The following is a 46,399-nucleotide window of genomic DNA, read 5'->3' as shown; positions in this document are numbered from 1 at the left end:
ATCCGTCGCTACATCATCTGGCGGAACAAGCACGCCGCGGACGAACGCCTACGCGAAGTCGTCACCAGGGCGAACGTTGCCTGATGCGGCACTAGGCACCAAGCTCAGTTCCGACGCGTGCGTCATCGCCGGCGCCCTGGGCATCTACAGCCGGGACGCGCATCCGCTGGTCAAGCGGCTCGCCGATCTGAAGCGCGAAGCAGAATCGTTTCACTCCAAGGTCGCCAACGACCACGACTGGCGCCAGGACGAGGGCAAGGTCCACGAGAACAACCGTCGGCGCGACGAGATCGCCGAGGTCTGGACGCAGTTTCAGGACGTCGAGCGGGACGCGTACGCCAAGATCGTCGCCTTGGTCGGCGGCAAGCCGCTGCGTGTCAACGACGGCTCCAGCGCCGACGACATGTACGGCTACGACGCGAAGGCATTGAAGGACTCCAAGGACCTGCCCTGGGGCAGCGCCGTGGACCGGGACATCCCGTGGTGGGACCTGCCGGACCAGGCCGTCGAGTTCGGCAAGGGCGTCATCATCGACGGCGTGTGGGGCACCATCAAGGGCCTGGGCACACTGGTGGGTTTCGATGGCTGGGACGCCTTCAAGCAGTCCTGGACGGGGCTCACCAAACTGGCGACCGGCCTCGTCATCACCGCAGTGCCGTTCGTGGGCATGGCGTACTGGGCCATGCCGGACGACAAGTTGCCCTCGTGGCTGCGGGATTCCCGCGACGCGATGAAGGAGACCGGCAAGGCCCTGGTCGCCTGGGACCAGTGGAAGACGAACCCGAGCCGCGCGGGAGGTGCGGTCGTCTTCAACGTGCTGACCGCCATGACCGGCGGCGGTGCAGCAGCGTCGGGCGCCGGGAAAGCCGGTGTCGCCGGCAAGGCACTGTCGATCGCGGGCAAAGTCGGCAGGGCCATCGACCCGATGACGTACGTCTTCAAGGGCGTGGGCTTCGGCATCTCCAAGGTCGGCGACGTGATGGCCGGTCTCAAGGGCATCACCAATCCCAAGATCCCGGAGATCAACATCGACGGCGCGTTCACCCTCCCCGAGGGCGCGGTGAAGATGCCCGACGGAACGATTCACCTGCCGAAGGGCGCCACCATCCCCAAGGGGGCGATCAAGACCGTCGACGGCGGGATCAAGCTGCCGAAGGGCACCGTCGAACTCCCTCCCGGCACCGTCAAGCTGGAGCACGGCGGCAAGGTCGAGTTCATGGACCCGCACGGCAACGTCTACGACGAGGCCGGCAACCTCCGCCAGCACGGCGACGAGGCTCCCAAGGAGGACGGCGACCACACCGGCAAGGACCACGCCCCGGCCAAGCCCAACTCCCCGGCCCCGGCCCACGCCAAGGCCCCCGAACTGGTCGGCGTCGGCGGCCGTGACGGAGTCATCAAGCTCGGCTCCGACATATCCGACCCGCTCCACGCCCCCGACCACCTCACGGGTGGCGGCCACGACCTCACCCCCGGGGGGCACGCCCCCGAGGGCCCGAACGCGAGCCACGAACCGCCCGGCGGTGGCCACGGCGACGGCCCGGGCAGCACCGGCGGCCACGACAGCGGATCCATAGGCGGACATGAGGGCGGCTCCGACCATCCATCCGCCGAAGGCCACGGGGGTGGCTCCGCCGGCGGCGGCCACGACCAGACGACCGCCGGACGACGCGACGACACGAACGGCCAGAAGCCTGCCCCGCCCGATCCCCTGAAGCGTCCGGAATTCATGAAGGACGGTCCGAATCCGTACGGAGAGCCGACCAGCCTCACCAAGGAGCAAATCGAACAGATCCAGGTCTACCGCGCCAACGAAGAACCCGGCTATCGCGAGCAGTACTACGACAAGAACGGCCATCGCAAGGACCTGTCGGTCAGTGACGAGAGCGGCTACACCCCTCCCCAGCTCGCCAAGCTGGCGGAGGACGCCCCGTGGACTCCTGCCAAGGACGCACCCGAGGCCCCTGCGCCCCGCTACCACGACAAGGATTACATCCCCCTGGGTCGAGAACATGTCAAGGATCCGGCGAGACTTGACCTGCTCGATGATTTCGCGCAGAAGCGCCACGACGCCATCGAAGCGAACACTCTCGCGGACAAGTTGCACAGGGCGGCCGGCCTGCCAGAGACCAAGAAGGCGTACGCAGAAGCCGCCAAAACTATGACAAAGGCAACCGAGGCATTCGGCGAGGCAGCAGCCGAGCACCACTTCATCGCTGAACGCTACCCGGACTTCGAAAAGCAGAAACTTCTCGGCCCGAAAAACGGGAACGACCAGTTCGACCAGGTTTGGCTACCAAAGGATCCCAAGGACCCGCGAGTTATCGTCATCGAATCCAAGAGCAGCGTCGATACAGATCTCGGCAAACGCAACCTTCCCTCACCCCGCAACATACCTGGCGTCAAGGGAGCGGCCGTTTCCCAGGGAAGCAGGGAGTACTTTTTCGACATCCTGAGGGAAATGTACAAGCGTGGCGAAACGGAGCTCGCGGATAAGATCGATGCTGCACTGGCGAACGGAGATCTCGAATACTACGTCGTCAAGGGCGAGAAGAATACCGGAAGCTATACTGGCCTTCAGCACCGGCAGTTCGACATCCGCAAGGGGACCTTGCCGGGCACCAGCGAGGGGAATCTGCCGTGACCGTGACCGTTGACCGCCATCTCGTGCCCAAGCCCGACGCCAAGGATTTCGCCGATCGGCTGAGCGAGGGGGTGGCGCGTCGCGTCGACCGTCTCGAACAGTCGGCGGACGTGATCGACTTCGCGTTCAGCACCTCCGTTCTCGCACTGCAGGCCCACTGCGCAGCCGATCCGGAGGCGTCTCGACTGCAGACATGGAAAGCGACGGTCACCGCGATGCAACTGGGCACGGCACTGTTCGCCGTGACCAGCGCGAGCGAAGGCACCGTCGAGTGCTTCATCAACGACAAGCTGCGGACCATCCCGGCGATCGGACCACAGTCGTACGCCAACGCGGGAAACTGGCTGAGCGCGTTCTGGCTCGCCGCCGTCTGCCGCGAACGCGGGCGGATGACTCAGCTGTGCGAGATCCCTCTGGATCGCCTGCGCTCGGCCGAAAGCGGCTACGACGAATTCGTCTTCAACTGGGTGGACGTCCAACAGACCTACTGGCTCCGCCGGCCAGGACTAGTAGAGAAGCTCATCACCACATTCGAGACGTCGGAGCCCGAGGTCGCGCGCAATACTCCGCTCGACGCGCTGCAGGGCGTGATGTCTCCGCCGATCAGCCTCTTCTACCACTTCGCACGCGAGCAGGAGGACCAGTTCAGCTCGACTCTGGTAAAGGCGTTGGATCTACACAAGGCGTACTGGACCCTCGATGAGGATCGGGCCGCCGACATCGACGGCGCGCTGGCTCTGGGCCCGCTTGCCATGGCATGTCTGGCCTTCGACGGGAAACTCGCGATCGGTGTGGAGTCGCCGTTCATTCCCAAGCACCTCCTCAACCGCGACTGGCTGGGCGAGTTCCCCACGTAAGCCAGGCTGAAGTCACGCGACAACACACGTACCAGAAGAACGCGCTGCGGCTGATCGACGGACTGGAAGCGGACTACACCGATCTGGGCGATGCGCTGCGCCTCACCGTCACCGTCGCCAAGTCGCACTGCCTACTGGACACGGAGGGGTCGCACCTGCCCACGTGGAAGTCATGGGTGAACGCGATGCAGGTCGGTTCGGCCGTGTTCGCCGCCGCGACCCCGGCCGAGGAGCACGTGCAGTGCCGCATCGCGGACAAGGCTCACCGCCCTGTACCTGGCAGTGGTGTACCGGGAGAAGAAGCGGGTAAAGGGCTGTGCCAGGTACCCCCTGTCCATGCTGCGCGAATCCGGCGCGAAGTCCGCCGAGTTCGATTGCGCCTGGATCGATGTGCTCCAGACCTACTGGATTGGAGGCGCCGACCTCATTCCCAAGCTGGGGACCGCGATCGACGCCACAGACCCGGAGACCGTCGCCGACCCGGAGACGGTGACTCACCTGGTCTACCCGCCCGTGGAACTGTTCCACCGGTTCATCCGCGGGAACCACGCCGGCTTCAACCGGGCCCTCGTCGACGCCCTTGAGTGGCGCAAGCGGTACTGGAGCCGGGCCGCAAGGGCCTCAGGCCTCGTTGCCCTCGCCCCGCTCGCGATGCACCCCGATCGAGGTCCAGTCCGAGTACCTGCCCAACGCTCTACTCGAACGCGACTGGTGCGGCGAGTTTCCCACGTAGGCGGTGAGCGCGACACTGCGGGGAGAGAGGTCACGCCGGGGCATTGACGGCCAATTCGGACATAATCGGCAGGGTCCGTCTCCGTAGTCCGAGCACCCGAGGAATCGCCGATGCACCGGATCACCCGTCGCACGCTGCTGGTCGGGATGGGTGGGGCCGCGCTCGCCGGCTGCACGGCGAAGCCGCCGGGCGCTTCGGGGGCGAGCGGCTCGGCCGAGCCGCTGCCGCCGGTGACGGTGAACACGACGGTCGGGCCGGTGGTGGTGCCCGGGGCTCCGTTGCGGGTCGTCACGCTCGACACGGACGTGTTCGACTCGGCGTTGACGCTCGGGATCGCGCCGATCGGGGCCGCGCGGCCCGCGCTGGACGGGCACTACCCGGAGTACTGGCCGCAGTCCCGGGTCGCCGCGATCGCGTACGTCGGGCCGGCGGGGGCGCCCGACCTCGGGGCGATCCGGGCGTTGCGGCCGGATCTGATCCTCTCCAACCAGATGCGGGACGGCGACCGCTACGACGCCCTGCGGGAGTTGGCGCCGACGGTGCTCACGCAGACCACGGGCGCGCCGTGGCGGGCCAACTTCCAGGTGCACGCCCAGGCGTTGAGCCGGGAGGCGGCCGCGGCGGCCTTCGTCGGCTCGTACCAGCGGCACCTCGCGCAGGTGACGGCCGCCCTCTCGGCGGCGAAGCTGTTGGGGCGGAAGGTGGGCCTCGTGCGGTTCGTCGAGGGCGGCGGGATCCGGCTGTACGGGAGGCAGAGCTTCCCCGGGACGGTCCTCGCGGACGCGGGCGTCGGGCGGCCGGACGCGCAGAACGTCGACCAGTCCGACTTCGAGATCCCGCTCGACCAGATCGCGAAGGCTGACGGGGACCTGCTGCTGTACGCGACCTACGGCGATCCGGACCGGTCCGGCACCAACACCGTTCTGGCGAGCCCCGGTTGGCAGGCACTCGGCGCGGTGAAGGCGCACCGGGCGTTCCCGGTCGACGACCAGCTGTGGTTCGAGGGCATCGGGTACACGGGCGCCAACTACATGCTGGACGAGTTGCAGCGCTTCCTGGGCTTGTGAGGGGCTCCCGTCACGCCCCTCCGAGTGCCTTGCGGAGCTTGGCCCGCAGCAGGCGCACGGCGGGCGAGTGCTGGTCGCGGCGGGCGACGAGGCCGAGGCAGGCGTGGACGGCGGCGTCCTTGACGGGGACGGCGCGGAGGGTCGGCACGCCGACGGCGGAGGACGGGCTCAGGACGGCCACGCCGGCGCCGCGTTCGGCGAGGCGGAGGAGCGTGGCGGGCGAGCTGGCCTCGATGTCCACGTGCGGTTCGAGGCCGAGCTGGAGGCACGAGCGGTCGTAGGCGGCGCGGATCCCGGTGCCCGGGGTCAGGCCGAGGATCTTCTCGCCGGCGCGGGGGAGGTCGGCGAGACGGACGGTTTTGCGGTCGAGGGGGTGGCCGATCGGCACGACGGCGGCGATCGGCTCGTCGACGAAGGTGGTCGCGTCGAGGGCCGGGTCCGGCTCGCCGGCGAAGGCGATCAGGGCGAGGTCGAGGGTGCGGGCGAGCACCTGGGACTGGAGGAGCGCGGAGTCGTCCTCGTGCAGGCTGAGCTCGATGCCGGGGTGGGTGCGGCCGAGGTCGGCGACGACGTCGAGGAACGGCGGGATCGAGCAGCCCGTGATCATGCCGAGGCGGACCTTGCCGCGAACGGCCTCGGCGAACTCGGCCGCGGTGTGGCGGATGGCATCGAGGCTGGCCAGGGCGGTCCTGGCGAGCGGGAGGATCGCCTCGCCGGCAGGGGACAGGCGGATGCCGCCCCGGGTGGAACGTTCCAGGAGTTGCTGACCCAACTCGCGTTCGAGCTTGCCGACTTGGGTGCTGATACCGGACTGGCTCACGTGCAGGCGGGCAGCGGCAGCGGTGAAGGAGCCCTCGTCGACGACGGCGGCGAAGTAGCGCAGCTGATGCATCTCCATAACTCGTGATGATATCTGGCATCTGATCTATCTGTTGGACGGATGGATGGGTGCGGGCGGAACATTGAGGCATGACGACGACGAAGAGTGCGCGCGAGATCGCCGAGACCTACTTCACCTCCTGGGAGGCCGGCGACTTCGAGACGATCCGGGGGCTGCTGGCGGAGGACGTGGACTTCGTCGGGGCGCTGGGGATGGCCTCGGGAGCCGAGCAGGCGCTGGCCGGGCTGCAGGGACTCGGGAAGGTGCTGGAGAAGATCGACGTCCAGGTGCGGGTGGCGGACGGGGACGACGTCATCACGTGGTTCAACCTGCACACGAGCATCGCACCGGCGGCGCCCACGGCGAACTGGATGCACGTGGAGGACGGGAAGATCGCACGGATCCGGGTGACATTCGACCCGCGGGGGCTGCTGGCGGGCATCGGGAAGTAGCGCAGCGGGAACAGGAGGGCCGTGATCGCCGGAGGCGGTTACGGCCCTTTCTGCGTCGATGATCCTGTCGGTGGCGGCCGAGGGCCGGACGAGGCCGAACTTCCTGCGCCCTCCTCGACGCCATCAAGTCCGGCGAACTCTCCTAACCCCCCGGCGCAGGAAGTCGGCGTCACCGACTTCCTGCGCCAAACAGCTCCTCCAAGTGGTGGGCCAGGATCGCCATCGCCTCGTCACCGTTGCGCTGGCCTCCGAGGACGCTGGAGCCCAGGCCGTTCACCATCGCCAGCAGGCCTGCGGCGGTGATCGCGGGATCCTTTCGCCCCTCGATCTCCCCGGCCTCCTGTGCTGCGCGGATCTGCTTGGCGAGGAAGCCTTCCAGGAGGTCGGGCTGGAGCGGGCCCTTCTTCTCCATCGCCTCGGGGTCGCTCAGCACCAGCGTGTAGTACGCGGCGTAGGTGCGGGTGATGCGACGACTCTCCGGATCCGTCGGCAGGATGCACGAGAGGATCGCCGTCACGATGCTGCGCGGGGTGGGCGGGGAACCAGCCTCGCGGATCCACCGTTCCATGCGCGCCTGGAGCTGGGCACCGAGCCGCGCCAGGGCGTCGAGCAGCAGGCCGTCCTTCGTCGTGAAGTAGTACTGCACCAGCCGCAGCGACACTCCCGCCTCCGCCGCGACCGCCCGCATGCTCGCCGCCTGGAGTCCCTGGGTGTCGGCGATGCGCAGCAGGGCCTCGGCGATCTGCCGTCGGCGTTCCTCGTGGTCGGCCTTCTCCGCCATCCCGCGAACTTCCTCTCCACAAATCCTGGTACACCCGTATCATGCCTGTGATACATGCGTACCCTGCGAATCGGCGAGTTCAGGAACGCCCGGGCCGAAGCCCGCTTCCGGGACGCCTACGAGCGCACGTTCGCGTCCCTGCGGCCCGGCCCGAAGACCGCGCTCAACATCCCCACCGCGTTCGGCACCATCGGCGAACCGGGCGCGATCGTACGGAATGCTGGGCTAGGGGTCGTGCAGAACCGGCCAGTGCTCAGCTGTCGGCCGCGGCCGGCTCCGCCGCCGCGGCGGCGCGCCATGCGGCGATGAGGTGGGCCGCCTTGGCCTCGAAGTCCGGGTCGCGCCAGGCGCCCGGCATGCCGATCACCGTCGGCAGCTTGAAGTCGCCGCAGTCCCGGTGGGTGACCCGCACGACGTCCCCGGAATCGGCGCGGTTGCGGTTCTTCACCACCTCGACGTTGGCGATGTCCGCCCAGGCGAACCGCTTGCGGGAGCCCAGCGCCCCGGTCCACCAGATCTCACGCTCGTCGAAGCTCACGCTGGTGAAGACGCCGTTCACCTGGAGGAGTCCACCGATGACCAGGAGAGCACCGAAGGCCATAACGACGGCGGTCCGGGCGGTCATCGGGTAGAGCGAACCGCGGTACACAAGGTAGGCACCACCGGCCAGGAAGAGTGCCGAGAAGATCCACTGGCGGCGCATCTGCGCCGGGGGAAGACGGTAAGTCACGTTTTTCACCGGCGGATCTTGGCAGGTTGGAGGAACCTGAGGAAGCGTCACCACTCGCCCGCCCGTCTCACTCCCCCGAGCGGATCGGCTCGCCGGTGCGGTGCAGGTGGGTCAGGATCTCGCGGTACGAGCGGAGCAGGCCCACCTCGTAGTACGGGATGCCCTTCTCCGCGCAGAACGCGCGGGTGATCTGCGCGGCCCGGCCGAGTGCGGGCGTCGGCATGCTGGGGAAGAGGTGGTGCTCCACCTGGTAGTTGAGGCCGCCCATCACGGCGTCGACGGCGAGGCCACCACGGACGTTGCGCGAGGTGAGCACCTGGCGGCGCAGGAAGTCGAGCCGCATCCCCGGTGTGACCATCAGCATGCCCTTGTGGTTCGGGGCGAACACGCAGCCCAGGTAGACGCCGAGCAGCGCCTGGTGGACGGCGAGGAAGGCCACCGCCTTGCCCAGCGGGAGCGCGGCGAACACGAGCCCGAGGTAGCCGACGAAGTGGACCACCAGCAGGGCGCCCTCCAACCAGGGCCGCTTGACCGCGGGGCCGCGCAGTGCGCGGAAGCTGTTGAAGCTGAGGTTGAGGCCCTCCAGCAGGAGCAGCGGGAAGAACAGGAACGCCTGCCGGCGGCCGATGAACCGGGCGAGCCCGCTCGCCTGCCGGGCCTGCCGCTGGGACCACACGACGAGATCGGGGGCGACGTCCGGGTCGCGCTCCTCGTGGTTGGGGTTGGCGTGGTGGCGGGTGTGCTTGTTCATCCACCAGCCGTAGCTCATCCCCATCAGCAGGTTGGCGGCGATCCGGCCGCCGATCTCGCTCGGCACGCGCCGGGCGAACACCTGGCGGTGCGCCAAGTCGTGTGAGAGCAAGCCGATCTGGGCGAACACGACGGACATCGCCGCCGCCAGGCCGAGCTGCCACCAGGTGTCGCCCAGCGCGAACAGGGCGTACCAGCCGGCAGCGAAGGCGGCGAGCACCAGACCAGCACGGGCGGCGTAGTAGCCGTGCCGCCGGTCGAGCAGGCCTTCGGCGGCGATGCGGCGGCTCAACTGGGCGAAGTCGCTGCCGCCGGTCTCCGGCTGCGGGGCGGGGGCCTCGGGCGCGACCGTCATCGTCGCGGGCTGTGTGGGCATGCCCCGAGTCTGGTTCGAGGGGCGATCCTGGAGAACGGGGAAATCACCCGTCCCGTGGGGGTGTTAACCCCCCTACGCCACCCCGGGGCAGCCTCACCCCTCCTGCGGTGGCCTACGGCGCAGCCTCGCGTGCGCCTGGTCGGCGCGCGTACGTATCGGAGTCCCGCCCCCGCCGCGAGACGGTGTCGACACCCCTGGATACTGTTCGCGCACGCGTCGGTCGAATGCTCTACACCCGAACACCACGGGGACGGCCCGGCGCGCTCCGCACAACTGAAGGGGGACCAGGTAGTGCCCAGCAGACGCCGCGTCGGCCTCGCCGCCGCACTCGTGAGCTCGACGACCGTCATCGCGGCCACGCTGCCCGCCATGGCCGCGCACGCCGACATCGAGTACCTGTACGTGGACAACGCCGCCAAGGCGTGCTCGGACAGCGGCCCGGGCACCGAGATGGCCCGGCCGTTCTGCAGCATCCAGGCCGCCGCCGACGCTGCGCAGCCGGGCCAGACGGTCCGCATCGCCGGTTTCACGTACACGGAACAGGTCACACTGAAGCAGTCCGGCACTCCGGGGCACCCGATCACCTTCCAGGGCGAGACCACCTTCACGGGCCACCGGACAGGCCTCGAGTTCAAGCCCGGCGGGTGGCCGTCGACGACGAAGTCGCAGCACGCCTTCGTCGCGTCCGGGGTGCACGACATCACGATCAAGAACTTCTGGATCACCGACTCCCCGCAGGAAGCGGTGCTCATCACCGACTCCCAGCGCATCACGCTCGACGGCAACCAGGTGGACAACGCGGGCCATCAGTCCACGGAGCCGCCGCCCCGCAACCTGGACAACGACACGTCGGCCATCCGCCTCACCGGGAAGACCAGCGACGTCACGATCAGCCGCAACCAGATCGGCGACAGCGGTCGGGCGGGCGTCGCCATCGAGCCCGGGGTGTCCGGGACCATCGTCACCACCAACGCCTTCTCCAGGGTCTACGGCTTCCGCGCCTCGAACATCATCGTCGCCGACAGCGCGCCCGGCACGGTGGTGAACAGCAACACCATCGGCGCTACCTGCGGCACCGGCATCGTCCTCAACGGCAGTTCCACCGGTTCGACGGTGGTGAACAACATCGTCCAGGTCCACCGGAACTGCGAAGTGAACGTCGGCGTCGGCGTGATGGTGGCATCCGGTTCCGTCCCCGGCACCAGGTCCGACTACAACGTGCTGTACACCGACAGCCCGGACACCCACGCCTACTCCTGGGACGGCACGCTCTACCGGTCTCCCGCCGACCTCACCGCCGCCTCCGGCCAGGGGCAGCACGACCTGACGGTGGACCCGAAGCTCTCCGACGGCAGCGCGCTCGGCGAGGACGTCACCCCCACCACCGACACCGCGGCGCTGGACTCGGCCGACGCCACCGCGCCCGGCCAGCTGGACACCGACGTGTACGGCAACCCGCGCGTCGACGACCCGCTCGCGCCCAACACCGGCACCGGCGTGGGCTACCACGACCGCGGCGCGGCGGAGTACCAGAACCCGTTCACGGTCTCGCTGGCCACCGGGTCGTACATGCCCGACCAGCCCATGGCCGTCAAGTTCTACGGCGGGACGACCTCACCCTGGTACCCGGCCACCACGACCCTGGACTTCGGGGACGGCACCCCGGTCGTGACCGCGCCCGCCTTCCCGCTGACCCACACCTACGCCGCCGCAGGGCGGTACGTCGCCACGCTGACCGCGACCGACAGCACCGGCACCGTCAAGAAGGCCACGACGAACGCGGACGTGGCGAGCGGGCCGATCACCGCCGCCGTCCAGGTCCAGCAATCGCCGCTGACCCCCAAGAGCATCTCGGTCGCCGGGACCTACAACAGCCCCTGGCCCGTGGACCAATACCGGATCGACTTCGGTGACCACCAGGGTCAGGGCTACGGGGCCCGATCGCTGCCCGCCGACCCGGTCCCGCACGACTACGCCAAGCCCGGCCGCTACACCGTGCGGCTGACCGTATCGGACGACCACGGCCGCAGCGCCACCGCCGACGGCTTCGCCCACATCAACTTCACCGATCCCGGCGACCGCCCGATCGCCGGCCGCTGGACCGCCGGCAAGCCCGCCGCGAACGGCCTGTTCAACAACGGTTCCTGGGCGCTGCGCTCCACCGGCGACTGCTGCAAGGCCGACATCACCCAGGTGTCCTTCGGCCAGGCCGGGGACCTGCCGGCCACCGCCGACTGGGACGCCACCGGCCACGACCAGCTCGGCATCTACCGCAACGGCACCTTCGCCCTGCGCCACGACGACGGCAGCGTCACCGCCGTCCCGTTCGGCGACGCCGGGGACATCCCGGTGCCCGGTTACTGGGACGGCAACGGCCACGCCCAACTCGCCCTCTACCGCCCCAGCATCGCGACCTTCATCGTCCGCCACGACGACGGCACCATCACCACCGCCGCGTTCGGCGACGCCGGGGACATCCCGGTCGCGGGCGACTGGGACGGCGTCGGCCACTTCCAGCTCGGCATCTACCGCAACGGCACCTTCGCCCTGCGCCACGACGACGGCAGCGTCTCCACGGCCGGCTGGGGCAACCGCGGCGACCTTCCCATCGTCGGCGACTGGTACGGCAAGGGCCGCATGACGTACGGCATCTTCCGCCCCACCGACCCGTCCTACGCCCTCAGCGGCGCGTACGCGGGCGTGTACGGCCACGCCGGCCAGGTCTACTGACCGGCCCCGCCCCACGACACCGGCGGCCCCGCACCCTCCCAGGGTGCGGGGCCGCTTTGCCGTCGGGGCGTCGGGGCATCGGGGCGTCGGAACGTCACCCCTCCTGGGGCGGTCTGCGGCGCAGCGCCATGAGGAGCAGGAACGCCGCCGTCAGTGCGGCCGAGAGGCGCAGGACGCCCGGGGCGGACGCCCACGTGATCTGGCCGAGCTGGGAGCCCGGTTGGACGCCGGCCTGGCCGTGCTGGGTCTGCCGCATCTGGTGGAGCGTCATCGCGCTCATCGTGATCAGCGGAATGCCGAAGATCGCGAACTTGCGAGTGAGGTCGGTGAGTTGGCGGGAGAGGTAGCCGAGGCCCCAGCCCGCCAGCATGGCCGGGAAGAAGCCGGTCCAGGCCCCGCCCGCGAGCAGGCCGGAGGCGAGCAGGAGGAGCGGGGACGGGCGGCGCCCGGCAAGCACGCCCCTCTTCGGTACGCCGGCGGCTCCGGCGGCCTTCTTCTCCTTCTTCTCCTTCTTCGGCTTCGCCCCGGACGCAGCCCCAGGCACCACCTCCGGCTCGGCGGGCTGCGCGGGCGCGTCGCCCTCCCCCTCGCGCTGCTCGGGGATCGGCTTCGGCGGGGCCGCCGGCGCGTCCGAGAAGTTGAGCATCACCAGGTCCCAGCCGCCCCCGCCGGAGTGGATCACCTGCGGCGGCGGTACGGCGTCCGGGTCGTCCTCGGCGGCCGGCTCGCGCGGCGGGTCGAGCGGCACGGCGGACATGCCCGGCACGCCCGGCGCCCCGGCGTCGTACACACTGTCCGCGTCGTCGCCGACACCGCCACGGTCAGCGCCGGAGTCGGAGCCGCCCGGCCTCGCGCTCCACGGCCCGCTCTTGCGCCACCACTCGCCGTCCGTCATCCCCGACACCCGCCTCGCCCGTACCCTGCCCGACCCACCGAAGCCCAGCCCACCGAACCGCCCTCGGCGTGACGCTACCCACCACTCCCCCGCCCACGCGAGTCCGCGCCCCGAGTCCGGAGCCCGGCTCCTGCGGCCCCGCACCCGACTAACCTAGGTCGAATGACCACACAGCAGGGCCCCCAACGCTCCGGCAGGTCCACCGCCGGCCCCCGCACGCTCGCCGAGGAGCTGCGCGCCCGCCCGGACGACGGTCTCGCCGCCCTGCTCCGCGCCCGCCCGGACCTGCTCAACCCGGTGCCCGGCGACCTCACCCAGCTCGCCGCCCGGCTCTCCTCGCGCGCCTCCGCGCTGCGCGCGCTCGAACGGCTCGACCGGTTCACCCTCCAGGTCGCCGAGGCCCTGGCCACCGCCCCGGACGGCACCACGCTCACCACCGTCCGCACCCTCCTGACGGGCCCCGCCAAGGTCAAACCGCACCCGGGCGCCACCCCGCTCACCCCGGCCGACCGGTCCGCCGTCGCCGCCGCGCTGCCCCGCGCGATCGCCACCCTGCGCGACCGCGCCCTGCTGTGGGGCCCGGACAACGCCCTCCGGCTGGTCCTCGCCGTCCGCGAGGCGCTCGCGCCGACCGCCGCCAACCCCGGTCGCACCGGCCTCGGCCCGACGCTCGCCGACGCCACCGTCGGCATGTCCCCGGCCCGGCTCCAGCAGCTGCTGGCCTCCGCCGGGCAGCCCGCGACCCCGGACCCGGTCACCGCCGTCGCCGCGCTCACCGCGCTGCTCGGCGACCGCACCCGCTGCGACGCCCTGCTCGCCACCGCCCCCGAGCCCGCCCTGCGGCTGCTGGAGCGCCTGGTCTGGGGCCCGCCCACCGGCACCGTCCCGGACGCCACCCGCCCGGTCACCGCCGAGGACGCGCAGAGCCCCGTCGAGTGGCTGCTCGCCCGCGGCCTGCTCCTGCCCACCAGCCCCGGCAGCGTCGTCCTGCCGCGCGAACTCGCCCTGCACCTGCGCGGCGGGCGCACCCACCGCACCGTCGAACCGGTCCAGCCCGAACCCGCGCCCGCCACTCCACCGCGCGATCCACAGGCTGTGGACAGCGCCGCCGCCGGCCAGGCCCACACCGCCGTCAAGACCGTCGAGGAACTGCTCGACCTGTGGGGCCTCACCCCGCCGCCCACCCTGCGCGCCGGCGGCCTCGGCGTCCGCGACCTCAAGCGCACCGCCCAGGCCCTGGAGAGCACCGAGCAACAGGCCGCCTTCTGGCTCGAACTCGCCTACACCGCCGGCCTGCTGGCCCCCGACGGCGAGGCCGACGAGTGCTGGGCCCCGACCCCCGGCTACGACACCTGGCTCCAGAAGGACACCGCCGAGCGCTGGTCCGTCCTCGCCACCGCCTGGCTCGCCGCCACCCGCGTCCCCGCCCTCACCGGCACCCCGGACGGCAAGGGCAGGCCGCGCGCCGCACTCGGCCCCGAACTCGACCGCACGCTCGCCCCGGCCGTCCGCCGCGCCGCCCTCGCGCTGCTCGCCGAACTCCCGCCCGGCACCCCCGCCACCGCCGCCGAGCTGCTGCCCACCCTGCGCTGGCAGCGCCCGCTGCGCGGCGGCCCGACCGGCCCGGACGGCCACGACCTGCGCGACGACCTCACCGCCTGGACCCTCGCCGAGGCCGAACTCCTCGGCATCACCGGCCGCGGCGCCCTCGCCGCGCCCGCCCGCGCGCTGCTCACCGCCGAGGCCGACCCGGCCGAGGTGCTCGCCCCCCTGCTGCCCCGGCCGCTCGACCACGTCATCCTGCAGCCCGACCTCACGGCGATCGCCCCGGGCCCGCTGCTCACCCCGCTCGCCCAGGCGCTCGCGCTCTGCGCCGACATCGAGTCCAAGGGCGGCGCCACCGTCTACCGGTTCACCCCGACATCCGTGCGCCGCGCCCTCGACGCCGGGCGCACCGCCGCCGACCTGCGGGCCTTCCTGGAGCAGCACTCGCGCACGCCCGTCCCGCAGCCGCTCACCTACCTGATCGACGACGTCGCCCGCCGGCACGGCATCCTGCGGGTCGGCGCCGCGTCCTCGTACCTGCGCTGCGACGACACCTCGCTCCTGGGCGAGGTCCTCGCCGACCGCCGCTCCGCCGACCTGCGGCTGCGACTGCTCGCCCCCACCGTCCTCGCCTCCCAGGCCGCCCCGGACGTCCTGCTCGCGACGCTGCGCACGATGGGCTACGCCCCGGCCGCCGAGTCCGCCGAGGGCGACGTGCTGATCACCCGCCCGGACAGCCACCGCACCCCGCCGCGCACCGCGCCCACGCCCGTCCCGGACGGCCCGCCCGCCCCTGACGACACCCTGCTCGCCGCCGCCATCAAGGCCATCCGGGCGGGCGACCGCGCCGCGACCGCCACCCGCCGCGAGCCGACCCCGGATCCGCGCCACCTGCCCCGCACGGCCGCCGCGGAGACGCTGGCCGCCCTCCAGACCGCCGTCCTGCTCGGCGAGCGGATGTGGATCGGCTACCTCAACGCCGAGGGCATCGCCAGCCAGCGGATCATCGACCCGGTCAAGGTCGAGGGCGGCTTCGTCACCGCCTTCGACCACCACGCCGACGAGCTCCGCACCTTCGCCCTGCACCGCATCACGGGCGTCGCCGAACTGGAGGAGTGACGGGGGTCAGTGCCCCTGCGACTCCTTCATCTTCTCCTTGACCGCCTTGTCCGCCAGGCTGCCGATCTGCCCCTGCCCGACCGGCAGTTCACCGCCACTGACGGTGTCCACGAGCAGGAACCCGGGCGCGGCGAGCAGCCCGCCCGGCCCCTCCCCGACCCCCGCGAGGGCGTGCGCCGAACCGGCGGAGGAGGCGGTGGCCGCGAAGGCCGTCCCCATGAGGGCGAGGGCGCTGAGAACACGCTTCGACTTGTTCATGCCCAGCCCAACGAGCGACACCCACCGTGGTCACCCGACGCGGTCGCGACCCCGCCGCACCCGGCGTGGTCCGGAGTGGAAGCGGCCCGTCCCCGTTCCCCGCGGAATGCGCGACACTGGAGGGTCTGCGTCAATCCACCCTGACAGCCAGTGGAGGGCTCCCCCGCGTGAACGACGGACCGCTCATCGTCCAGAGCGACAAAACTCTTCTCCTGGAGATCGACCACCCCAGGGCCGCCGACTGCCGCCGCGCCATCGCGCCGTTCGCCGAGCTGGAGCGGGCGCCCGAGCACGTGCACACGTACCGGGTGACGCCGCTCGGGCTGTGGAACGCGCGGGCCGCCGGGCACGACGCGGAGCAGGTGGTCGACGCCCTGGTGAACTACTCGCGCTACCCGGTGCCGCACGCGCTGCTGGTGGACGTGGCCGACACCATGGCCCGCTACGGGCGGCTCCAGCTCGTCAAGCACCCCGTCCACGGGCTGGTGCTCACCACCACCGACCGGCCGGTGCTGGAGGAGGTGCTGCGCTCCAAGAAGATCGCCCCGCTGGTCGGCGCCCGGGTCGACCCGGACACCGTCGTGGTGCACCCGTCCGAGCGCGGCCAGATCAAGCAGGTGCTGCTCAAACTCGGCTGGCCCGCCGAGGACTTCGCCGGGTACGTGGACGGCGAGGCGCACCCCATCGACCTGGAGGAGGACGGCTGGCAGCTGCGCCCCTACCAGGCGCAGGCCGTCGAGGGTTTCTGGCACGGCGGCTCCGGCGTCGTCGTGCTGCCCTGCGGGGCCGGCAAGACGCTGGTCGGCGCCGCCGCCATGGCGCACGCGAAGGCGACCACGCTGATCCTGGTCACCAACACCGTCTCGGCCCGGCAGTGGAAGCACGAGCTGGTCAAGCGCACCTCGCTCACCGAGGACGAGATCGGCGAGTACAGCGGCACGAAGAAGGAGATCCGCCCGGTCACCATCGCCACCTACCAGGTGATGACGACCAAGCGGAAGGGCGTGTACGCGCACCTGGAGCTGTTCGACGCGCGCAACTGGGGCCTGGTCGTCTACGACGAGGTCCACCTGCTGCCCGCGCCGGTGTTCAAGTTCACCGCCGACCTCCAGGCCCGCCGCCGCCTCGGCCTGACCGCCACGCTCGTCCGCGAGGACGGCCGCGAGGGCGACGTGTTCAGCCTCATCGGCCCCAAGCGCTTCGACGCGCCGTGGAAGGAGATCGAGGCGCAGGGCTACATCGCGCCCGCCGACTGCTGCGAGGTGCGGGTCACCCTGACCGACTCCGAGCGGCTCGCCTACGCGACGGCCGAACCGGAGGAGCGCTACCGCTTCTGCGCCACGACGGCGACCAAGCAGCGGGTGGTGGAGGCGCTGGTCCGGAAGCACGAGAAGGACCAGACGCTGATCATCGGCCAGTACATCGACCAGCTGGACGAACTCGGGGAGGCGCTCGACGCGCCCGTGATCAAGGGCGAGACCAGCAACACTCAGCGCGAGAAGCTCTTCGACGCGTTCCGGAACAAGGAGATCGGCGTCCTGGTGGTCTCCAAGGTCGCGAACTTCTCGATCGACCTGCCCGAGGCCACGGTGGCCATCCAGGTCTCCGGGACCTTCGGCTCCCGCCAGGAGGAGGCCCAGCGCCTCGGCCGCGTCCTGCGCCCCAAGGCGGACGGCCACGCGGCGCACTTCTACTCGGTGGTCGCCCGGGACACCGTGGACCAGGACTTCGCCGCCCACCGGCAGCGCTTCCTGGCCGAGCAGGGCTACGCCTACCGCATCATCGACGCGGACGACGTGCTGTGACGGCTAGCTAGTACCGGACACCGTCGCGCCCGAGGAAGATCACGCGCGCGGCGGTGTCCAGGGCGATCCCGACGTTGCGGACGGCGGTGGCGAGGGGGTTGCGGTGGCGGCCCGGGAGGGCGGTGGCGCCGGCCGGGGCGGTGGTGGGGTTGCGTGTGCTCATGTCTTCAACGGTAGGTACCCGACCGGCCGAAGGCATCACTCCAACGGCCGTGTCCGACGGGACAGGCCTCGTCCTGCGGGTGTACGGACACCCTGACACCTGCGGGGCTGGAACCCTGAGACGGACGGGTCTAAGATCGTCCGTCTGCCCCCTCCCGCACCGTGGTACCTGCTGTTGTCCCGCAGGCAGCCGGGGGAGGTGCCGGCCGCACGGCAACCGGCCGGCTGTACCCACCGTGAGCTCCATCGATCCGCTGCGCCCGCCACCGGGGCAGCCGGGAAGGTTCGCTGTGCCCGCCACCCCCACCACCGACCCCCTCCAGCGCGAACGCGACCACCTGGCCGCGTCCCGGGCCGCGCTGCGAACGATGCGCGAGGACGTCCAGTCGCTGGACCTGCGCGACGTGACCGGCAGCTGGGTGTCCGCCGTCGTCCTCCAGAACCAGATCGAGGCCAGGATCGCCGCCCTGGCCGACCTCGCCGACACCCCGCTGTTCTTCGGCCGCCTCGACTACCTGCACGCGATCAGCGAGGAACTCGGCGAGGGCACCAGGGGTGCCGCGCGAAGCGCGCCGACCGAGGGTGGTGGCGGGCGACGGGCGGGCGGCGAGAACTTCTACATCGGCCGCCGCCACGTCCACGACGCCGACGGCGACCCGATGGTGATCGACTGGCGCGCGCCGGTCTCCCAGCCGTTCTACCGGGCCAGCCGCACCGAACCGATGGCCGTCGAACGCCGTCGCCGCTTCGGCTACACCGGCGGCGAGCTCACCGCCTACGAGGACGAGCACCTCACCGACCCCACCGAGGCGGACACCACCTCCGCCCTGCTCGCCGCCGAGATCGAGAAGCCCCGCGTCGGCCCGATGCGCGACATCGTCGCCACCATCCAGCCCGAGCAGGACGAGATCGTCCGCTCCGACGTCACGGGCACCATCTGCGTCCAGGGCGCCCCCGGCACCGGGAAGACCGCCGTCGGCCTGCACCGCGTCGCGTACCTGCTGTACGCGCACCGCGAGCGCCTCGCCCGCACCGGCACCCTGGTGATCGGCCCGAACAACGCGTTCCTCTCCTACATCGAGCAGGTCCTCCCCGCCCTCGGCGAACTGGACGTCGCCCAGGCCACCGTGCAGCAGTTGGTCGCCCACGTCGAGGTCAAGGGCGAGGACACCCCCGAGGCGGCCCGGCTGAAGGGCGACGCCCGGATGGCGGAGGTGCTGCGCCGGGCGGTCCGCTCGGGCATCGCGCTGCCCACCGAACCCTGCGTGGTGGTCCGCGGCTCCCGCCGCTGGCGCGTCCCCGCGTACGAACTGGCGGAGATCATCGAGGAGTTGAAGGGCCGCGAGATCCGCTACGGCGCCGCCGGCGAGGCCCTGCCACAGCGCATCGCGCACGCCGTGCTGCTGAAGATGGAGCAGTCCGGGGAGGCCCCGGACGACCGGGTGCAGGACGCGGTGGCCCGCAACTCCGCGGTCAAGGCGGTCGCCAAGCAGTGCTGGCCGCCGGTCGACCCGGCCAAGCTGGTGCTGCGGCTGCTCTCCGAGCCGGCGTTCCTGGCCGAGTGCGCCGAGGGCGTGCTCACCGCCGAGGAGCAGCGGGCGGTGCTGTGGCCCAAGCCCGGCCGCTCGGTGAAGACCGCCCGCTGGACGGCCGCGGACGCCGTCCTGGTCGACGAGGCCGCCGACCTGGTCCAGCGCACGCCCTCGCTCGGGCACGTGGTGCTGGACGAGGCCCAGGACCTCTCCCCGATGCAGTACCGGGCGGTCGGCCGCCGCTGCACCACCGGCTCGGCGACCGTCCTCGGCGACCTCGCCCAGGGCACCACCCCGTGGGCGACGGCGAGTTGGCCGGACGCCCTGCACCACCTGGGCAAGCCGGGCGCCCACGTCGAGGAGCTCACCAAGGGCTTCCGGGTGCCGGATGAGGTCATCGTGTACGCCTCCCGGCTGCTGCCCGCGATCGCCCCCGGCCTGGCCCCGGCGACCTCGGTCCGCGAGGCCCCGGGGTCGCTGACGATCCGCCACGTCCCGGACGCGGAGCTGACGGAGGCCGTGATCGAGGCCTGCCGCCGGGCCCTGGAGCACGAGGGCTCGACCGGCCTGATCGCAGCGGACGCGCGCATCGCGCTGCTCGCCGAGGCGCTGACCGCGGCCGGCCTGCCGCACCTCTCCCCCGGCGCCGAGACCAGCGCCGAGGCCCGGCTGACGCTCGTCCCGGCCTCGCTGGCCAAGGGCCTGGAGTACGACTACGTGGTGCTGGACGAGCCCGCCGCCGTGATCGCCGGCGAACCGGACGAGCGCACCGGCCTGCGCCGCCTGTACGTGGCCCTCACCCGTGCCGTCTCCGGCCTGACCGTCCTGCACGCGGAGCCCCTGCCCGAGCAGCTCCGGTAGCGACGGAGGGGCCGGCCCGAACCCGGACCGGCCCCCTCCCTCGCGCGACGGGCACCGGTCGCCCGGCTGTCGGCGCTTCCACGCTCAGCCGTCGACCAGGGCCCGCCACTCGGCGACCTTCGCCGCGTCCACCGGCGTCTGCCACCCGTCGACGCGCACCGCACCGCCGACGTGGAAGGCGTCGAACCCGGCCGCCCGCAGCCCCGGCACGTGCTCGGCTCGCAGGCCGCCGCCGATCAGGATCCGCTGCCCGTACCCGGGCTCACCCTTCCTGGCCAGCTCCGCCAGCAGCACCTCGCGCCCGGCGTCCACGCCGCCCGGCGCGCCCGAGGTGAGGAAGGTGTCCAGCCCCGGCAGCGCGCCGACGGCCGCGCGGACGGCGGCCCGGTCGGCGCTGTGGTCGATCGCCCGGTGGAAGGTCCAGCGGCAGCCGGCCACCGCGTCCGCGACCGCCGCGGTGGCGGCGGGGTCGACGGCGCCGTCCGCGTCGAGGAAGCCGAGGACGAACTCCTCGGCGCCCTCGGCGCGGAGCGCGGCGGCCCGGGCGCACAGCTCGTCCAGGTCGCCCGGCGCGAAGCCGTCCCGGATGCGGAGCATGACGCGCAGCGGCAGGTCGACGGCGGCCCGGATCCGGGCGAAGTCCTCGACGGACGGGGTGAGCCCGTCCGCGGCCATGTCCGTGACCAGTTCGAGCCGGTCGGCGCCGCCCGACTCGGCGGCCTGGGCGTCCTGGGGCGTCAGCGCGATGACTTCGAAAATTGGTCTAGACATGTCTGACAGCCTGCCACACACCCCCGGCCCCGGCCAGCCCGCCCCGCCCGCTTCCGGTCACGCCGGAATGCGCTCCCCCTCGGCGTCGCCACCGGCCCCGGGACCGCCCGCGCCTCCCCGCCCGATCCGGTGCATCGCCATCGCGACGATCACCATCAGCCCGATCACCGGCAGCGCCATCGGCAGCAGCTGGGAGATCCCACGCGACTCGCGCCAGATGTTGAACAGGCTCGCGAACGTCGTCAGCGACAGCATCGCGACGCCCACGGCGGCCGGCAGCTCCTTCCCGCGCAGCGCGGTGAAGGTCAGCAGCACCGGCACGAGCAGCAGCACCACGAACCACTGGACGTCCAGCGGGAAGCTGGTGTCGTCCCAGCGCTGGAGCCACACCAGCGCCGCACCACCGGCCACCGAGGCCAGCACCACCCCGCGGGTGCGCCAGTCCGGCTTCGGCAGCAGCTCCGTCGGCGCCGCGAGCAGCAACGCCGCAGCGGCCGCGGCCGGCAGGGTCGCCATGCCGACGTACCCGGCCCACCAGAGGTCGAAGAACGTCGGCCCGGTGAACGCCTGCGCCAGGACGGCCAGTCCGAGCACCGCCTGCACCAGGGCGATGACGCGCACCGCCGTCCACCGCCCGAGCAGCGCCGCCACCGCGAGCAGCAGCGCGGTCGCCGGCGGCGCGATGGTCGTGGCGTACGTGGTGTACGAGTGGTCCCAGGTGAGCCGGAAGGAGGCCCCGTCCGGGTCGGTGATCCACGGCACCAGGCCCGAGCCGGCCAGCGCGCCGGCGACCATCGGCGCGGCCAGCGCGAGCACCCGCCCGAGCATCCCGGAGCCGGTCAGCCCGAGCCGTACCCGCAGCCCGTACGCGGCCAGGTCGAACACCTCCCGGGCGACGGCCGAGCGGCCCGCCTCCGCGGTGGCGTCGGCGAAGACCGCGGACAGTTCGTCGCCCCGCTCGCGCCGGTAGCGGGCCGGGTACAGCCGGAGCGCGGCCCGCAGCGCGGTCGAGGGCGCCCCGATCATCGGTGTGGTCATGCGAAACTCCCCCCCATCAGGGCCCGTCCCTCGGGCCTCGGCTTCCCCTTCAGGGCCGACCGGACGGTGGCCAGGCGGCGCTCCGCCTCGGCGGCCACGACCCGCAGCCGCTCGGCCTCGGTGGCCAGCGCGCCCCGGCCGGCATCGGTCAGCGCGTACGTGCGCCGGGCGCGGCCGTCCACGATCTCCTCGGCGGCGACCTCGATCAGCCCCTGGCCCAGCAGCCGGTCGAGCGCGCCGTAGAGCGTGCCGGTGCGCATCTTGACCCGGCCGCCCGAGATCTCGGCGATCTCCTGGATGAGCGCGTAGCCGTGCCTCGGGGCGTCAGCCAGCGCGGTGAGCAGCAGCAGCGTCGGCTCCTGCATCGAGCGTTCTGTCATGTGTCTACATATATCGTCAACCGGCATATAGGTCCAGCGCCAGCCCCACCCGCGACACGGCTGTGACACGCCCAGCACAATGACGCCCATGCCGAACACCGAGGACCTGCTCGCCGACTGGACCGCCCTGCTGCACCGCTGCGGCACCACCGCCGACCCCGAGCCGTACGGGCGGGAGCTGCTCCGCCGCTGGGCCGAGCCCCAGCGGCGGTACCACACCGTCGATCACCTGCGCGCGGTCCTGCGGCACGTCGACGGCCTCGCCGGGCACGCCGCCGACCCGGACGCCGTCCGGCTCGCCGCCTGGTTCCACGACGCCGTCTACCGGCCCGACCGCTCCGAGAACGAGGAGCGCAGCGCCGCCCTCGCCGTCCGGGCCCTCACCGCCGCCGGCCTGCCCGCCGAGCGGATCGCCGAGGTCGAACGCCTCGTCCTGCTCACCGTCACCCACGACCCCGCCCCGGGCGACCGCGACGGCGAGGTGCTGTGCGACGCGGACCTCGCCGTGCTCGGCGGCGCCCCGGAGGCGTACGCCGCCTACGCGGCCGCCGTCCGCGGGGAGTACGCCTTCGTGCCCGAGCCGGACTTCCGGGCGGGCCGGGCGGCGGTCCTGCGCCAACTCCTCGCCCTGCCCGCGCTCTACCGCACCCCGGCCGCCCACGAGCGCTTCACGGCGTCCGCCCGCGCCAACCTGGCGGCCGAACTCGCCGCGCTCTAGACCAACTTCCCCACCGGCGCGACGACGACGCCCCGCTTGCCGCACACCCAGTGCGGGTCCGGCCCCAACTCCGGCTCCACCCCGAGCGCGTGCGGGTCGCCGTCGGCCGCGCAGTCGGTGCACAGCGGCCAGCGCCCGTACGCCTCCAGCAGCGCGTCCTGGACGTCCTGGGCGACCAGCCCGAGCACGTACTCGGTGCCGTCCGGCCACTGCTCCAGCCACCACCGGCGGTGCGTGACGGCCTGCTCCACGAGCGAGACGACGGCGGCGTCCGCCACGTCCCGGGCGGTGAGGTCGGCCAGGATCAGCGCACGGGCGTTGTGCAGGGCGGTCTCTATGTCAGCCATCCGGCAATCCTCCCAAAGAACGCCGCGTGGGCGGCCCCCCCGAAGGGGACCGCCCACGCGATCAGGAATCCGATCCGGTCGAACGACCAGGATCAGAAGTCCATGTCACCGCCCGGCATGCCGCCGGCCGGCGCAGCGGCCTTCTCCGGCTTGTCGGCGATGACGGCCTCGGTGGTGAGGAACAGGGCCGCGATGGAGGCCGCGTTCTGCAGCGCCGAGCGGGTGACCTTGGCCGGGTCGATGATGCCCACGGCGATCAGGTCGACGTACTCGTTGGTGGCGGCGTTCAGGCCGTGACCGGCGGGGAGGTTGCGCACCTTCTCCACCACGACGCCGCCCTCGAGGCCGGCGTTGGTCGCGATCTGCTTGATCGGGGCCTCCAGCGCCACGCGGACGATGTTGGCACCGGTGGCCTCGTCGCCCTCCAGCTCCAGCTTGTCGAAGGCGACACCGGCCTGCAGCAGGGCGACGCCACCACCGGCGACGATGCCCTCCTCGACGGCGGCCTTGGCGTTGCGGACGGCGTCCTCGATGCGGTGCTTGCGCTCCTTGAGCTCCACCTCGGTGGCCGCGCCGGCCTTGATGACGGCCACGCCGCCGGCCAGCTTGGCGAGGCGCTCCTGGAGCTTCTCGCGGTCGTAGTCCGAGTCGCTGTTCTCGATCTCGGCGCGGATCTGGTTCACGCGGCCCGCGACCATCTCGCTGTCACCGGCACCGTCGACGATCGTGGTCTCGTCCTTGGTGATGACGACCTTGCGGGCGCCACCCAGGAGGTCCAGACCGGCGTTCTCCAGCTTCAGGCCGACCTCCTCGGAGATCACGGTGCCGCCGGTGAGGGTGGCGATGTCCTGGAGCATGGCCTTGCGGCGGTCGCCGAAGCCCGGGGCCTTGACGGCGACGGACTTGAAGACGCCCTTGATCTTGTTGACGATCAGGGTCGACAGGGCCTCGCCCTCGACGTCCTCGGCGATGATGACGAGCGGCTTGCCGCTCTGCATGACCTTCTCCAGCAGCGGGAGCAGGTCCTTGATCGAGCCGATCTTGGAGTTGGCGATGAGGATGTACGGGTCCTCGAAGGTCGCCTCCATGCGCTCCAGGTCGGTGGCGAAGTAGGCGGAGATGTAGCCCTTGTCGAAGCGCATGCCCTCGGTGAGCTCGAGCTCCAGGCCGAAGGTGTTGCTCTCCTCGACGGTGATGACGCCTTCCTTGCCGACCTTGTCCATGGCCTCGGCGATCAGCTCGCCGATCTGGGTGTCGGCGGCGGAGATGGAGGCGGTGGAGGCGATCTGCTCCTTGGTCTCCACGTCGGTGGCCTGGGCCAGCAGCTGGTCCGAGACGGCGGCGACGGCCTTCTCGATGCCGCGCTTCAGGGCCATCGGGTTGGCGCCGGCGGCGACGTTGCGCAGACCCTCGCGCACCAGGGCCTGGGCGAGCACGGTGGCGGTGGTGGTGCCGTCGCCCGCGACGTCGTCCGTCTTCTTGGCGACCTCCTTGACGAGCTCCGCACCGATCTTCTCGTACGGGTCCTCGAGCTCGATCTCCTTGGCGATGGAGACACCGTCGTTGGTGATGGTGGGGGCGCCCCACTTCTTCTCCAGCACGACGTTGCGACCCTTGGGGCCGAGCGTGACCTTCACTGCGTCGGCGAGCTGGTTCATGCCACGCTCAAGGCCGCGGCGAGCTTCCTCATCAAAGGCGATGATCTTGGCCATCTGAAGTGGTCCTCCGGGACACGGTCGACTGCTCGGACCAAGGGGTGCCCGCGACGGACGGCCAAGGTGTGCGGGGGTCCATTCCCCTACCGCTCCCAGGGCCTCACCGACCCGGTCCGCTTGTCACTCTCAAGCTGTGAGTGCTAACGCCAATGATTAGCACTCCGGGTGGTCGAGTGCAAGCCCAACCGCCAAGCCGGGAACCGATCCGGGAACGCCGACGGGCCCGTACGACGCGTGTCGCACGGGCCCGTCGAGAAGCGAGTGGTCACCAGCCGTGGGCCGCGCCGAGCTCCTGGAGCCGAAGGGGGTCAGACCGCGCGGACCATGTCCGCCTGCGGGCCCTTCTGTCCCTGGGAGATCTCGAACTCGACCCGCTGGCCCTCCTCGAGGGTGCGGTAGCCGTCCATCTGGATCGCGCTGTAGTGGACGAAGACGTCCGCACCACCGTCGACCGCGATGAAGCCGTAGCCCTTCTCCGCGTTGAACCACTTGACGGTGCCCTGAGCCATTCCGAACTCCCCTAGTGCTGTGCTGGCCCTTCACGGTCCCGCAGGTCGCGGGCCCGGGTTGGTTTGAAGGCCGGCCCGGGGAACCCCCCCTGGGCGCGGCCGTGCACGCCGCAATCCACCACCCCGAACGGCATCCGGTGAGCGGGTGATTGCGTCGACCGCGGCTGAATGTATCCGGATCGACGCCCTCTGCAACAGGGCCCTCCACGGTGAATTCCAGGGCCGCGCCAAGGGACAGGACGGGCCGAACCGGAAGGAACTCGGCATTTCACGCCGGACATAGCGGACGAATTACCCAAATCCCCTGGAGAATTCTGACATCCGCCTGACATGTTTCCCGGGACCCGGACCCGGCCGGTCGGGGCGGCGGACGGCGGGGCGGCGGCTCTCGCGGGGAGGGCGAGGGGGAGCCCTGTTCCCGGCCGACCGACACTCTACTCCCACTCGACCGGGAAATATTCCCGCCGAAATACGAGCGGCCGTCCGCGCGTACGGAATGCGGAATTCCGTACGCACGGACGGCCGGTCGGAGCGGGGCGCGGCTCAGCAGCCGCCGGCCACCGCCGGAATGATCGAGACGCTGGCGCCGTCCTTGATCTCGGTCGCCAGGCCCTCCGCGAAGCGCACGTCGTCGTCGTTCACGTAGACGTTGACGAAGCGGCGCAGCTTGCCGGTGTCGTCCAGGATGCGGGCCGAGATGCCCACGTGGCTCTTCTCCAGGTCGGCGATGACGTCGCCCAGGGTGCCGCCGTCGGCGGTCACCTCGGCGGCTCCGCCGGTGTAGGTGCGCAGGATGGTGGGGATGCGGACGGTGGCGCTCATGGCGTGGCTCTCCTACTGGGTGGGGGGGTCAGGCGGACGCGAGACCGGCGCTGCGGAAGGACTCCAGCGTCGGGCGGATGACCGCGGTCATCCCGGCATCGGCGACGGCGTCCAGGGTCTTGAGGCCGTCGCCGGTGTTGATCGCGACGGTCTCCTTGGCCGGATCCAGCTGCCCGGTCTCGACCAGCTTCTTCAACACGCCGACGGTCACCCCGCCCGCGGTCTCGGCGAAGATGCCCTCGGTGCGGGCCAGCAGCCGGATCGCGGCCACCACCTCGGCGTCGGTGACGTCCTCGACCGCACCGCCCGTGCGCCGCGCGATGTCCAGCACGTACGGGCCGTCCGCCGGGTTGCCGATCGCCAGCGACTTGGCGATGGTGTCCGGCTTCACCGGCTTGATCACGTCCCGCCCCGCCTTGAACGCCGCCGAGACCGGCGAGCAGCCCTCGGCCTGGGCGCCGAAGATCCTGTACGGCCGGTCCTCGACCAGCCCGAGCCCGATCAGCTCCTGCAGCCCCTTGTCGATCTTCGTGAGCTGCGAGCCCGAGGCGATCGGGATGACGATCTGCTCCGGCAGCCGCCAGCCGAGCTGCTCGCAGATCTCGTACGCGAGCGTCTTGGAGCCCTCGCCGTAGTACGGACGGAGGTTGACGTTGACGAAGCCCCAGCCCTCGCCGGCCGGGTCGCCGATCAGCTCGGAGCAGAAGCGGTTCACGTCGTCGTAGTTGCCCTCGATGCCGACCAGCTCGCCGCCGTACACCCCGGCCATGACGACCTTGCCCTGCTCCAGGTCGTGCGGGATGAAGACGCACGAGCGCAACCCGGCCCGGGCCGCCGCCGCGCCCACCGCACCGGCCAGGTTGCCGGTCGACGAGCAGGACAGCGTCGTGTAGCCGAAGGCCCGCGCGGCCTCGATGGCACAGGCCACCACGCGGTCCTTGAACGAGTGCGTCGGATTCCCCGAGTCGTCCTTCACGTGCAACTTCGCCGTGAAGCCCAACTCCCGCCCCAGGTTGTCCGCCGTGACCAGCGGGGTCCACCCCGGGTTCAGATTGGGCTTCGACGCGACATCGGCCGGCACCGGCAGCAGCGGCGCGTAACGCCAGATCGACGCGGGCCCCGCCTCGATGCGCTTGCGCAGTTCCTCGGCGCCCTCGCCGCCGAACTCGTACGCGATCTCCAGGGGCCCGAAGCACTCCAGGCAGGCGAAGCTCGGACCGAGCGGGAAGCGGGTCCCGCACTCCCGACAGGACAGCGCGGTGGCGGGGCCGAGATCCACGGACACGGGTGCGGCGCCGAATGCGGATGTCGCAGTGATAGCCATGATGGCGGAGGCCTCTCTCCTCATCTTCCCCGTGGCACGGTCGCGCCACGGGCCGGAATTGGCACCTGTCCCGCCGGGGCCTGGTGGCCGGCCGCGCGAGAAGGTTGCCGGGACGTCAACGGGCCGTTCCCTCAGTCCCTCTGGATGAGCTTGTGAAGTTGTCGTCAGCGGCGACCCCGGCGTGCGAAGGTCCGACCGCTGTACGAAGACTGTATCCGAAGGCGCCAAAGCCGAAAGGGACCGTCCGCCACGCGAGATGGCCCGTTCCAACCCGATCCGCCGAGGAGAGTCCCGTGCCCGCCGAACCGATCCCCGCGCTCCTCCCGCAGGCGGCCTCCTGGCTGAGCCGCCGCTCGTGGAGCGCGGCCGACCGGCCGGTCGACACCCTCCTCGCGGCCAAGCGGCGCACCGGCCACACCGTCAGCGTCGTGCTGCCCGCCCTCGACGAGGAGGCCACCGTCGGCGACATCGTCCGGACCATCCGCCGCGAGCTGATGGAGCGTCTCCCCCTGGTCGACGAACTCGTCGTCGTCGACTCCGGCTCCGCCGACGCGACCGCCGCCGTCGCCGCCGAGGCCGGCGCCCGGGTCGTGCACCGCGACGCCATCCTGCCCCGGCTGCCCGCCGCCCCCGGCAAGGGCGAGGTGCTGTGGCGCTCGCTGCTGGTCACCCGCGGCGACATCGTCTGCTTCGTCGACGCCGACCTGCGCGAGTTCGACCCCGCCTTCGTCTCCGGCACCGTCGGCCCGCTGCTCACCGAACCGGCCATCCAGCTGGTCAAGGCCATGTACGACCGCCCCTTCGAGACGGAGACCGGCGCAACCGTTCCCGCCGGCGGCGGCCGCGTGACCGAACTCGTCGCCCGTCCCCTCCTCAACCTGCACTGGCCGGAACTCGCCGGTTTCGTCCAGCCGCTCGGCGGCGAGTACGCGGCCCGCCGCGCACTGCTCGAACGGCTGCCCTTCCCCACCGGCTACGGCGTCGAACTCGGCCTACTGGTCGACGCGTTGGACCTCGTCGGCCTCGACGCCCTGGCCCAGGTGGACGTCGGCGTCCGCCACCACCGCCACCAGGACGGCCAGGCGCTCGGCCGGATGGCCGCCACCATCTACCGCACCGCGCTGGAGCGCCTCGACCGCGCCCACCGGCTCAAGGCCTCCGCCGACCTCGTCCACCCCCTGCTCACCCAGTTCACCCGCGACCCGGACACCCGCGCGTTCACCGCCCACACCCACCCGGTGACGGCCCTGGAACGCCCCCCGATGCACACCGTCCCGGAATACGCCACCCGCCACTGAAAGGGTTTGCCGCCCCGGACCCCCGGCAACATGCCAACCATGGGCGATCTGACGACCGAACGTTCGAGTGTGACCGGCACCGCCCCCGTCCTGGTGGCGTCCAACCGCGGGCCGGTCTCCTTCAGCACCGCGGACGACGGCACGCTGACCCTCAAACGCGGCGGCGGAGGCCTCGTCTCCGGCCTCTCCGCGATCGACGACCCGCACGCCGTCTGGGTCTGCGCCGCCCTCGGCGACGCCGACCGCCGTGCCGCCGCCGCGGCCCCGAACGGCCGCCTCGACCTGGCCGACCACGATGTCGGCGGACAGGCCGTCCGGATGCTGGACATAGACCCCGAGACCTTCGCCCACGCCTACAACGGCGTCGCCAACTCGACCCTCTGGTTCGTCCACCACCTGCTCTACGCGACCCCCACCGCCCCCGCCTTCGACGCCGGTTTCCGCAGCGAGTGGACCGCCTACGGGGCCTACAACACCGCCTTCGCGGAAGCGCTGGCAGCCGAAGCCGCCCCGAACGCGGCGGTCCTCGTCCAGGACTACCACCTCTCCCTCACCCCCGCACTCCTCCGCAAAACCCGCCCCGACCTGCGGATCGGCCACTTCTCGCACACCCCCTGGGCCCCGCCCGAGTACTTCCGGCTACTCCCGGACGATGTCGCCGGATCCGTCCTCGCCGGCATCCTCGGCGCCGACCGGGCCGGCTTCCTCACCGAACGCTGGGCCAGGGCATTCGCCGCCTGCTGCGAGGACGTCCTGGGCGCCACCGTCGACCACGACGCCCTCACCGTCACCCACGCCGGCCGCACCACCCACCTCGGCGTGCACGCCCTCGGCGCCGACGCCGACTTCCTGCGCGAGCGCGCCCACCGCCCCGACGTCGACGAACGCCTCGCCGCCCTGCGCGAAGCCGTCGGCGACCGCCGCACGATCGTCCGGGTCGACCGCACCGAACTGAGCAAGAACATCGTCCGCGGCCTCCAGGCCTACCGGCACCTCCTGCGCGCGCACCCGCAGTGGCACGACCGCGTCGTACACATCGCCTTCGCCTACCCGTCCCGCACCGACCTGGCCGAATACCGGGACTACACCGCCCGGGTGCAACAGCTCGCGGACGCCATCAACACCGAATTCGCCACCCCCGCCTGGCGGCCGCTGATCCTGCACGTCGACGACGACTTCCCGCGCTCCCTCGCCGCCTACCGGCTGGCCGACGTCGCCCTGGTGAACCCCATCCGGGACGGCATGAACCTGGTGGCCAAGGAGGTCCCGGTGGTCTCCGACCACGGCTGCGCGCTGGTCCTGTCCCGCGAGGCCGGCGCCCACGCCGAACTGGCCGACGACGCGATCACCATCAACCCGTTCGACGTCATCGAGACGGCCGACGCCCTCCACACGGGCCTCGTCATGTCCGCCGAGGAACGCGCCGACCGCACCAAGCGCCTGGCCGCGGCAGCCACCGCCCTCCCCCCGCAGCAGTGGTTCCTGGACCAGCTCAACGCGCTCTGATCGCCTCCCCCAGATCCCCCAGCAGCTCCACCACACCCGAGGGCCCGGACACCACCAGGTCCGCCCGATCGGCGAGCTCCCGCACCGGCGCGTCCCCCACCGCGCCGCTGCACACGAGCACGCCCGCGAGCCCCTCCCCCCGCAGCTTCTCGACGGCCGCGAAGGCCGCGACATCACCCAAATCGTCGCCCGCGTACAAAACGGACCGGGCCCCGCGCTCCCGCAGGAACCCCGTCAGAGCAGCGCCCTTGTCCACCCCCGGAGGCCGCAGTTCCAGAACCAGCCGCCCGGGCTCGACCACCAGCCCGTGCTCCGCCGCAAGACCGGCCACCGGTCCACGCAACAACTCCAGTGCCTCTTCAGGCGCCCCCGTACGCCGCGTGTGCACCGCCACCGAGCGCCCCTTGTCCTCCACCCACGTCCCCTGGGGCGCCCCCACGGCAGCCAGAACCCCGGGCAGAGCGCCCCGCGCCGCGGCAACCCCCGGATGCACTTCGGGCGCCGAAACCCGACCCCCCTCCCACCGCTCGACCCCGTAGTGCCCGAGCACCACGACCCCCGGCACCCCCGCGAACCCCCCGTACTCCACCGCCACCGCAGCCGGCCGCCCCGTGACGACGACAACAGCCCGGACGAACGGCGCCACCCCCCGAAGCGCCCCCACCACCCCCGGATGCGCCCGCGCCCGATCAGGATCCGCAACGATCGGCGCCAACGTTCCGTCGAAGTCCAGCGCAACCACCGCATCACCGGGCGCAGCCAGAATCCCCCGAACCCCGTCCCGCCCGGCCTCGGTCACCGGCACCCACTTCTCGTCAAAGCCCATGCCGTGCCCATACCCCGAGCCCCAGCCGCCTTACCGCGCGGGCGCACGGCGAAGCCAGGCGCCCGCGCCCCGACAGAAGTCCCCCACCACCCGCACCAACCCACCCCCGTCAGCGCGCCGCGCGCCGCGCCTCCCGCACACGCCGCAACCGATTCACCAACACCGGCGCATGCGCCAACGCCTCCGGCCGGTCCAACAGAGCGTTCAGCAACTGGTAGTACCGCGTGCCGGAGAGCCCCAGCTCCTCCCGGATCGCCCGTTCCTTGGCCCCCGCCGTACGCCACTGGCGCCCTTCGAGCTCCAGCACCGCCCGGTCCCGCTCACTCAACTCGCCCACGAGAACACCTCCTACGAAGTGTCATTCTCGGACGCACCCCCGACACACCTCTGACCGAGCCCCCCGAAGCCCCCGGCCCGGCCTCACCTGCGAAGCCGGGCCGCCTCCTTCACGGCGGCGTCCTGCAGCCCGGTGAGCACCTGCTTCGGGTCCCCGGTGACGGCCTCCCCGATCCCCGCCTTGATCCGGTTGCTCACGTCCGCCCAGGCCGGGTCGCCGAACGGGTAGAAGCTGGCGCCGGTCAGCCCGGTCGCGAACTGCTTGAGGTCCGTGTGCTTCGGGTCCGACGACATCTGGCTGAACGCGTCCTGGGTCACCGGCAGCAGGTTGTACCGCTCGTCGAACTTGAGCTGGTTCTCCCGCAGGTACACGAAGGACAGGAACTTCTTGATCTGGACCTTGTGCCCGTTGGCCTTGAACGCCATCATCCAGTCCTCGACGCCGAGGCTGCCGGTCTTGCCGGTCCCGTCCTTCTTGGGGATCGGCGCCGTCCCGAAGTCGATGTTCCCGGCGGTGGCCGTCCGCAGCAGCGTCGGGTGCCCGTTCAGCATCGCGACCTTCCCGGCCGCGAAGTCCTGGAAGACCGCGGTGCGGTTCATCTTGCCGGGCTCGGGATAGGTCAGACCGGTGCTCACCAGGTTGCTCTTCAACCACCCGAAAGTGGCCTGGTTCTGGGCACTGTCGATCGTGTAATTACCGACGTCGTCCGACAGGGCACCGCCCCCGCTCAGCGTCCACAGCATGGACTCGGCCGGCGCCTCCTCGGGCCCCAGCGGGAGCCCGTACGGGGTCACGCCCGGCGCCTTCGCCTTGATCTTCTCGGCGTCCTGCCGCAGCTCGTTCCACGTGGCCGGCGGCTGGCCGATTCCCGCCTGCCTGAAGAGCGCCTTGTTGTAGAAGAGCACCCGGGAGGAGGAGACGAAGGGAATCCCGTACTGCGTGCCGAGCACCTGCCCGGCGTGGGCGAAGGAGTCCATGAACTTGGCCTGGGTGTCCAGCGAGAGCGCGTCCGCCGCCGGGTACAGCCGGTCCGCGGCGACCTGGTCGGCGAAGCCGCCGGTCTGCAGGAGGTCGGGCGACTTGCCGGCCGCGATCAGGTCGTCGACCTTCTTGCCGATGTCGGTCCAGCTCTCGACGTCGACGTCCACCTTGATGCCGGGGTTCTGCGCCTCGAAGCCGCGCACGACCTCGTCCCAGTACAGCTTGGAGCTGGTGTCGGCGTTCTCGCCGTAGTCCGCGGCGACCAGCTTGAGGGTGACGGGCCCGCCGTCCCGCTGCAGGCGCTGACCGCGGTGAGCACCAGCGCTCCGGCCAGCGCGGTGCCGAGCACACGGGTGGGAACGTGGGCACGCCTGTTCAACGCGGGTACCGCCTTCAGGGGGAGAAATGCGACCGGAAGGGTGAATCCGGCAGGAGGGAGGCGCAACACTGCCAAAGCGACCCCACAGTGGTCCATACCTCTGCCCCATATCCGGCAAGTAGTTATCGAAGTGCGGACGTCGTTGCACGATGTGCAACGAAACGGCCACTCAACCCCCTTCCGGCCGCCCGCCCCGAAGCCCCCGCACCCGCTTCTGCGACAAAGCTCACCCAGCATGGACCAGACCAATCCGACAACTGGACTAGACCTCTTCGACCTGCCCAAGGGAAACTGTCCTCCGTGAAGCACGTCATCGCACTCGATGTAGGCGGCACCGGCATGAAGGCCGCGCTGCTCGCCCGGGACGGCTCCGTGCTGTTCGAGGCACGCCGACCGACCGGGCGGGAGCACGGCACGGACGCCGTCGTCGCCGCCATCCTCGACTTCGCCGCCGACCTGGCGGCCGAGGGCCGCGCCCGCTTCGGCGTCGCCCCGCTCGCGGCCGGCGTCGCCGTGCCGGGCACGATCGACGAGAAGAACGGCATCGCGGTCTACTCCGCCAACCTCGGCTGGCGCGACCTCCCGCTCCGCGAGCTCCTCGGCGAGCGCCTCGCGCGCCTCACCCCAGGAGCCGGCACCGCCCCGATCCCCGTCGCCCTCGGCCACGACGTGCGCTCCGGCGGCCTCGCCGAGGGCCGGATCGGCGCCGGCCGGGGCGTCGACCGCTTCCTGTTCATCGCACTGGGCACCGGCATCGCCGGCGCCATCGGCATCGACGGCCGCATCGAGGCCGGGGCCCACGGCTACGGCGGCGAGATCGGCCACGTCGTGGTCCGCCCGGGCGGCCCGCGGTGCGGCTGCGGCGCCCGCGGCTGCCTGGAGACGCTGGCCTCGGCCTCCGCCGTCTCCCGGGCCTGGGCCGCGGCCGGCGGCGACCCCGACGCCGACGCGGCATCCTGCGCCGCCGCGGTGGACGCCGGGGACGACCGGGCGCTCGCGGTCTGGCAGGAGGCCGTCGACGCCCTGGCGGACGGCATCGTGCTCGCCCAGAGCCTGCTCGACCCGTCCACGGTGATCGTCGGCGGCGGACTGGCCGAGGCCGGCGACACGCTCTTCACCCCGCTGCGCGCGGCGGTCACCGAGCGCCTCACCTTCCAGATGCCCCCGAAGGTCGTACCGGCAATGCTGAAAGACACCGCAGCGTCACTGGGAGCCGGTCTCCTCGCCTGGGACCTGCTCTCCGGGCCCCGCCCCCCTCGCCCATGAGGGGGCTCCCCACTCGGCCTCCGAGGCCCCATGCTCGGCACCCGAGGTACCCGAGGCCCCCGAAACCCCCGAAGTCCTCCAGGCCCTCCGGGCCTTCGAGGCCCCACGGCGGCCGACCCCTGACCGCCGCCCGGGGCCAGGTCACCGACAACAGCGGCATGACAGCGCCCAGCGCATTCGAGAACCCGGGACTCCCGTCCCGACAGATGGAGGTGACCGCGTGACTGCCGCGGACCGTGACCGTACCGCACTGGCCGGCGCCCGGCTGGTCCTGCCCGGCGGGGTCGTCGAGGGCGACCGGATCGCCGTCGAGGGCACGAGGATCGCCGCCATCACGAGTGGGGCGAGTGGCGGCGAGACCGAGCCGGGTGACCTCGACCTGACCGGACACACCGTCGTCCCCGGCTTCGTCGACCTGCACGTCCACGGCGGCGGCGGCGCGTCCTACGCCTCCGGCGTCGCCGAGGAGGCCCTGCTCGCCGCCCGCACCCACCTCGAGCACGGCACCACCACCACGATCGCCTCGACCGTCACCGGCGAGATCGACGAAGTCGCCCGCCAGGCCGCCGTCCTGTCCGAGCTGGTCGAGGACGGCGTGCTCGCCGGCATCCACTTCGAGGGCCCGTTCATCTCCCGCAACCGCTGCGGCGCCCACCGCCCCGACCTGCTCCGCGACCCCGACCCGGCGCTCGTCCGCAAGCTCGTCGACGCGGCCCGCGGCCACGCGAAGATGGTCACCCTCGCCCCCGAACTGCCCGGTGGCCTCGACTCCGTCCGCATGCTCGCCGACCTCGGCGTCATCGCGGCCGTCGGCCACACCGATTCCGACTACGCGACCGCCCTGGAAGCCGTCGACGCGGGCGCGAGCGTCGCGACCCACCTGTTCAACGCCATGCCCGCGATCGCCCACCGGGCCCCGGGCCCGGTCGTGGCGCTGCTGGAGGACGAGCGGGTCACCGTCGAGCTGATCAACGACGGCGTGCACCTGCACCCGTCCGTCCTCGACCTCGCCTACGGCACCGCGGGCGCCAACCGCGTCGCCCTGATCACCGACGCCATGGGCGCGGCCGGCATGGGCGACGGCCTCTACCCGCTCGGCCCGCTGCAGGTCGAGGTCAAGGACGGCGTGGCCCGGCTGGTCGAGGGCGGTTCGATCGCCGGCTCGACGCTCACCCTGGACGTCGCGTTCAAGCGCTCGGTCACCGTCAACGGCCTGACGCTCGGCCAGGCCGTCGAGTCGCTCTCCGCGACCCCGGCCCGCCTGCTCGGCCTCGCCGACTCGGTCGGCTCGCTCGAAACCGGCAAGAACGCCGACCTCGTCGTGCTCGACTCGCAGACCTACGACCTCGTCGCCGTCATGCGCCGCGGCCGGTGGATCGTCGGCGGCGACAAGTTCCCCACCGTGAAGCCCGCCTGACCGAACGCCGGCGGCCGCCCTCCCCGACATCCGGAGCGGGCGGCCGCTTCGTGAACTCCCAAGCGCTCTCAAGCGCTCTCAAGCACTGCCGAGCGTCAGTTCGGCTCCAACGTGATCTGGTCGATCAGAATCGACCCACCCGCCGGCACGGTCATCGTGATCGTGTTCGCCCCGGCCTGGAGCTGCGGGAGTATCCACGTCGTGTACCAGGTGGACTCCGGGTCCTTGCCGTTCGCGAAGTTGCTGAACAACAGCCCGCTCGGCCAGTCCTTGCCGTTCACGTTCGCCGCACCCTTCACGTTCCCGCCGGAGTTGTTGAAGTGCACGGTCAGCTTGTACGTCCCGGCCGAGGCGACCTGACCGGTCCAGCTCACCGAACCGCCCGGCTGGAGCGTCAGGTAGCTGCCGTCCGCGGACTTGGCGCCCTTGACGGTGTTCGCGGAGGGCGCGTTCTGGCCCTGCAACTGGTTCGCGTCCACGGTCGTCGGGCCGGCCACGGCGGAGGCGCTCGCGGAGGCCGAGGCCGAGGCGCTCGCCGAAGGAGTACCGGAGGAGGCGCCCGGGGTGGGCGGTGGCGCAGCGGTGGTCTGGCGGCCGGACTTGGCGTTCTTGTCGTCCGGGTCCCCCGTGGAGAGCGCGATCCCGGCACCGATCGCGATCGCCGCGACCACCGCCACCGCGCCGATCACCGCGCCCTTGCTCCGGCCGCTGCTGCTCGGGCGGTCCTCCCCCGGCTGCGGGCGGGAGTGCTCGGCGTAGCGTGTCTGCTGGGTGGGCACCCCGCCGTACTCGGGCTGCTGCTGCCCGTACTGCGGCGGGTACGGCTGACCGTGACCCTGCTGCGGCGGGTACGGCTGCTGCGGCGCAGGCGCACGGGGGGGATAGCTCTGCCCGTACTGGGCGCGGCCGACCTCCATCGGGCGGCTGTACGACGTGCGGGGCACGCCCTGCTGCGGCTCGGCCGGCTGCCCGGGGGAGCCGTCGGCCGGGCGGTAGAGGTAGCCGAAGGGGTCGTCGTCCTGTGGGGCACCGCCCCCCGGGCCCTCGGGCGCTCCGTTGTTGCCGGCGGTCGTCACGGTGGTCAACTCCCCCGTCGTTCGCGCCGCCGGGCTGGCGGGCCGCCGGCGCAAGTCATGGACGCTCTCGTTACCCGGGAACCCTACCTGCCCGACCCGACAACCCGGAACGAGGGCTTGACAACCCACGGGTAGCCTGAGCCGTCAACCGCACCCGAGCCCAGCTCCGCCGGGACCCGCGCGAGCCTCGCCTCATCCCGCGCGCCGGTGCGAGCGCTCCCCCCGAGCGCCCCGGACGGCCCCGCCCCGGGCCCGCTTCTCGTCGTACATCCGCTCGTCCGCCGTGTGCAGCACTTCCTCGATGCTCATCCCGCAGCCGGCCCAGCCGATCCCGAGGCTCACGCCCACCCGCATCGCCCGCCCGTCGATCCGCATCGGCGGGATGATGGCGTTGCGCAGCCGGTGGGCGAGGTCCTTGGCCTCCTCGCGGCCGATGCCGTCGGCCAGCACCACGAACTCGTCGCCCCCGAGCCGGGCCACCGTGTCGCCGTCCCGGACGGCCTGGCTGAGCCGCCGGGCGACCTCGACCAGTACCGCGTCGCCCGCGTTGTGGCCGAACCGGTCGTTGATGGACTTGAAGCCGTCGAGGTCGCAGAAGAGCACCGCGAGCCCCTTGTCCACCGCCGGGCCGCCCGAACCGGGGCGGAACGGGCCGGACCACGCCTCGCCGCCCGGGCCGAACTCGGCGGGGACGACCGCGTGCACGTGCTCCGGGTAGGCCGGCCCGAACCCGCCGGGCCCGAAACCCGCCGGCGCGAACCCCTCCGCCCCGAACCCATCCGGCGCGAACCCCGCCGGCCCGGACCCGGCCGGCAGTCCCCCCTGCAGGCCCCCGTCCGGCGCGCCGTAGCCGTGCACCGGCCCGCCGTGCGGGTCGGCCCCCTCCAGCCCGTCGTACGCGGCGTGCGCGCTGTACGAGTCGGCCGGGTAGCCGCCGTACGGCTGCGGGAAGGCCGCCTCCGCGGGCCCGGCGACGGCGCCGACGGCCTGCGGCTCGGCGCAGAGCCGGCGGGCCAGCCGGGCCTTCAGCTCGGCGCCGTTGGGCAGGCCGGTGAGCGCGTCGTGGCTGGCCCGGTGCGCGAGTTGGAGCTCGTGGCGCTTGCGGTCCTCGATGTCCTCGACGTGGGTGAGCAGGAAGCTGGGGCCCTCGGCGGCGTCCGCCACGATCGAGTTGCGCAGGCACACCCACTGGTAGCCGCCGTCCCGCCGGGAGAGCCGGAGTTCGGCCCGGCCGCTCTCCGCGCTGGTGCGCTCCAGCAGCGCGCGGTCCTCGGGGTGGACGAGGTCGGCGAAGCTCTGCTGCCGGAGCACCGCGCGTGGTCGGCCGAGCAGCCGGCAGAGCGCGTCGTTGACGCGCGTCAACTGACCGCGTCCGGCGCCGTGCAGCTCGGTGATGGCCATTCCGCTGGGCGCGTACTCGAAGGCCTGACGGAAGCTCTCCTCGCTCGCCCGCAGCGCCTGTTGCTCCTTCTCCAGGCGGGCCAGCGCGCGCTGCATCTCGGCCCGCAGCCGGGCGTTGCCGATCGCGATGGAGGCCTGGAGCGAGAACATCTCCAGCGCCTCGCGGGTCCACGCCCCGGGTCGCTTGCCGCTGCGCGGCCGGTCCACGGACAGGACGCCGAGCAGGTCGCCGCCGGCGCTGTACATGGGGGCGAGCAGCCCGTCGGCCGGGTGCCAGTCGTTGGCGTAGACGGGCATCGGGCCGTCCCCGATCCAGCGCGGGATGTCGCTGGCGACGGCCCAGCCGCGGTCGTACGGCAGGAAGCGCAGGGTGCCCCAGTGATCGCTGACGCCGAGCAGCCGGTCCCAGGACTCGCGGGAGCCGACCTGGCCGAGCAGCACGGAGGGGCCGCCCATGGTGCTCTCCTCCAGCTCCCAGACGGCCGCCACCACGAGGTCGCCGTCCGGCCGGACCAGGCTGACCGCCGCAGCATCGAAGCCGAGCCCGTGCACCGCGCCCTCGACGACGGCCTGCAGCGTGCCCGCCAGGCTGCGGGCAGCGTTGAGGTCCGCCACGACCCGGTGCAAGGTGCGGAGGGTCGCGAGACGGACGTACGGCTCCGACTCGGCTTCCATGCGGGGGCTCCCCGGCTGCTTCGGATAGTTCTTGATTGGTTATCGTCCGATTGCCAGAAGAACTGAATCACAGGGAGCACAGCGTTCGGCACGCTCGGTCAGCAATAGGCCGCCACTTGTGACTTAAATCACACGACACTAATGCGCCCTTAATCAGCTCATCCGCCCCATAGCGGGACATAAATCGCCATCGGAACATTTCTCGTGGTCGACCGCATCGACCGCGCGCTGAAGCCGCCTGTCGCCCGGCAGGCCCTCAGCTTCACCCCTGGGAGTGAGTCCCGCCACGGGTTCCGGCCCTCACCCCTGCGCCCCTGGTCCTACGACCACGGCCCGATGCCGCGACCCGCGACCGCCAGCTACCGTGCGGTACGTGTACCCGTCCCCGCAGCCCGAAGCTGCTGCCCACGCCACGCCCGACGAGTTCCGGGCCGCACTCTCCCAGCTCGCCGCCGGCGTGAGCCTGGTGACCGTCCACGACCCGGAGGACGGCGAGGACATCGGCATGACCGCCACGTCCTTCCTCTCCGTGTCGCTGGAGCCGCCACTGGTGCTGATCTCGGTCCGCGAGGACTCCCGGATGGACGAGGTGCTCGCCCGTGTGGACACCTGGGCGGTCTCGGTGCTTGCCGAGGAGCAGAAGACGATCGGCTCGCGCTTCGCCATGAAGGGACGGCTCAGTGACCGGCTGCTGTTCGCCGACACGCCGCACCACCGCGGCCCGGCCACCGGCGCCCCACTGATCGAGGGCGCGCTCGCCACCGTCGAGTGCCGCACCGAGCAGCGGATACCCGCGGGCGACCACACGCTGCTGCTCGGCCGCGTCCTGGAGGCCGTCGTCCCGAACCCCGGCGGCCGGCCCCTGCTCTACTTCCGCGGCGGCTACCGCACGCTCGGCTGAGCCGCTCTCCCAGGCCACCCGCGGAGCCGCCCCGCCGGGCTACTCCCCTCGCGGCGCGCGCCGCCCCTGCTTCAACTCGGAACGGTGCCGCTTGCTGTACAGCCGCCGCTCGACCATGCCGCGGCTCGGCCGCGTCGCCCGGCGGGCCTTCGGCGGCGGCGCGCAGGCCTCGGTCAGCACCGCGGACAGCCGGGCCGCGGCCGCCTCCCGGTTGCGCCACTGCGAGCGGAACTCCGAGGCCTGGACCACCAGCAGCCGGCCGTCCACCAGCCGGCCCGCCAACCGCTCCAGGGCGCGCTCGCGCCACACCTCGGGCAGCGCCTTCGAGGCGGCCAGGTCGTAGCGCAGCTCCACCTTGCTGTCGGACGTGTTGACGTGCTGGCCACCGGGGCCGGAGGAACGCGAGAAGCGCCAGACGAGCTCGGCGTCGGGGACGACCACCGACCCCCGTACGCGGATGGGCTCGGGCATGCGCCCATCATCCCGCGCCGGGCCCGCCGGGTCACCCGGTTATCCGGTCCGCGCCCCGAGCCCCGACAATGGCCCTGTGATCGAGCTCGGCTACTCCCTCTCCAACCGCTTCCCCGACCCCCCGCAGACCGACTACCGCACCGCCTCCGTGCACGCCCTGCGGTACGACCTCTTCTGCGGAGACGTCTACCTGGACGCCGAGGGCGCGGAGCTCTCCACCGCCTGGGGCTGGGTCCCGGTGCTCGACTTCGCGTGGGCGCTGTGCGACATCGCCGAGCAGCTGGACCGCGACCCGGACGGCGGCCGGGCCGCCCGCGTCCAGACCGCCGACCTCGACTTCACCCAGAACACCGAGCTGCTGCGCTTCGCCCGCCGCTTCAACTGGGTGGAGATCACCGCCACCTGGCTGCCCGACGAGCCGCCCGCGGTGGTCCGCCACGGCGAACTGCGGCGCGAGGCCCGGGACTTCCTCCAGGACACCCTCGCCGACCTCTTCGACATGCACCCCGACCTGGCCGACAACCCCAACATCTGGTCGCTCCAGGGCCGGTTCCGCCGCATCTGACTCCCGCATTGCCCGCGCTTTGCCCGAAGTTGGCACTTCCGGGGAGTTCGCGGCCGCCGACGGAACCAATCCACCGGACCATTGCGTCGTCCCGGGAAAAGCGAACGAAGGGACAGCAATCACCATGCCAGTGAGCCTCTCCAAGGGCGGCAACGTCTCGCTGACCAAGGAGGCCCCGGGCCTGTCCGCGGTCTCCGTCGGCCTGGGCTGGGACGTCCGCACCACGACCGGCGCCGAATTCGACCTCGACGCCAGCGCCATCGTCCTGAACGCGGACGGAAAGGTGCTGTCCAACGCCCACTTCGTGTTCTTCAACAACACCCGCACGCCGGACGGCTCCGTCGTGCACACCGGCGACAACCGCACCGGCGAGGGCGCGGGCGACGACGAGTCGATCAACGTCGACCTGACCGCCCTGCCCGCCGAGGCCGCCCGGATCACCTTCCCCGTCACCATCTACGACGGCATCGCCCGCGGCCAGAACTTCGGCCAGGTCCGCAACGCCCACATCCGCGTGGTGAACGCCGCCGGCGGCGCCGAGCTCGCCCGCTACGACCTCTCCGAGGACGCCGCCACCGAGACCGCGATGATCTTCGGCGAGCTGTACCGAAACGGCGGCGAGTGGAAGTTCCGCGCCGTCGGCCAGGGCTACGCCTCCGGCCTGGCCGGCATCGCCCAGGACTTCGGCGTCCAGATCTGACGCACCCCGTTGACACGCAGCGGCGCGGGAGGCCGGTCGGTCCGGCCTCCCGCGCCGCAGTGACGTTCCGGGACGGGCTTCAGCGCGAGGCGCGCAGCTCCGGCAGCTGGATCAGCTCCGTCTCCTCCTCCGGCGTCAGGTCGACGACGGTGGGCTCGCCCTGCTCCGGCTCGGCGGCCGGGCGCGGCGCCTGCGCCGCCCCCTCGGCCTCCCGGGCCTCCTGCGCCTCGGCCAGCGCCTTCGCGGCCACCGCCTCGTCGCCCACCACGTCCGCCAGGTCCGTCCGCTCGTTCAGCTCGGTGACGCTGCCGACGGCCGCCGGGGTCGCCGCCCGCACCGCGGCACCCGAACTGCGGCCGAAGAAGCTGAAGCCCTGCCCGCGCACCTGCCCGGACTGCACCGGACGCGGACGCTGCCGCTCGGCCGGCGCCGCGGGTGCGGCCTGCGCACCGCCCAGCTGGCCGACCGTGGCGGTCAGCATCGGGCGCACCGGAGCGGCCTGCACCGGTGCCGGAGCCTGCTGCGGCGCCGCGGCCGGGGTCGGGACGGACGGAGCCACCGGGGCGGGCACCACAGGAGTCGGCTTCGTGGGCGCCGGAGCCTGCACGGCCCGCGCCGGCGCGGCGGGAGCCGTCCGCGCCCGCAGCGCGACCTCCGCGCCCGCCGACCGCTCGCGCTGCGCCTCCTGGGCCGCCGCCCGCCGCTCCAGCAACCGCAGCACGGCCCCGGCCCGGACGAACGCGGCCGGGCTGGCCGGGTACTTCGGACGGCTCGCGGCCAGCGCCCGCTGGGCCGCCTCGGCCTCCTTGAGCGCCTGCTCGGCGACCGTGACGGCCCGCTCGCGCAGCAGCCGGGCGATCTCCGTCTCGGCCTTCGCCAGCCGCGACTTCTCCGCGGTCAGCCGCCGCCCGAACCGGGTGGCCCGCTCCTCCGCGACCTCCGCCGCGTACTCGGCCTCGGCGAGCTGTTCCTCGAAGCGCTCCTCGGCCCGCAGCCGCTGCGCGGCGGACGTCTCGGCCGCCGCCCGGGCCGCCTTGTCGCGCTGCTTCAGCAGGACCGCGAAGCCGAGCGTCGCGGAGACCGCCGCGACGCCCACCGAGCGGACCAGGATGGTGTCCTGACTGAAAAGCAGAGCGGCCAGAGCGGCGACGAGAAGCACGCCGGCTGCGGTGGGGGGAAAGACCCGGCCGAGGACGGAGGAATGACGGTGGCGTCCGCGAGACATGCCAAGAAACTAGCGTGCGAATTGGGGCCGTGTCAGCCCAGGGTCCGCTTTGGCCCTTGACAGTGTGCAAGTTTTACCGCACGTGCCCGGCGCTTCACTCAAGATCACGACAAATGCCCAGTTCAGCGGTGTGAGGCCGCCGGACCCCCCGGATCGTCGTGATTCTCCGGCAGCTTGCACACGTGCTGGAGCCACAGCGCCGTCGCGATCACCGCGACGCCCGCGAGCACCGCGAGGCCGGCCGTCACGGCCTGGTCCTTGCGCGCCGGCACGTCCAGCTCGCCGAGCAGGTAGATCCCCGCCCCCGCGTAGATGCCGGTGACCACCGCCGACACGAGCGCGCTGGCCTGCCCCAGCACCACCGCCCGGGCCGCGAGCAGCGGATCGACCCGCTTCGCGCCGGGCTGCCGCTCGCGCACCGCCTTCAGCCGGCCCCGCAGCGAGATCGTGGTCGCCAGCAGGATCACCGCCACCGCGGCCAGCACCACCGGCGCCGCCGCCGGCACGGCCGGCAGCGTGTCCAGGGAGGCCCACAGCTTGGCGCCGGCCCAGGACAGCGCCGTCGTAGCGGCGGTGATGCCGACCAGCAGACGGAGGCGAAGCAGCTTCACTCGGACGAGGTCCTTCCCGGGGTACCAGAGACGGCCGGCCGCCCGGGAGCCCGGTGCGGCGACGCCAGGCCACCGTACCGGGCCCGGCCGGGCGGACACCCGCGCGGACGGCGGACACCTACTCGTACGGCCGGGCCCCCACCCGAGTTCCCCGGCCACCGGCCCCCGTACCGCTACTCCGGCAGCGTCAGGCGGATGTCGTCACGCCGGCGGACGCCCTGCGCGTCCGCCCCGCCGAGCTCCTCCAGCAGCGCGGAGACCTGCCCGTGCCCGGGCACCTCGGCCTCCGGCTGGGCGTCCAGCCACGGCGCCAGCACGAAGGCCCGCTCGTGCGAGCGCGGGTGCGGCAGCAGCAGGTGCGGGTCGTCGCTGACGACGCCCTCGTACGCCAGGATGTCGACGTCCAGGGTGCGCGGGCCCCAGTGGACGGTCCGCACCCGCCCGAAGGCGTCCTCGATCGCGTTGCCGCGCTCCAGCAGGTCGCGCGGGGGCAGCGAGGTGCGCAGCACCACGACCGCGTTGTAGTAGTTCGGCTGTTCCTCGGGACCGCCGACCGCTTCGGTCTCGTAGACCGCGGAGACGGCCTTGATCTTCAGCCCGGGGGTGTCGGCGAGGGCGTCCACGGCACCCTGCAGGGTGTCCAGGCGGTTGCCCAGGTTGCTGCCGAGGGCGATCACCGCGCAGCGCTGGCTGTGCAGGGTCGTGTCGGCGGAGTCCACCCGGCTCTCCAGGTCGAACGTGCTCGGCGAGGCGGTCGGGTCGCTGGTGCTCATCGAAAATCCTCTACATCGGATACCGGACGCACGGCTGCGGTCATGCGCGCGTCCGGTGGATGGTCACGGTCACGTCGTCGAACGGCACGGTGATCGGGGCGTCCGGCTTGTGGACGGTCACCTCGACCTCCTCGACCGCGTCGTGCTTGAGGCACTGGTCGGCGATGCGCTGCGCCAGGGTCTCGATCAGGTCGACCGGCTCCCCGGCGATGATCGCGGTGACCTCCTCGGCCACGATCCCGTAGTGCGCCGTGCGGGTCAGGTCGTCGCCGGCCGCGGCGGGGCGGGTGTCCAGGTACAGCACGAGGTCGACCACGAAGGTCTGGCCCTCGACGCGCTCGCGCTCGAAGACGCCGTGGTGGCCCCGGGCTCGCAGACCCCGCAGGGTGACGCGGTCCAGCAAACGAATCACTGCTCCCAGTCGGACGGGCCCCGCCCGAGGAACGGCACGGACGAGCAGGGCGGAAGCGGGCGGCCTGCCCGCCACTCCGTTTCGAATCTACCTGCGGGCGCTGACAACGTCTGACCGTCCTACCCGGCACGAACCGTCGCCACGCACGCCGAATCGGCGATTGACGTGAACGTTCGGTGACCGCTTCGAAATTCCCGGGCCACACCTCGGCGGCGGATTTCCCGGGCCCGCCCGATCAGTCCTCGTCGTCCTCGTCTCCGCTGGTCAGCACGGGTGAACCGTGGTGCGACCAGAGCTTCCAGCCGGCCGGGGTGCGGCGGAAGAGATTCGTCGAGACGACCTTTCCGCCGACCAGCGGACCGAGTTCCCCCTCCTCCTCGGCCTCGCCGCCGGAGAGGATGTTCTCGGTGCACGTGACAAGGGCCACATCGCCGTGCACCTCGGCCTCGACATCGGTCAGGAAGAACTGGATGTACTCCGTGTTCATCATGATCAGCATGTACGACCGGGTCACCTGGGCCCGTCCGCGCAGGACCGGCCAGCCCGGGTGCACGCACACCACGCCGCCCTTGTCGTCCGCGTCCGCGGCGCCCAGCCAGGCGTCCTCGACCGCCTCCAGGTCACCCAGCTCCAGTGCCTCGTAGAGCGCCCGGTTCGCTGCGAGCACGGCCTCCACGTCCGCGTCGTGCGCCCGTCCCGCCGCGGCCCCGCTCAACCTGCCGTCACCTGCCACAGACCCTCCCGTCCTACCCCAACCGGGCCGCGCGCTGCCAGGCCGCGACCACCCGGACGGCATCCGCCGTGCCGGACACGTCGTGCACCCGCACCGCCCAGGCTCCGGCCCGGGCCGAGAGCACCGACACCGCAGCGGTCGCGTCGTCGCGCTCCCTGGCCGGGCGCAGTTCCCCGGTTTCCGGGTCGGCGAGCAGCGTACCCAGGAACCGCTTGCGCGATGCGGCGACGAGGACGGGACGGCCGAGCGCGGTGAGCGCCTCCAGCCGGCCGAGCAGCGCCCAGTTGTGCTCGGCGGTCTTGGCGAAGCCCAGCCCCGGGTCGAGGATCAGCTGCTCCTCCTTGACGCCGGCCGCCACCAGCGCGTCCACCCGCGCGGTCAGCTCGGCGACGACGTCCTCGACGACGTCGCCGTAGACGGCCAGCCGGTCCATGTCGGCGGACTGCCCGCGCCAGTGCATCACCACGAACGGCGCGCCGGTCTCGGCGACGACACGGGCCATGGCCGGGTCGGCGAGCCCGCCGGAGACGTCGTTGACGATCGCGGCGCCGGCCGCCACGGCCTGCTCGGCGACGGAAGCGCGCATGGTGTCGATGGAGACCACGACCCCGGCGTCGGCCAGCTCGCGCACGACGGGCAGGACCCGGCCGAGCTCCTCCTCCTCGGTCACCCGCTGGGAGCCGGGCCGGGTGGACTCGCCGCCGACGTCCACCAGGTCCGCACCGCGGGCCCGGAGCGCGAGGCCGTGCGCGATCGCGCGCGCCGGGTCGTGCCACAGCCCGCCGTCCGAGAAGGAGTCGGGCGTGACGTTGACCACGCCCATCACGGCGCAGCGGTCAAGCCGCGGAAGTCCGGCCGGAACGGAGAAGGACGGCGAATTGCTCATGCCCTCATTATCGAACGGGGCCCCCGCCGAGGATGCTCGGCGGGGGCCCCGGAACGGTCCTGCGGTGCCTCAGGCGGCCTCGGTGACCTGGCCGGCGCCGGAGGCCGGCATCAGGCCCTCGCGCTGGCGCTTGCGGCCGAAGCGCGGCATGCCGAGGGT

At 72.1% G+C, this 46,399-nt stretch carries 45 protein-coding genes, 1 pseudogene and 1 riboswitch (1 of these 47 only partly in view); of the genes and pseudogenes, 18 read left to right on the top strand and 28 right to left on the bottom strand.

Translation table 11 applies throughout. The features are described 5' to 3' along the window. The 5 genes and pseudogenes from ACWCXH_RS27120 to ACWCXH_RS27100 all read left to right on the top strand — a co-directional run. Window positions 1-84: pseudogene (locus ACWCXH_RS27120) on the top strand (transposase); the annotation flags it as partial. After that, entirely contained in the window at window positions 77-2,644 is a 2,568-nt protein-coding gene (locus tag ACWCXH_RS27115) for a hypothetical protein (RefSeq protein ID WP_449804084.1), read from the top strand. The pseudogene ACWCXH_RS27120 and the gene ACWCXH_RS27115, both read left to right, overlap by 8 nt. Then, window positions 2,641-3,501 (top strand): immunity 49 family protein, encoded by an 861-nt coding sequence (locus ACWCXH_RS27110; protein WP_449804083.1) that lies wholly within the window; start codon window positions 2,641-2,643, stop codon window positions 3,499-3,501. Before ACWCXH_RS27115 ends, ACWCXH_RS27110 begins: the two co-directional genes overlap by 4 nt. A gap of 282 nt (window positions 3,502-3,783) precedes the next feature. Next, on the top strand, window positions 3,784-4,281 hold the full coding sequence (locus ACWCXH_RS27105; RefSeq protein ID WP_449804082.1) for an immunity 49 family protein: 498 nt from the start codon (window positions 3,784-3,786) through the stop codon (window positions 4,279-4,281). A 63-nt stretch (window positions 4,282-4,344) separates the two neighbouring features. After that, complete coding sequence (locus ACWCXH_RS27100) at window positions 4,345-5,301, top strand: ABC transporter substrate-binding protein (protein WP_449804081.1); 957 nt, start codon at window positions 4,345-4,347, stop codon at window positions 5,299-5,301. A gap of 10 nt (window positions 5,302-5,311) precedes the next feature. Here the strand turns inward: ACWCXH_RS27100 and ACWCXH_RS27095 are convergent, their stop codons facing one another. Continuing rightward, window positions 5,312-6,199: a LysR family transcriptional regulator gene (locus ACWCXH_RS27095; RefSeq protein ID WP_449804080.1), complete on the bottom strand. Its 888-nt coding sequence runs from the start codon at window positions 6,197-6,199 to the stop codon at window positions 5,312-5,314. Window positions 6,200-6,270: 71 nt separating this feature from the next. On the opposite strand from ACWCXH_RS27095, the gene ACWCXH_RS27090 reads away from it, so the two are divergent. Continuing rightward, window positions 6,271-6,633 carry a nuclear transport factor 2 family protein gene (locus tag ACWCXH_RS27090; protein ID WP_449804079.1) on the top strand — a complete coding sequence of 121 codons (363 nt, stop codon included), beginning with the start codon at window positions 6,271-6,273 and terminating at the stop codon, window positions 6,631-6,633. A gap of 169 nt (window positions 6,634-6,802) precedes the next feature. Here ACWCXH_RS27090 and ACWCXH_RS27085 read toward each other — a convergent pair whose 3' ends face one another. From ACWCXH_RS27085 to ACWCXH_RS27075, 3 genes are all read right to left on the bottom strand, one after another. Then, entirely contained in the window at window positions 6,803-7,414 is a 612-nt protein-coding gene (locus ACWCXH_RS27085; RefSeq protein ID WP_449804078.1) for a TetR/AcrR family transcriptional regulator, read from the bottom strand. Between the two features lie 253 nt (window positions 7,415-7,667). After that, window positions 7,668-8,144, bottom strand: coding sequence for a DUF308 domain-containing protein (locus ACWCXH_RS27080; RefSeq protein WP_449804077.1), 477 nt, complete (start codon window positions 8,142-8,144; stop codon window positions 7,668-7,670). Between the two features lie 67 nt (window positions 8,145-8,211). Next, a complete protein-coding gene (locus ACWCXH_RS27075; protein ID WP_449804076.1) occupies window positions 8,212-9,270 on the bottom strand; it encodes a fatty acid desaturase family protein in 1,059 nt (352 codons plus the stop codon). 291 nt (window positions 9,271-9,561) lie between these two features. Between ACWCXH_RS27075 and ACWCXH_RS27070 the strand changes: the two genes are divergently transcribed. Further along, the gene (locus ACWCXH_RS27070) at window positions 9,562-12,000 is read left to right on the top strand and encodes a PKD domain-containing protein (RefSeq protein WP_449804075.1); all 2,439 of its coding nucleotides are present in this window, start codon (window positions 9,562-9,564) and stop codon (window positions 11,998-12,000) included. Window positions 12,001-12,094: 94 nt separating this feature from the next. On the opposite strand, the gene ACWCXH_RS27065 is transcribed toward ACWCXH_RS27070, so the two are convergent. Further along, window positions 12,095-12,895: a hypothetical protein gene (locus ACWCXH_RS27065; RefSeq protein ID WP_449804074.1), complete on the bottom strand. Its 801-nt coding sequence runs from the start codon at window positions 12,893-12,895 to the stop codon at window positions 12,095-12,097. A 162-nt stretch (window positions 12,896-13,057) separates the two neighbouring features. Here ACWCXH_RS27065 and ACWCXH_RS27060 point away from each other — a divergent pair, with 162 nt between their 5' ends. Beyond that, complete coding sequence (locus ACWCXH_RS27060) at window positions 13,058-15,559, top strand: helicase-associated domain-containing protein (RefSeq protein WP_449804073.1); 2,502 nt, start codon at window positions 13,058-13,060, stop codon at window positions 15,557-15,559. 6 nt (window positions 15,560-15,565) lie between these two features. Here ACWCXH_RS27060 and ACWCXH_RS27055 read toward each other — a convergent pair whose 3' ends face one another. Beyond that, window positions 15,566-15,817, bottom strand: a complete 252-nt coding sequence (locus ACWCXH_RS27055) for a hypothetical protein (RefSeq protein ID WP_449804072.1) — start codon at window positions 15,815-15,817, stop codon at window positions 15,566-15,568. A 167-nt stretch (window positions 15,818-15,984) separates the two neighbouring features. Between ACWCXH_RS27055 and ACWCXH_RS27050 the strand changes: the two genes are divergently transcribed. Next, complete coding sequence (locus tag ACWCXH_RS27050) at window positions 15,985-17,622, top strand: DNA repair helicase XPB (RefSeq protein WP_449804071.1); 1,638 nt, start codon at window positions 15,985-15,987, stop codon at window positions 17,620-17,622. 7 nt (window positions 17,623-17,629) lie between these two features. On the opposite strand, the gene ACWCXH_RS27045 is transcribed toward ACWCXH_RS27050, so the two are convergent. Further along, complete coding sequence (locus ACWCXH_RS27045; protein ID WP_449804070.1) at window positions 17,630-17,785, bottom strand: hypothetical protein; 156 nt, start codon at window positions 17,783-17,785, stop codon at window positions 17,630-17,632. A 289-nt stretch (window positions 17,786-18,074) separates the two neighbouring features. Here ACWCXH_RS27045 and ACWCXH_RS27040 point away from each other — a divergent pair, with 289 nt between their 5' ends. Beyond that, window positions 18,075-20,177, top strand: coding sequence for a HelD family protein (locus ACWCXH_RS27040; RefSeq protein ID WP_449804069.1), 2,103 nt, complete (start codon window positions 18,075-18,077; stop codon window positions 20,175-20,177). 84 nt (window positions 20,178-20,261) lie between these two features. Here ACWCXH_RS27040 and ACWCXH_RS27035 read toward each other — a convergent pair whose 3' ends face one another. The 3 genes from ACWCXH_RS27035 to ACWCXH_RS27025 are packed head-to-tail and all read right to left on the bottom strand — an operon-like array spanning window position 20,262 to window position 22,366. Further along, a complete protein-coding gene (locus tag ACWCXH_RS27035) occupies window positions 20,262-20,948 on the bottom strand; it encodes a copper homeostasis protein CutC (RefSeq protein WP_449804068.1) in 687 nt (228 codons plus the stop codon). Window positions 20,949-21,005: 57 nt separating this feature from the next. After that, the gene (locus tag ACWCXH_RS27030) at window positions 21,006-21,986 is read right to left on the bottom strand and encodes a hypothetical protein (RefSeq protein WP_449804067.1); all 981 of its coding nucleotides are present in this window, start codon (window positions 21,984-21,986) and stop codon (window positions 21,006-21,008) included. Next, the gene (locus tag ACWCXH_RS27025; protein ID WP_449804066.1) at window positions 21,983-22,366 is read right to left on the bottom strand and encodes a PadR family transcriptional regulator; all 384 of its coding nucleotides are present in this window, start codon (window positions 22,364-22,366) and stop codon (window positions 21,983-21,985) included. The genes ACWCXH_RS27030 and ACWCXH_RS27025 overlap by 4 nt, the downstream gene beginning before the upstream one ends. A gap of 88 nt (window positions 22,367-22,454) precedes the next feature. On the opposite strand from ACWCXH_RS27025, the gene ACWCXH_RS27020 reads away from it, so the two are divergent. Then, a complete protein-coding gene (locus ACWCXH_RS27020) occupies window positions 22,455-23,084 on the top strand; it encodes an HD domain-containing protein (protein ID WP_449804065.1) in 630 nt (209 codons plus the stop codon). Here ACWCXH_RS27020 and ACWCXH_RS27015 read toward each other — a convergent pair. The 5 genes from ACWCXH_RS27015 to thrC all read right to left on the bottom strand — a co-directional run bounded on the left by ACWCXH_RS27015 (window position 23,081) and on the right by thrC (window position 27,801). Beyond that, window positions 23,081-23,431, bottom strand: a complete 351-nt coding sequence (locus ACWCXH_RS27015; RefSeq protein ID WP_449804064.1) for a hypothetical protein — start codon at window positions 23,429-23,431, stop codon at window positions 23,081-23,083. The genes ACWCXH_RS27020 and ACWCXH_RS27015 overlap by 4 nt on opposite strands. Before the next feature lie 92 nt (window positions 23,432-23,523). After that, window positions 23,524-25,143, bottom strand: a complete 1,620-nt coding sequence (groL, locus tag ACWCXH_RS27010) for a chaperonin GroEL (RefSeq protein WP_449804063.1) — start codon at window positions 25,141-25,143, stop codon at window positions 23,524-23,526. 311 nt (window positions 25,144-25,454) lie between these two features. Beyond that, window positions 25,455-25,655 carry a cold-shock protein gene (locus ACWCXH_RS27005; protein ID WP_153461112.1) on the bottom strand — a complete coding sequence of 67 codons (201 nt, stop codon included), beginning with the start codon at window positions 25,653-25,655 and terminating at the stop codon, window positions 25,455-25,457. 543 nt (window positions 25,656-26,198) lie between these two features. Further along, window positions 26,199-26,477 carry a MoaD/ThiS family protein gene (locus ACWCXH_RS27000; protein WP_449804062.1) on the bottom strand — a complete coding sequence of 93 codons (279 nt, stop codon included), beginning with the start codon at window positions 26,475-26,477 and terminating at the stop codon, window positions 26,199-26,201. A 28-nt stretch (window positions 26,478-26,505) separates the two neighbouring features. After that, complete coding sequence (thrC, locus tag ACWCXH_RS26995; RefSeq protein WP_449804061.1) at window positions 26,506-27,801, bottom strand: threonine synthase; 1,296 nt, start codon at window positions 27,799-27,801, stop codon at window positions 26,506-26,508. A gap of 17 nt (window positions 27,802-27,818) precedes the next feature. Further along, window positions 27,819-27,952, bottom strand: a riboswitch (SAM riboswitch). 142 nt (window positions 27,953-28,094) lie between these two features. Here thrC and ACWCXH_RS26990 point away from each other — a divergent pair. Beyond that, complete coding sequence (locus tag ACWCXH_RS26990) at window positions 28,095-29,099, top strand: glucosyl-3-phosphoglycerate synthase (protein WP_449804060.1); 1,005 nt, start codon at window positions 28,095-28,097, stop codon at window positions 29,097-29,099. A 39-nt stretch (window positions 29,100-29,138) separates the two neighbouring features. Next, window positions 29,139-30,605 carry an alpha,alpha-trehalose-phosphate synthase (UDP-forming) gene (locus tag ACWCXH_RS26985; RefSeq protein WP_449804059.1) on the top strand — a complete coding sequence of 489 codons (1,467 nt, stop codon included), beginning with the start codon at window positions 29,139-29,141 and terminating at the stop codon, window positions 30,603-30,605. Here the strand turns inward: ACWCXH_RS26985 and otsB are convergent. From otsB to ACWCXH_RS26970, 3 genes are all read right to left on the bottom strand, one after another. Next, on the bottom strand, window positions 30,592-31,431 hold the full coding sequence (gene otsB / locus ACWCXH_RS26980; protein WP_449804058.1) for a trehalose-phosphatase: 840 nt from the start codon (window positions 31,429-31,431) through the stop codon (window positions 30,592-30,594). The genes ACWCXH_RS26985 and otsB overlap by 14 nt on opposite strands. Window positions 31,432-31,540: 109 nt before the next feature. Continuing rightward, complete coding sequence (locus ACWCXH_RS26975) at window positions 31,541-31,768, bottom strand: DUF3263 domain-containing protein (RefSeq protein WP_449804057.1); 228 nt, start codon at window positions 31,766-31,768, stop codon at window positions 31,541-31,543. Between the two features lie 83 nt (window positions 31,769-31,851). After that, entirely contained in the window at window positions 31,852-32,952 is a 1,101-nt protein-coding gene (locus ACWCXH_RS26970; RefSeq protein ID WP_449804056.1) for an extracellular solute-binding protein, read from the bottom strand. A gap of 476 nt (window positions 32,953-33,428) precedes the next feature. On the opposite strand from ACWCXH_RS26970, the gene ACWCXH_RS26965 reads away from it, so the two are divergent. Both ACWCXH_RS26965 and nagA read left to right on the top strand, forming a co-directional pair. Next, window positions 33,429-34,394: an ROK family protein gene (locus tag ACWCXH_RS26965; RefSeq protein WP_449804055.1), complete on the top strand. Its 966-nt coding sequence runs from the start codon at window positions 33,429-33,431 to the stop codon at window positions 34,392-34,394. A 220-nt stretch (window positions 34,395-34,614) separates the two neighbouring features. Next, entirely contained in the window at window positions 34,615-35,811 is a 1,197-nt protein-coding gene (nagA, locus tag ACWCXH_RS26960; RefSeq protein ID WP_449804054.1) for an N-acetylglucosamine-6-phosphate deacetylase, read from the top strand. A gap of 95 nt (window positions 35,812-35,906) precedes the next feature. Here nagA and ACWCXH_RS26955 read toward each other — a convergent pair whose 3' ends face one another. Then, window positions 35,907-36,887, bottom strand: coding sequence for a hypothetical protein (locus ACWCXH_RS26955; protein ID WP_449804053.1), 981 nt, complete (start codon window positions 36,885-36,887; stop codon window positions 35,907-35,909). A gap of 192 nt (window positions 36,888-37,079) precedes the next feature. Then, entirely contained in the window at window positions 37,080-38,963 is a 1,884-nt protein-coding gene (locus ACWCXH_RS26950; protein ID WP_449804052.1) for a diguanylate cyclase domain-containing protein, read from the bottom strand. A 364-nt stretch (window positions 38,964-39,327) separates the two neighbouring features. On the opposite strand from ACWCXH_RS26950, the gene ACWCXH_RS26945 reads away from it, so the two are divergent. Further along, entirely contained in the window at window positions 39,328-39,864 is a 537-nt protein-coding gene (locus tag ACWCXH_RS26945) for a flavin reductase family protein (RefSeq protein WP_449804051.1), read from the top strand. A gap of 39 nt (window positions 39,865-39,903) precedes the next feature. On the opposite strand, the gene arfB is transcribed toward ACWCXH_RS26945, so the two are convergent. Next, complete coding sequence (gene arfB / locus ACWCXH_RS26940) at window positions 39,904-40,335, bottom strand: alternative ribosome rescue aminoacyl-tRNA hydrolase ArfB (RefSeq protein WP_449804050.1); 432 nt, start codon at window positions 40,333-40,335, stop codon at window positions 39,904-39,906. 76 nt (window positions 40,336-40,411) lie between these two features. Between arfB and ACWCXH_RS26935 the strand changes: the two genes are divergently transcribed. Both ACWCXH_RS26935 and ACWCXH_RS26930 read left to right on the top strand, forming a co-directional pair. Further along, the gene (locus ACWCXH_RS26935) at window positions 40,412-40,900 is read left to right on the top strand and encodes a hypothetical protein (protein ID WP_449804049.1); all 489 of its coding nucleotides are present in this window, start codon (window positions 40,412-40,414) and stop codon (window positions 40,898-40,900) included. Between the two features lie 124 nt (window positions 40,901-41,024). Next, window positions 41,025-41,600 carry a TerD family protein gene (locus tag ACWCXH_RS26930; RefSeq protein ID WP_449804048.1) on the top strand — a complete coding sequence of 192 codons (576 nt, stop codon included), beginning with the start codon at window positions 41,025-41,027 and terminating at the stop codon, window positions 41,598-41,600. Window positions 41,601-41,679: 79 nt separating this feature from the next. Here the strand turns inward: ACWCXH_RS26930 and ACWCXH_RS26925 are convergent, their stop codons facing one another. The 7 genes from ACWCXH_RS26925 to ACWCXH_RS26895 form a co-directional block, all read right to left on the bottom strand. Further along, complete coding sequence (locus tag ACWCXH_RS26925) at window positions 41,680-42,759, bottom strand: hypothetical protein (RefSeq protein ID WP_449804047.1); 1,080 nt, start codon at window positions 42,757-42,759, stop codon at window positions 41,680-41,682. Window positions 42,760-42,947: 188 nt separating this feature from the next. Beyond that, window positions 42,948-43,436 carry a DUF3180 domain-containing protein gene (locus tag ACWCXH_RS26920; protein ID WP_449804046.1) on the bottom strand — a complete coding sequence of 163 codons (489 nt, stop codon included), beginning with the start codon at window positions 43,434-43,436 and terminating at the stop codon, window positions 42,948-42,950. A 173-nt stretch (window positions 43,437-43,609) separates the two neighbouring features. Further along, a complete protein-coding gene (gene folK / locus ACWCXH_RS26915) occupies window positions 43,610-44,209 on the bottom strand; it encodes a 2-amino-4-hydroxy-6-hydroxymethyldihydropteridine diphosphokinase (protein WP_449804045.1) in 600 nt (199 codons plus the stop codon). A 40-nt stretch (window positions 44,210-44,249) separates the two neighbouring features. Continuing rightward, on the bottom strand, window positions 44,250-44,609 hold the full coding sequence (gene folB / locus ACWCXH_RS26910) for a dihydroneopterin aldolase (protein ID WP_449804085.1): 360 nt from the start codon (window positions 44,607-44,609) through the stop codon (window positions 44,250-44,252). A gap of 247 nt (window positions 44,610-44,856) precedes the next feature. Then, window positions 44,857-45,336: a nuclear transport factor 2 family protein gene (locus ACWCXH_RS26905; RefSeq protein ID WP_449804044.1), complete on the bottom strand. Its 480-nt coding sequence runs from the start codon at window positions 45,334-45,336 to the stop codon at window positions 44,857-44,859. Window positions 45,337-45,367: 31 nt separating this feature from the next. Next, entirely contained in the window at window positions 45,368-46,240 is an 873-nt protein-coding gene (folP, locus tag ACWCXH_RS26900; protein ID WP_449804043.1) for a dihydropteroate synthase, read from the bottom strand. Between the two features lie 69 nt (window positions 46,241-46,309). Further along, a protein-coding gene (locus tag ACWCXH_RS26895) for a phosphatidylglycerol lysyltransferase domain-containing protein (RefSeq protein ID WP_449804042.1) crosses the window boundary here: on the bottom strand, window positions 46,310-46,399 show its end. Its footprint extends 1,749 nt past the window's final position; only the last 90 of its 1,839 coding nucleotides appear in the window; its start codon lies beyond the right edge, outside the window; it ends in the stop codon at window positions 46,310-46,312.

Source organism: Kitasatospora sp. NPDC001660, assembly GCF_053596725.1.
This window is presented reverse-complemented; position numbering and strand designations above follow the sequence as displayed.

Excerpts from the sequence above, each read along its gene's own strand:
- ACWCXH_RS27075 (WP_449804076.1), bottom strand. The coding sequence starts at position 9,270 with ATGCCCACACAGCCCGCGACGATGACGGTCGCGCCCGAGGCCCCCGCC.
- ACWCXH_RS27025 (WP_449804066.1), bottom strand. The coding sequence starts at position 22,366 with ATGACAGAACGCTCGATGCAGGAGCCGACGCTGCTGCTGCTCACCGCG.
- folP (WP_449804043.1), bottom strand. The coding sequence starts at position 46,240 with ATGAGCAATTCGCCGTCCTTCTCCGTTCCGGCCGGACTTCCGCGGCTT.
- ACWCXH_RS27060 (WP_449804073.1), top strand. The coding sequence starts at position 13,058 with ATGACCACACAGCAGGGCCCCCAACGCTCCGGCAGGTCCACCGCCGGC.
- ACWCXH_RS27030 (WP_449804067.1), bottom strand. The coding sequence starts at position 21,986 with ATGACCACACCGATGATCGGGGCGCCCTCGACCGCGCTGCGGGCCGCG.
- ACWCXH_RS27100 (WP_449804081.1), top strand. The coding sequence starts at position 4,345 with ATGCACCGGATCACCCGTCGCACGCTGCTGGTCGGGATGGGTGGGGCC.
- ACWCXH_RS26950 (WP_449804052.1), bottom strand. The coding sequence starts at position 38,963 with ATGGAAGCCGAGTCGGAGCCGTACGTCCGTCTCGCGACCCTCCGCACC.
- groL (WP_449804063.1), bottom strand. The coding sequence starts at position 25,143 with ATGGCCAAGATCATCGCCTTTGATGAGGAAGCTCGCCGCGGCCTTGAG.
- ACWCXH_RS27000 (WP_449804062.1), bottom strand. The coding sequence starts at position 26,477 with ATGAGCGCCACCGTCCGCATCCCCACCATCCTGCGCACCTACACCGGC.
- otsB (WP_449804058.1), bottom strand. The coding sequence starts at position 31,431 with ATGGGCTTTGACGAGAAGTGGGTGCCGGTGACCGAGGCCGGGCGGGAC.
- ACWCXH_RS27095 (WP_449804080.1), bottom strand. The coding sequence starts at position 6,199 with ATGGAGATGCATCAGCTGCGCTACTTCGCCGCCGTCGTCGACGAGGGC.
- folK (WP_449804045.1), bottom strand. The coding sequence starts at position 44,209 with ATGAGCACCAGCGACCCGACCGCCTCGCCGAGCACGTTCGACCTGGAG.
- ACWCXH_RS26930 (WP_449804048.1), top strand. The coding sequence starts at position 41,025 with ATGCCAGTGAGCCTCTCCAAGGGCGGCAACGTCTCGCTGACCAAGGAG.
- ACWCXH_RS27065 (WP_449804074.1), bottom strand. The coding sequence starts at position 12,895 with ATGACGGACGGCGAGTGGTGGCGCAAGAGCGGGCCGTGGAGCGCGAGG.
- ACWCXH_RS27090 (WP_449804079.1), top strand. The coding sequence starts at position 6,271 with ATGACGACGACGAAGAGTGCGCGCGAGATCGCCGAGACCTACTTCACC.
- ACWCXH_RS27020 (WP_449804065.1), top strand. The coding sequence starts at position 22,455 with ATGCCGAACACCGAGGACCTGCTCGCCGACTGGACCGCCCTGCTGCAC.
- ACWCXH_RS27035 (WP_449804068.1), bottom strand. The coding sequence starts at position 20,948 with ATGTCTAGACCAATTTTCGAAGTCATCGCGCTGACGCCCCAGGACGCC.
- ACWCXH_RS27005 (WP_153461112.1), bottom strand. The coding sequence starts at position 25,655 with ATGGCTCAGGGCACCGTCAAGTGGTTCAACGCGGAGAAGGGCTACGGC.
- ACWCXH_RS27045 (WP_449804070.1), bottom strand. The coding sequence starts at position 17,785 with ATGAGCACACGCAACCCCACCACCGCCCCGGCCGGCGCCACCGCCCTC.
- thrC (WP_449804061.1), bottom strand. The coding sequence starts at position 27,801 with ATGGCTATCACTGCGACATCCGCATTCGGCGCCGCACCCGTGTCCGTG.
- ACWCXH_RS26985 (WP_449804059.1), top strand. The coding sequence starts at position 29,139 with ATGGGCGATCTGACGACCGAACGTTCGAGTGTGACCGGCACCGCCCCC.
- ACWCXH_RS27055 (WP_449804072.1), bottom strand. The coding sequence starts at position 15,817 with ATGAACAAGTCGAAGCGTGTTCTCAGCGCCCTCGCCCTCATGGGGACG.
- ACWCXH_RS27015 (WP_449804064.1), bottom strand. The coding sequence starts at position 23,431 with ATGGCTGACATAGAGACCGCCCTGCACAACGCCCGTGCGCTGATCCTG.
- arfB (WP_449804050.1), bottom strand. The coding sequence starts at position 40,335 with ATGCCCGAGCCCATCCGCGTACGGGGGTCGGTGGTCGTCCCCGACGCC.
- ACWCXH_RS27085 (WP_449804078.1), bottom strand. The coding sequence starts at position 7,414 with ATGGCGGAGAAGGCCGACCACGAGGAACGCCGACGGCAGATCGCCGAG.